43 protein-coding genes are annotated in these 43,271 nt (G+C 34.7%); 17 read left to right on the forward strand and 26 right to left on the reverse strand.

Annotated elements, in window-relative coordinates:
• Window positions 1-180: 180 nt before the first annotated feature.
• The 3 genes from QZU83_RS06205 to QZU83_RS06215 all read right to left on the reverse strand — a co-directional run bounded on the left by QZU83_RS06205 (window position 181) and on the right by QZU83_RS06215 (window position 2,463).
• A complete protein-coding gene (locus QZU83_RS06205; RefSeq protein ID WP_295610541.1) occupies window positions 181-468 on the reverse strand; it encodes a hypothetical protein in 288 nt (95 codons plus the stop codon).
• A gap of 114 nt (window positions 469-582) precedes the next feature.
• The gene (locus QZU83_RS06210; RefSeq protein ID WP_295610543.1) at window positions 583-867 is read right to left on the reverse strand and encodes a hypothetical protein; all 285 of its coding nucleotides are present in this window, start codon (window positions 865-867) and stop codon (window positions 583-585) included.
• 141 nt (window positions 868-1,008) lie between these two features.
• Entirely contained in the window at window positions 1,009-2,463 is a 1,455-nt protein-coding gene (locus QZU83_RS06215; protein WP_295610545.1) for an ATP-binding protein, read from the reverse strand.
• Window positions 2,464-3,164: 701 nt separating this feature from the next.
• Here QZU83_RS06215 and QZU83_RS06220 point away from each other — a divergent pair.
• From QZU83_RS06220 to QZU83_RS06240, 5 genes are all read left to right on the forward strand, one after another.
• The gene (locus QZU83_RS06220) at window positions 3,165-4,580 is read left to right on the forward strand and encodes a sodium-dependent transporter (protein WP_295610547.1); all 1,416 of its coding nucleotides are present in this window, start codon (window positions 3,165-3,167) and stop codon (window positions 4,578-4,580) included.
• 322 nt (window positions 4,581-4,902) lie between these two features.
• Complete coding sequence (locus QZU83_RS06225) at window positions 4,903-6,021, forward strand: chitobiase/beta-hexosaminidase C-terminal domain-containing protein (protein ID WP_295610549.1); 1,119 nt, start codon at window positions 4,903-4,905, stop codon at window positions 6,019-6,021.
• A gap of 224 nt (window positions 6,022-6,245) precedes the next feature.
• Window positions 6,246-7,415, forward strand: a complete 1,170-nt coding sequence (locus QZU83_RS06230) for a cytosine permease (RefSeq protein ID WP_295610551.1) — start codon at window positions 6,246-6,248, stop codon at window positions 7,413-7,415.
• Window positions 7,416-7,577: 162 nt separating this feature from the next.
• A complete protein-coding gene (locus QZU83_RS06235; protein ID WP_295610553.1) occupies window positions 7,578-7,787 on the forward strand; it encodes a DUF6677 family protein in 210 nt (69 codons plus the stop codon).
• Between the two features lie 272 nt (window positions 7,788-8,059).
• On the forward strand, window positions 8,060-9,427 hold the full coding sequence (locus QZU83_RS06240; protein WP_295610555.1) for an MATE family efflux transporter: 1,368 nt from the start codon (window positions 8,060-8,062) through the stop codon (window positions 9,425-9,427).
• 82 nt (window positions 9,428-9,509) lie between these two features.
• Here QZU83_RS06240 and QZU83_RS06245 read toward each other — a convergent pair whose 3' ends face one another.
• On the reverse strand, window positions 9,510-10,223 hold the full coding sequence (locus QZU83_RS06245; protein WP_295610556.1) for a DUF4013 domain-containing protein: 714 nt from the start codon (window positions 10,221-10,223) through the stop codon (window positions 9,510-9,512).
• A 292-nt stretch (window positions 10,224-10,515) separates the two neighbouring features.
• Entirely contained in the window at window positions 10,516-10,986 is a 471-nt protein-coding gene (locus QZU83_RS06250) for a hypothetical protein (RefSeq protein WP_295610558.1), read from the reverse strand.
• Window positions 10,987-11,414: 428 nt separating this feature from the next.
• Here QZU83_RS06250 and QZU83_RS06255 point away from each other — a divergent pair, with 428 nt between their 5' ends.
• Window positions 11,415-11,897, forward strand: a complete 483-nt coding sequence (locus tag QZU83_RS06255) for an LURP-one-related/scramblase family protein (protein WP_295610560.1) — start codon at window positions 11,415-11,417, stop codon at window positions 11,895-11,897.
• A 128-nt stretch (window positions 11,898-12,025) separates the two neighbouring features.
• Here the strand turns inward: QZU83_RS06255 and nudC are convergent, their stop codons facing one another.
• Both nudC and QZU83_RS06265 read right to left on the reverse strand, forming a co-directional pair.
• Window positions 12,026-13,108, reverse strand: a complete 1,083-nt coding sequence (gene nudC / locus QZU83_RS06260) for an NAD(+) diphosphatase (RefSeq protein ID WP_295610562.1) — start codon at window positions 13,106-13,108, stop codon at window positions 12,026-12,028.
• Between the two features lie 109 nt (window positions 13,109-13,217).
• Entirely contained in the window at window positions 13,218-14,261 is a 1,044-nt protein-coding gene (locus QZU83_RS06265; protein WP_295610564.1) for an NAD(P)-dependent alcohol dehydrogenase, read from the reverse strand.
• Window positions 14,262-14,599: 338 nt separating this feature from the next.
• Here QZU83_RS06265 and QZU83_RS06270 point away from each other — a divergent pair, with 338 nt between their 5' ends.
• Entirely contained in the window at window positions 14,600-15,322 is a 723-nt protein-coding gene (locus QZU83_RS06270; protein ID WP_295610565.1) for a hypothetical protein, read from the forward strand.
• 43 nt (window positions 15,323-15,365) lie between these two features.
• Here QZU83_RS06270 and QZU83_RS06275 read toward each other — a convergent pair whose 3' ends face one another.
• Window positions 15,366-16,478, reverse strand: a complete 1,113-nt coding sequence (locus QZU83_RS06275) for an aldo/keto reductase (protein WP_295610567.1) — start codon at window positions 16,476-16,478, stop codon at window positions 15,366-15,368.
• A 109-nt stretch (window positions 16,479-16,587) separates the two neighbouring features.
• Between QZU83_RS06275 and QZU83_RS06280 the strand changes: the two genes are divergently transcribed.
• Complete coding sequence (locus tag QZU83_RS06280) at window positions 16,588-17,121, forward strand: flavodoxin family protein (RefSeq protein ID WP_295610569.1); 534 nt, start codon at window positions 16,588-16,590, stop codon at window positions 17,119-17,121.
• 442 nt (window positions 17,122-17,563) lie between these two features.
• On the opposite strand, the gene QZU83_RS06285 is transcribed toward QZU83_RS06280, so the two are convergent.
• From QZU83_RS06285 to QZU83_RS06295, 3 genes are all read right to left on the reverse strand, one after another.
• Entirely contained in the window at window positions 17,564-18,424 is an 861-nt protein-coding gene (locus tag QZU83_RS06285) for a radical SAM protein (RefSeq protein ID WP_295610570.1), read from the reverse strand.
• 263 nt (window positions 18,425-18,687) lie between these two features.
• Window positions 18,688-19,623, reverse strand: a complete 936-nt coding sequence (locus QZU83_RS06290; RefSeq protein WP_295610572.1) for a 3-hydroxyacyl-CoA dehydrogenase — start codon at window positions 19,621-19,623, stop codon at window positions 18,688-18,690.
• A 152-nt stretch (window positions 19,624-19,775) separates the two neighbouring features.
• Window positions 19,776-20,486 carry a tRNA threonylcarbamoyladenosine dehydratase gene (locus QZU83_RS06295; RefSeq protein ID WP_295610574.1) on the reverse strand — a complete coding sequence of 237 codons (711 nt, stop codon included), beginning with the start codon at window positions 20,484-20,486 and terminating at the stop codon, window positions 19,776-19,778.
• 95 nt (window positions 20,487-20,581) lie between these two features.
• Between QZU83_RS06295 and QZU83_RS06300 the strand changes: the two genes are divergently transcribed.
• Complete coding sequence (locus QZU83_RS06300) at window positions 20,582-21,337, forward strand: TatD family hydrolase (protein ID WP_295610576.1); 756 nt, start codon at window positions 20,582-20,584, stop codon at window positions 21,335-21,337.
• Here QZU83_RS06300 and QZU83_RS06305 read toward each other — a convergent pair.
• The 4 genes from QZU83_RS06305 to QZU83_RS06320 are packed head-to-tail and all read right to left on the reverse strand — an operon-like array spanning window position 21,334 to window position 25,076.
• Window positions 21,334-21,882: a hypothetical protein gene (locus QZU83_RS06305; RefSeq protein WP_295610578.1), complete on the reverse strand. Its 549-nt coding sequence runs from the start codon at window positions 21,880-21,882 to the stop codon at window positions 21,334-21,336. The genes QZU83_RS06300 and QZU83_RS06305 overlap by 4 nt on opposite strands.
• A 42-nt stretch (window positions 21,883-21,924) precedes the next feature.
• The gene (gene surE, locus QZU83_RS06310; RefSeq protein WP_295610579.1) at window positions 21,925-22,740 is read right to left on the reverse strand and encodes a 5'/3'-nucleotidase SurE; all 816 of its coding nucleotides are present in this window, start codon (window positions 22,738-22,740) and stop codon (window positions 21,925-21,927) included.
• Window positions 22,741-22,751: 11 nt separating this feature from the next.
• Window positions 22,752-23,735 carry an SAP domain-containing protein gene (locus QZU83_RS06315; RefSeq protein WP_295610581.1) on the reverse strand — a complete coding sequence of 328 codons (984 nt, stop codon included), beginning with the start codon at window positions 23,733-23,735 and terminating at the stop codon, window positions 22,752-22,754.
• Window positions 23,736-23,777: 42 nt separating this feature from the next.
• Window positions 23,778-25,076 carry a nucleotide sugar dehydrogenase gene (locus QZU83_RS06320; RefSeq protein ID WP_295610582.1) on the reverse strand — a complete coding sequence of 433 codons (1,299 nt, stop codon included), beginning with the start codon at window positions 25,074-25,076 and terminating at the stop codon, window positions 23,778-23,780.
• A gap of 204 nt (window positions 25,077-25,280) precedes the next feature.
• Here QZU83_RS06320 and QZU83_RS06325 point away from each other — a divergent pair, with 204 nt between their 5' ends.
• On the forward strand, window positions 25,281-26,768 hold the full coding sequence (locus QZU83_RS06325; RefSeq protein WP_295610584.1) for a glycosyltransferase family A protein: 1,488 nt from the start codon (window positions 25,281-25,283) through the stop codon (window positions 26,766-26,768).
• A gap of 170 nt (window positions 26,769-26,938) precedes the next feature.
• Complete coding sequence (locus tag QZU83_RS06330) at window positions 26,939-28,327, forward strand: MFS transporter (RefSeq protein ID WP_295610585.1); 1,389 nt, start codon at window positions 26,939-26,941, stop codon at window positions 28,325-28,327.
• A 224-nt stretch (window positions 28,328-28,551) separates the two neighbouring features.
• Here QZU83_RS06330 and QZU83_RS06335 read toward each other — a convergent pair whose 3' ends face one another.
• From QZU83_RS06335 to QZU83_RS06345, 3 genes are all read right to left on the reverse strand, one after another.
• Complete coding sequence (locus QZU83_RS06335; RefSeq protein ID WP_295610587.1) at window positions 28,552-29,397, reverse strand: pyridoxamine kinase; 846 nt, start codon at window positions 29,395-29,397, stop codon at window positions 28,552-28,554.
• A 197-nt stretch (window positions 29,398-29,594) separates the two neighbouring features.
• Window positions 29,595-30,692, reverse strand: coding sequence for a radical SAM protein (locus QZU83_RS06340; RefSeq protein WP_295610588.1), 1,098 nt, complete (start codon window positions 30,690-30,692; stop codon window positions 29,595-29,597).
• Window positions 30,693-31,319 carry a TetR/AcrR family transcriptional regulator gene (locus QZU83_RS06345; RefSeq protein ID WP_295610590.1) on the reverse strand — a complete coding sequence of 209 codons (627 nt, stop codon included), beginning with the start codon at window positions 31,317-31,319 and terminating at the stop codon, window positions 30,693-30,695.
• Between the two features lie 174 nt (window positions 31,320-31,493).
• Between QZU83_RS06345 and QZU83_RS06350 the strand changes: the two genes are divergently transcribed.
• Window positions 31,494-31,715, forward strand: coding sequence for a hypothetical protein (locus QZU83_RS06350; protein ID WP_295610591.1), 222 nt, complete (start codon window positions 31,494-31,496; stop codon window positions 31,713-31,715).
• A 12-nt stretch (window positions 31,716-31,727) separates the two neighbouring features.
• On the opposite strand, the gene QZU83_RS06355 is transcribed toward QZU83_RS06350, so the two are convergent.
• A complete protein-coding gene (locus tag QZU83_RS06355) occupies window positions 31,728-32,396 on the reverse strand; it encodes a class I SAM-dependent methyltransferase (protein WP_295610593.1) in 669 nt (222 codons plus the stop codon).
• A gap of 131 nt (window positions 32,397-32,527) precedes the next feature.
• On the opposite strand from QZU83_RS06355, the gene QZU83_RS06360 reads away from it, so the two are divergent.
• Both QZU83_RS06360 and QZU83_RS06365 read left to right on the forward strand, forming a co-directional pair.
• Window positions 32,528-33,016, forward strand: coding sequence for a hypothetical protein (locus QZU83_RS06360; RefSeq protein WP_295610594.1), 489 nt, complete (start codon window positions 32,528-32,530; stop codon window positions 33,014-33,016).
• Between the two features lie 103 nt (window positions 33,017-33,119).
• Window positions 33,120-34,079, forward strand: a complete 960-nt coding sequence (locus QZU83_RS06365) for a PLP-dependent cysteine synthase family protein (protein ID WP_295610596.1) — start codon at window positions 33,120-33,122, stop codon at window positions 34,077-34,079.
• A 16-nt stretch (window positions 34,080-34,095) separates the two neighbouring features.
• On the opposite strand, the gene QZU83_RS06370 is transcribed toward QZU83_RS06365, so the two are convergent.
• The 7 genes from QZU83_RS06370 to QZU83_RS06400 form a co-directional block, all read right to left on the reverse strand.
• Window positions 34,096-34,959, reverse strand: coding sequence for an ARMT1-like domain-containing protein (locus QZU83_RS06370; protein ID WP_366925381.1), 864 nt, complete (start codon window positions 34,957-34,959; stop codon window positions 34,096-34,098).
• Between the two features lie 8 nt (window positions 34,960-34,967).
• Window positions 34,968-35,690: a hypothetical protein gene (locus QZU83_RS06375; RefSeq protein WP_295610597.1), complete on the reverse strand. Its 723-nt coding sequence runs from the start codon at window positions 35,688-35,690 to the stop codon at window positions 34,968-34,970.
• 94 nt (window positions 35,691-35,784) lie between these two features.
• Window positions 35,785-36,219: a hypothetical protein gene (locus tag QZU83_RS06380; protein ID WP_295610599.1), complete on the reverse strand. Its 435-nt coding sequence runs from the start codon at window positions 36,217-36,219 to the stop codon at window positions 35,785-35,787.
• 169 nt (window positions 36,220-36,388) lie between these two features.
• Window positions 36,389-37,837, reverse strand: coding sequence for an NAD(P)/FAD-dependent oxidoreductase (locus QZU83_RS06385; RefSeq protein WP_295610600.1), 1,449 nt, complete (start codon window positions 37,835-37,837; stop codon window positions 36,389-36,391).
• Window positions 37,838-37,952: 115 nt separating this feature from the next.
• The gene (locus QZU83_RS06390) at window positions 37,953-38,135 is read right to left on the reverse strand and encodes a MarR family transcriptional regulator (protein ID WP_295610602.1); all 183 of its coding nucleotides are present in this window, start codon (window positions 38,133-38,135) and stop codon (window positions 37,953-37,955) included.
• An 8-nt stretch (window positions 38,136-38,143) separates the two neighbouring features.
• Complete coding sequence (locus QZU83_RS06395) at window positions 38,144-38,782, reverse strand: DUF447 domain-containing protein (protein ID WP_295610603.1); 639 nt, start codon at window positions 38,780-38,782, stop codon at window positions 38,144-38,146.
• Between the two features lie 456 nt (window positions 38,783-39,238).
• The gene (locus QZU83_RS06400; RefSeq protein ID WP_295610605.1) at window positions 39,239-39,547 is read right to left on the reverse strand and encodes a hypothetical protein; all 309 of its coding nucleotides are present in this window, start codon (window positions 39,545-39,547) and stop codon (window positions 39,239-39,241) included.
• A gap of 296 nt (window positions 39,548-39,843) precedes the next feature.
• Here QZU83_RS06400 and QZU83_RS06405 point away from each other — a divergent pair, with 296 nt between their 5' ends.
• The 3 genes from QZU83_RS06405 to QZU83_RS06415 are packed head-to-tail and all read left to right on the forward strand — an operon-like array spanning window position 39,844 to window position 43,103.
• Window positions 39,844-40,296, forward strand: a complete 453-nt coding sequence (locus QZU83_RS06405) for a MarR family winged helix-turn-helix transcriptional regulator (RefSeq protein WP_295610607.1) — start codon at window positions 39,844-39,846, stop codon at window positions 40,294-40,296.
• 11 nt (window positions 40,297-40,307) lie between these two features.
• Window positions 40,308-41,699 carry an MFS transporter gene (locus tag QZU83_RS06410; protein WP_295610608.1) on the forward strand — a complete coding sequence of 464 codons (1,392 nt, stop codon included), beginning with the start codon at window positions 40,308-40,310 and terminating at the stop codon, window positions 41,697-41,699.
• A 12-nt stretch (window positions 41,700-41,711) separates the two neighbouring features.
• The gene (locus tag QZU83_RS06415) at window positions 41,712-43,103 is read left to right on the forward strand and encodes an MFS transporter (protein ID WP_295610610.1); all 1,392 of its coding nucleotides are present in this window, start codon (window positions 41,712-41,714) and stop codon (window positions 43,101-43,103) included.
• Window positions 43,104-43,271: the final 168 nt, after the last annotated feature.

Genomic DNA, 43,271 nt, shown 5'->3' on the forward strand with positions numbered 1-43,271 from the left:
AAAATAATTAAACACTTTTTTTTCTAATCCCCATACTTTCAAATAAATTTCGTTTATATTTTTCCCAAGCTTTATCTTTATCTTCTTGAGAAACATTAGGATCATCAAGAACCTTGCATGTTTTAACCCATTCCGGGCTATCAAATCCCATCTCATTAACTTTCTTTTGATTATACCAAGTCATAATTTCACGACCATATCTACCGAAACATATTTCTTAGTAATTGGATTACTATTAAATTTATTCCAACAACTATCTGGACTAGAACTTGCTCGAATATTATTATATTCATCAAGGAATTGATTAAGTTCCTCCTCATTAGACGGAACTCCAATAAATTTAGTTATAAATATATAATTATCTGTATGTACTACAATATATTTAATATTGTTGTTATTAAAGAATGCAGAAGTAAAATCACTTGGGCTTAAAAAAGTACCATCCTGATGATTATGCACCATTGCCATTTCATCAGTTCCATAATCTTTTCTCCTAAATGGAGCAACATTTTCGTTTAAAGTGAATGTTTTCTAAGCAAATATTCAAAACTACAATATGAAAAAATAATACAAAAAAAGATTTTATAATTTAGATTCATCAATAGGAATAGGATTATCATCAGTACCAAAGAAATCAGGTAATTGATCTAACTCAATACACCATTGTTTCCATTGAGAATATACCTTAGGGTTTTCCACCCATAATTTTTTAACATATGCTTTTTGACTATTATTATCTAATTTTCGCATATGTTTGACATGAAGAATATTTTCTAAACTCCCATATCCTTCTTCGCCATCCAAATCACTATTTCTCATAATATCTAATTTGAAATTTTTACTAAATAAATATTGCTGTAAATCCATTGTCTCTTAAAACGTTTAAAGTGAATGTTTTCTAAGCAAATATTCAAAACGAAAAACAATAATACATTTATAAATTTTAATGATTAGATTATATAGTATTGCCTTTCTTCAAATCCATCCATATGCCAAATTATTCAAAATCTACATGAAAGCAAATATTTCCGGGGGAATAGAAATAATATTGTCCTCTTTAACAATATTTGGATGAGTATTTGAAATAATGATTCCATGGGTGGAATGATATTTACGGATAGCGCGTTTAATTTGACTTTTATCTTTATCGCCACAGCTTACTTCAATTGGAATAGGTTTTTCCAATCCTCTTTGAACAATGAAATCAACATTTTTATCGCTGCTTTTCTTCTTACTGTCATCATAATATGTTTTATAGGATATGGTGCTTTTATTATCTAAATCATGAAAACTGGAAGCGACATAACTTTCAAGAAGTTTTCCAAAATATGCTGTTTCATCTTCAAGTATTGCATTACCTACATCTAAAGCGAGATTATGCTTTAAACTTGGTGTTGCAAAAAAATATTCATGAGGTTTTGTTGTTCTTTTAACTGAAGAAGTAAAAGCTTCAATATGAAATATCAATTGTGTTTTTTCAAGAATATCTAATACTTTAGTGACTAATGGTTTTTTGGCATCAAACTGATTTGAAAGAGAACCAATAGACACTTCACCTGGATTTTGAAAAGCAAAATAATTCAAAATTTGGAAAGCTAAATCTTGTGTGCCATTAGCAATGCCTTCAATATTGTTCATATCTGTTGTTACAACCTTTTCAACCATATCTACAATTTTTTTAGTTATTTCATTGGTATTTTGATAAAATGATGAAGGAAAACCTCCAAATAGTAAGTAATTCTTCCATTCAGATACATTAAAGTTTTGGAAATTCGAATAAATATTAATCATTCTTCTTTCTATTTCTGCACTGTCTTGTGTTTCACCATTGAAAATCATTTGAATTATTGAAAGTGAAATATCATTTTTAAAATTTTCATATTTTAACTTTAAATGTTCGGAATAGCTTAACGGATAAATTGGAATATTCAATAACCTTCTTGCAGCATCAGGATTACTGGAAAGTTTTAATGCAGATGACCCGCTAAGAATCATGAAAATATTTTTAGTGCCATCAAATATTAATTTTCCATTCAATGCCCATTCTTTATCGTATTGCGCTTCATCAATCAATATAAACACTGGTGAAGATAATGTTTCAATGAGTGAATTATGAAATGATTCGCAGTAATAATTAACTACATCAAAAATATCCGCATTTCCAGTTCTTTTTAACCGATCACATGAAAAATACAAAATATTCTGAGGGTTTATTTTTTTTTCTACCAAAAGATATTCATATACTTGATATAAGATGGTTGTTTTTCCAACATCCCTCAATCCCGGTAAAACAAGAAATCTATTTAAATTTTCTCCTGCAATGAAATTATCAACATATTTAATAATGTTATCATAGTCTGAACGTTTATTAAATTTTCTGTTTTTGTATGTTAACTCTTGATTTACTTTCATTGGCATTGTTAAGATTTGATTTCTAATGTATATCTTTTGTAAATCTTTCATTGTTTACCCTCCATAACTATTAGTATATATATTATTAGTTATTTATAAAGACTACTATTTTTAATCATACTAGTTATATATAAATACTATTACTTTTAATAGTAATAGTTAACTATTCATACTTTCTATATGGTTTCCATATGTGCAATTGTTGTAAATTTTGCAACAACTGAATTTTTAAGAATGCAATAGGATAAATGCCCATCATATTATTGTCTCCAATTCCTTTTGATTAATTTAAAATTAATTCATTTTTAACTATTATACTTCTGATATTTAAACTTAATCGAATTGTAATCACTCTGTTAAATTGTTTCAACTCTGTAAAATGGATTTCACTGAAACATAGTATTTATTGTTAACTGTCAAATAAATGAAACAATTTTAACATTGTAAAATATAAGTTAACTCATGTACATGACAGTGAGTCTTAACTGGATGTTCCAGACAAACAGGAAAAATATTAAAAATGTCCTTCAGCATTATACGCATCGAAAGATTCAAGGCCATTATATTTGTAGGATTTGAAAAGAAAATATCAATGAAACATTCTGGAAAAAAATAAATTCACATGGGCAAATTCTTACATTCAAAAATATTTATATATATTCAAAATTTTAAATTATATTTGTGATGAATTAATTTTTAATGAAATTTTTAATTTTTTGTAAAAAAAGATAATTTACAGGGGCTAAAGAAATATGGAAAATCAAAGTCAATGGAATTCGAGAACTGCCTTTCTTCTATCCATGATAGGCGCTGCTGTTGGACTGGGCAACATTTGGCGTTACAGCTATGTAGTTTACACCAACGGTGGAGGAACATTTCTTATCCCCTATTTGATTGCAATTTTAATAATGGGTATTCCGTTTCTCATAATGGAGTATGGCGTTGGTTTCAGACACAAAGACTCATATTCCAATATATTAAAGGGAATTCATCCAAAATTAGAGTATCTTTCCTGGATAACAGTCTTTATAGTTTATTCTGTTGTAATATATTACCTGGTAATCGTGGCATGGGATTTGGTTTATATCGGATCCAGTTTTAACTTTAACTGGGGAAGCGATACCGCACTTTATTTTATAAAAAACGTTGGCGGAAGTTCAAACCTATCAAATATGACTCAAATTTTAATCCCAACAGCAATATCCATGGTTATAATATGGTTTTTAGTATGGTTCATTACACACAAGGAGCTGAATGAAGGAATAGGTAAAGCCTCAAAGATTTTAATACCATTACTTTTTGTTTTAATGGCATTTATCATCATCTATGCACTGACACTTCCTGGAGCATATATTGGAATAAATGCCCTGCTGACTCCTGAATGGAGCCTGCTTTTTAATGCAAACATTTGGCTTGCAGCATTTTCACAGATTGTTTTCTCCCTAAGCATGGGAGAGTCAATTTCACTAACATATGCCAGTTACCTGCCTGAAGGATCCAAATTGGCCGATAACGTTCTGGTTGTTGTTTTCGCAAATTGTGCATTTGAACTGTTTACTGCATTTGGAATATTTTCCATTCTAGGATACATGACCTATACCTCAGGAACACCATTGACTCAACTCGTCAGCGAAGGGACAGGGCTGGTATTTGTAGTGCTTCCAAGGATTTTCGATGTCATGGGACCAATAGGACATATACTTGCGCCAATGCTCTTTATATCAATACTATTTGCAGGAATAACTTCTTCAATGGCTGAACTTGAACCTTTGATTAATTCACTATGCCACAAAATAGGCTGGTCACGTAAAAAAACAGTAACCCTGCTATCTATATTCGGATGCATGTTGTCATTATTGTTCACAACAGCCATCAGCAGTTATTTAATCAATGTTGTAGATGGATTTCTAACCGAATTCTGGATTATCCTATTAATCATACTTCAGTGCATAATATTTACATGGTTCTATGATATTGAAAATGTAATTCCTATATTGAATGAGAACAACAGGTTGAAAGTTGGAAAAACATGGGTATTTATACTCAAATACATATTACCTTTAGCAGTTAATTCCAATAATTTCGAAATAACAATTTACATCTTAATCACAGGTCTTATCTTGATTGTCAGCTACATATTTACGAATATTAATAAAATTCGCGATTAACCACTCAAGATTATTTTAGGCATTGTTATAGTCTTTTAGGAATTTTTTTGCTGTTTGAAGTGTATGTTTGATTATGAAATATTCAAAACACAGATTTGTACAGTAGTTAACGTTAACTTTTATATAGTATATATGAATATTCTAAAAAATATTATTCTGCTAATTTACTAATTATGATTTCAAAAATATTATCTGTTGACTGTTTTCACTATTCAATTACTGATTCAATGTCAGTTTTAACAGTAACTCTAAAATAATCTAATAACTATTTATACAAACTTAAATAAAATAATTATTATAATAATTGGAGGGAGGTTAAATCATGTTTAACAAAAAATATTTCATATTACTTTTAATATTCCTGGCTTTATTGTGTTCGATTGCATCAGTCAGTGCTGAAAATAGTGTTTTAACTGACGATTCGAATGACACCATTACAAATGACACCAGTCTACAGCCTTCTATTTCTTTTGAGGAGGATGCCAATCAAAATGTCAATGACTCTTCTGATATGAATGATAACGCTTCAGCAGCTAATCAAAATACTGCTGAGAAATCCAAAGATTCAAGTGCAGTCATTAAAAAAGCCCCTAAGGTATGGATCAATAAGATGATTGTTAAATCTGACAAGAAATTAGTTATAAAACTTAAATCAGATAAGAAAGGAACAATCTATTATTCCACAGACGGTAAAAAACCAACCGTTCACAGCAAAAAATATACAAGCCCTATACATTTAGCATCAAATAAAGTTTTAAAGTTTTTTGCTGTTTCAAAAGATGGAATCAAATCAAAAGTTCATATATATAAAAGAATTTTAGGTAGAACTTCAAAAGGATATGTAGAAAAGCTCTACTTCGGCAATATGTCTTCTACAAAAACCATTGCCCTGATTGTTGGAGTTCATGTACAGGAATGCGAAATGCACAAGCAGATATATAAAAGCCTGATTAAGAAAAGCAAACAATTAAAAAGAAAGTATGTGTTATATTACATTCATGTGACCAAAGACCAGAACAGCTATTCACAAAGCAGAATGAACGGCCAGATATTAGGAAACAAATACATAATTAAGGACATAGCTAATGAAAAACCTAAAATAACAACAGATATCCATGAAACAAGCTATATAGCTAGCGGATACAAATATCCTCGATTCATCCATATGATTTCTAATAAAAACATCAAAACAGTCAAAATAAGTAAAAAGATTCATAAGAAATCTTCCCTTTATTTAAAAAGGCTGCTGAAATTGACACCACACATTAAAAGATATGATCCGCAGTTAGGTTCAAGTCCTGCCTATATTACTGTACCTATTGCAAATATGGGTTTGGTTTCTTATATCTATGAAACAGAGAGTAATTACTCAATAACCGCTAAACAGACTTATGCAGACAAATATATTAAAGCTTTGGATAAAGTCAATTTATCCTTTTAGCTTTAATTCAAAATAGGTTCCATTGCAGTTATAGCGATTGCTGCAATGGGAACTGTTCTGATTTGATTTAGGGTTTTTATTTTTAAAACTATTTTTTTAAATTATATTCTAAAAAATTTCAATTAGATTAATTCAATGTACATTTTTGTACTGAAAATTTTTATATGTCATATAAACCTATTTATATATAGCTTATTTAAAAAAATCAATTTTTGAGGACAAACATGGAGAATCGTACGGGACTTTTTACCAACATGATAATATGGTTCGGCGTTGCAATTTCAGTTTCTGAAATTCAGGCAGGCATACAAATCGGATCTGCAGCACCCCTTAATTCAATTTGGGTCCCGTTGATACTAGGACATGTAATTGGAGGAGTATTGCTTTATTTCGTTGGTCTTATAGGTGCCCGGCTTAGAGTAAATGCAATGGAATCAATCAAATCAACTTTCGGTAATTTCGGTTCAAAGTTTTTTGCCACACTTAATGTGCTTCAGCTCATTGCATGGGTGGCGGTATTGAATGCACAGGGCGCATTGGCACTGATGGGCTTGAACATACCGATATCCTTTGCTCTTACATGCATAATTCTGGCCATTCTTATAGCAATATGGGTTTATGTAGGCCTCAGGCGCACTTCAAGAATAACAAGCGTAATCATGATAATCCTCACAGTGCTGCTTGTCATACTATCCGTTAAGCTATTCGGAATAAATGGAAATCATTTAATTCCTGTTGCAAATTCAGCTGCACTGACATTCTGGAACATCTTTGAAATCTCAATTGCAATGCCTATTTCATGGCTGCCAGTGATTTCCGATTATACAAAAGACGTTGAAAATCCTAAAAAAGCGACAGCATTATCAGCACTCGCGTATACTGTTGCAAGCCTCTGGATGTATTTCATTGGTATTGAAATCGTGTGCATTGGAACTGTCGACATTTCACAGGCGATTCTGATTTCAGGCCTTGGCGTACAGGGAGTATTCATTCTGGTGCTGTCTACAGTCACAACCAATTTCCTTGCAACAAATTCTGCCGGAGAATCCTCAAAAGCAATATTCAACAGACTGGATCCTAAAATTGCAGGTGTCATAGTCAGTTTTTTAAGTGCGATTTTAGCAATTTCAGGGATTATGGACCATTACATTTCTTTTCTTTATCTCATCAGTTCTGTTTTTGCTCCAATGGCTTCAGTACTTGTGGTTTCATTCTACTTCGGAAATGGAAATAATGAAGCAAAGGACTGGTATTGGAACATATTCGCATGGTTTGTCGGTTTTGCAGTTTATCAGATAACAGCAGGCTTTGATTCAATATTTTTAGGCCCTACTCTCATTGCAGTCATCGTATCTGCTGCATTTACATATACATGGATTGTATTTAAAAAATGAAAATAACCTAGAATAAATTTTATTCAATCATTTTTTGAAATTATATGTTTATTTGTTTAACTAAATGAATAACTTTTCCTAATTTAACATTATAACAATAATTAACTTTATAACATAGAAAAAACAAAATTTTAAATAATTAATCTAAGGGAGGAAAATCAAATGGCAAATGCTATTCTTGCAGCAATTTTATCTTTTTTAATTCCTGGATTAGGTCAAGCTTATGCTGGAGACATTAAAAAAGGTGTAATTTTCTTTGTAATTGCAATTGTTATAGCTATAATATCATTCTTTACAGGATTCTTACTATCCATTTTATCATTGATCTTTGCAATTTACGCTGCTTATGATGCTTATAAGATGGTAGAGTAACCCAAGTAGAGAATATCAAATTTTTTAACTAGAATTTTTTAATTCTAGTAATTTTCTATTTTTTTTAAACAATTCAAATTCTATTTTTAAATCATTGCAAAACTTCTATTTTTAAAAACTATTTAGTGCAGTGAAAATACAGTTGCCATTTAAATTCAATGATTTCTACAATTTTTTCACTTAAATATCTTAAAAAACTTTTTTTATATATTTTATACATGAAATTCCAATAAGTTATTTAACATGTGAATACATAATTTAATTTAGAGATTATGAGCGAACATGTAAAAGAAATCCAATTGAATCCCGTGAAATCAACAATAATGCTAGGCATACCAATCATAATACTCTATTTTTTGAATTCACTATACTCCATTATCGACATTTACTGGATTGACGGCCTGGGCACATCCGCCATCATCTGTATGGGTTATATTTCAAATTTTATATACGTTTTTGATAATATGGGAGATGGAATTGGCAGGTCAACCACTATCCTGATTTCAAATGCCTTTGGAGCTAATGAAATAGAAAAAACAGAACAATATGCCGAACACAGCCTGCTTTTGATTTTGGTCCTATCGGTCATTATTCCGATTATAGGCATACCACTTATCAAACCGATCTGCCTAATGGCAGGTATTCCTGAATACACCAACATGATATTTGCTTATATCGCTCCCTGTTTGGGTTTTATCATGATAATTATGATAAATAACTTCTTTTCTGCCATTTTAGGAAGTGAAGGGGATACGACAAGAGCAACACTTATTGTTGTGGCAGGAAATATATTAAATATTGTCTTAGATCCCATATTGATTTTTAATTTTAAGATGGGGATGATGGGAGCAGCCATTGCAACAATAATGGGAAGTATCTTTTCAGTCATTTTATTCATCTATCTGTATTCAATAAAAAAAGATACCTTAGTGAAAATTCACCTAAAAGGATTTAAATTAGATATTAAAGTCTTAAAGGAAATTATTGTACTGGCCATACCAATTATTTTAACCGGCTTTATTTTAACCATTATCGGAACCATAATTACATATTCACTTCACATTTATGCCTCACCTATTGCCGCTTTTACATACATAATAATACTTAATATTGAAACAACAGTATTTACTCCAATTCAGGGAATATTAAAGAGTTTAAGTATTGTAACTGGACATTTGGCAGGGGCAAAAAGATTCAGAGAAATTAAAAGGACAGTACGAAAAATATTATCACTGGGACTTGCCATGGCCATACTAATTGCCCTAACACTTGCCCTATTCCACAATCCAATCATAAGCATCTTTTCTACTGAATATGTTGTCATGAACGAAGTGAGAAACATGCTAATTTTCATTATAATATACATAATAACATTCCCAATAATTATGGGCTGCAGTTATGTATTTTTCGGTCTTGAAAAGAGTTCTTATACATTTATGTTTCTTATATTCAATTTGATACTCCTAATAGTTTCTATGACAGTGTTCACCCATATTTTAGGCCTAAGCAGCCTTGGAATATATTTATCCATCATATTAAGCAATGTCACTGAAGCTATTGCAATGATTTTTGTACTTAAAAGATTCCTAAATTCCAAAATCGACACTTATGAAATTAAAAAAGAAGCTAACACCATCTGATGATTCGGCAAATGACTGAAATCTAAAAATAATTAAGCCAAAATTAATTTAAAAAATAAAAAAAGAAGAATAGAAATGTTATCTATTCTGCATATAATAAACCTATACCATAATTGACGAATAAGAAAATAAATCCACCAAGAAGGATATCAATTATCGCTGCACCAATGACTGGAATAACTGTCATTACTGATAAGATTAAAGTCAGAACAAATATAAGGATGAATGCGATTATTAAGAATAAGATAATTTTCAATATTCCAATTCTTTTTACGTCTTCAAATACTTCGCCAATGCTTAATGCATCACTGATGCTGTGAGATATGGCAAATCTTGCCTGAGCAACTATTGCAAATATTCCAAATATTATAAATACAATTACTGCAAGCAGTCCCCAAATTCCTAAAGATCCCGCAACCTGATTAATTCCTGATCCAATTGCTCCAAATACGAATAAGAGAACAAGAGTTATAATTAGTGGAATGATGAAGTAAACAATTCCTATAATAATTAGTTTGATACCATCCACAAAATTATTTGCAAAATCAAAACTCGGAATTTCATTTAAATTGTCAATCCCTTTTTTAATTACACTAATTGAATAACCGCTCATAACTATTGAGAATAAAAAAGCTATTAGTAATCCAATGATAACCATGAATGACTCTGTTCCAAATATATCGCCGAAAATTGTATCGAAATCCACAATAAGTACGCCAATACCTACCATCAAAAATTTTGTTAAATCTGAGAACGGATAGGATATTGACTTTGATAAAATATCTCCTAAACCCATTTTTTCACCTTAAAATATTTTATTTTAAAAAAACACCACAGTTAAGTGCTAATAATATTTTTATTTTAGTGATATTTAAATATAATGCAACAATCTTTAAAAAAAATAATGAAAAAAATGAATAAACTCAATTCAACAACAGCCAATAATTTTTAAATTAGTCTGCATTAACAAAACCTTATTTGGTTTGAAATGAATATTTTCAAAATCAAGGTGCATTTATAATTAAGCATTTGCAGTATCAATCACAGAAATAATTTGTTTAAAAAAAAATAAAATAATAGCTTAATGGTTAAGCTATTACAGGACCGATAAGGGATACATCGTCTGATTGTATTGAAATCACTTTACTGCCTTTACCATAGGAGTAAGTATAACCAATGCCATCATTATACAGGAAACCTTTTACTCCAGAAATGTTTTTAGCTGTCCCGTTATTATAGTTAATTAAATCATTATCCGGTAGGGTGCCATTGTAATCTGTGATTAAAATGTTAATGTAATTGGTGTCATTCCTGTATCCTTTTGCATATTCGGTTGTTTTGAAAATATAATAATCTCTTTCAGTTGAATTTTTACTAACATTTAGATTTTCTTTGAATGTTCCAGGAATGTGGAAAGTTTCTCCATCAAGAGTTACATTCTGATCCGGTGGGGTTCCAAATATTGACCCTAAATCTGAAAAATCAAATGCAGATGCAGTTCCGATAGCAAAGATGGCTACAACAGTAACAGTTAGTGCAAAAAATATCTTTTTATTCATATTTAACCTCCAAATATAAGTTTAATAGGTAAGAATTAGAATCCTATGAATCCTAACACTATGAAAATAACTAATATAATTACTGCTATTTTTAATAATGTTTTTAAGCCTTTAAATACAGCATAGATTATTAAAAGAATTATTAATATCCTTATAATATTCATAAACATATTCATAAACATATTTTTACCCCCTCCAGTGATTGTTTTAGTTTACTCTTAGAAAATCTCCTCCTTTTCAACAAAAATTGAAAAGTTTTGATTAAACTTTGTCATTACCATTAATTATTTATGTATTTTTCATATTTAAATCTCATCTAAGAGTCTATGAAAAAAACTAAAGAATGAACTATAAATAACTTAAGGAATACATATACTTTTTAAACTAAAGATAACATATCTACTATCAATTGAACAGGAGAGTTAATTATGAAACTTTTATTAAAACAAAAAATGTTCTCATGGTTTGATTCCTACAATATTTATGGCGAAGACGGGAATATTGAATACAAAGTACATGGGGAATTATCATTAGGGCATAAACTAAAGATAGTTTCTCCACAGGGTGAAGAACTCGGAGAGGTCAAAGAAAAAATCATATCTCTAAGACCTACATTTGATTTGTATGAAAAAGGCAAAAAAATAGGCAGCATTAAAAAGAAACGATTTAACTTATTCGGTTCAGCATACAACATAGAATCATTAGGTTGGATTGCACAAGGAAATTTCACAGATTGGAGCTACAGCATTCATGATTCAAATAGAAATCTGGTTGCCACAATCGATAAACAGCTATTGAACCTGACAGATACATACGTTATGGATATTGTCAGTCCTCAGCATGCATTACATGTTTTAATGTTCGTTATTGCAATAGATGCTGAAAAATGCTCAAAAAGCAAAAATGATTAATATCAAACTAAATCTCGATGTTAGAATGTCCTTTGGGGCATTCTTCCGTATTCCTGGGGTCGATTAATCCAATCTGATCATTCAAAAAAAATCACTAATTTCCATTTTAAAAATGGATCTATGACTTTTCAATAGTTCTCCTTAAAATCTTCAACCAGTTTTGAGAATATGGAGATATCTAACGGAGGATTATCTATTTCTTCTTTACTGAACCATTTTGCATCAACAATTTCACTTCCATCCACCTTTATCTCACCGGATTTGTATTTGCATGTACACCCAATCATCAAGGAATTTGGAAATGGCCAGGATTGGCTTGCAAAGTATTTGATGTCTTCGACTTCAATGCCAACCTCTTCCCGAACTTCCCTTTTAACGGCATCCTCTATTGTTTCTCCTGCTTCCAAAAATCCTGCAACCAATGTATATCCCATTCCTTTGTGATATGAATGGTTTGCCATCAGAAGCTTATTTATAACCTCCCCATTCTCATTTTCTTCCTCTTTAGTAATTGTAGTAATGATGGAAGGTGATATTCTTGTAAAGCTTTTGAATCCGCATTCCGGACAAATTTTCACTCTCCTTCCAGGGATGGTAGCTGTTTTAGCTCCGCATCTTCCGCAGAATTGATGGTTGTTTTCCCAATCAATAATCTGTATGGCTCTGCCGCTGATTAGATAGATTTCCTCATTAATTTCAAAAACAATGAACAGGTTGTGAAAAATGATTTCATTTTCATTTGACTTTGGCTTCAAATCCTTAATTCTGATATATTCCTCTCCGCTCTGATTCATTTCATCAATCTTAAGATTTTTAATCTTTCCTGATTCGATATTTTTAATGGTTAAGTTATGTTCCGCCTCATCATAAAAGTCTTCAATCTTGATGTTTCTAATCTGATTTAAATCAGCATTTTCAAAAATATCATTGCTTTTATTCTTTAAAATAAAATCTTCTTCATTGAAGTTTTCATTTAATTCAACTGCAAAACAGTCATTATCATAAAATAATCCGATAAATAATTTATTTTTAATGTCATCATCTTTAATATGGATTTCTTCAAGATTTGAGATTAGCGGTACCTGATTGTTTACTAGCAGCAGTTTTCTTTGATGGAATATGAAATAATACTTATTTTGAGTGTTTTGAATTTCACCATCAATCTTATAGTTATCATGAATTTCGACTTTTGGAGAGTTTTCACTGTTCATGATTAATAATATGTCTCTTAAAAAATATATTTTATGCATTCTTTGAAATGCAGATATCAAAAATATGAAAAAAAGTAAAGGAAAGGACATGTAAAGTCCTTTTAAAAATCTATTCGTCAAACTCTTCGAAGGTGATGACTGCTCTACCTTCAACTCTTCCGTTTCTTAAGTCATCAAGAGCTTCCAGAACTTTACTGAATGGATATTTTTGAGCCTGAACTGTGATTTTTCCAGCTTTTGCAAGATCCATAATTTCGTAAAGGTCTGTAATTGTTCCACCTTGGGTTAACCTTACCATTACACCAGGTTTAACTGTAGTCCAGCTTACAGGGAGTGTTCCTCCACCAAGACCTAAAATGGATATAAGTCCTAATCCTTTGGTTATTTGTGCAGCAAGTTGTAAACTGTTGTCTCTTCCTACAAAGTCAAATACTGCATCTACACCTTTGCCGTCAGTCAGTTCCATGATTTTGTCATATGCATTATCATCCAATACAACCAATTCGTCAGCACCAAAATCAGTCATTTTAGCCATTTTATCAGCGGATCTGTTTACAACAATAATGCGGGCGGAGGTTGTTAAAGCCAAGTATTGGCAACAGTAGAATCCAAGTCCTCCTACACCGATAACAACTGCAGTACCGTTGTTTGGAATGAACGGTTTTGCGGTTTGTACAGCACCGTATGGGGATAGACCTGCATCAGCCAATGCCACATATTCTGTAGGATCAAGGTCACCTAATGGTGCAACTTCCCTTGCATCGGCAATCATATATTCTGCCATTCCTCCATCTTCCTTAAGACCACGTGCACTTGCGACTTCACAGAAGTTGTCACGGCCTGAAAGACAGTATTGACATTTTCCGCATGCATGCAATGTGTCTACAATAACATTCTGTCCGACTTCGACAGTGTCTACTCCAGGACCAAGTTTTGCAACGGTTCCTGCGTTTTCGTGACCAAATGTGAATGGTCCTTCAAACGGAACTGTAATGAAACCTTCATCAATGACTTCAAGGTCTGTTCTGCACATTCCTGCACCGACCATTTTAATTAAGATTTCGCCAAATCCAGGTTCTGGTATTGGTACATCCTCTAATACAGGAGGTTTTCCCAATTCATTAATTCTCCAAGCTTTCATTGTTTCTGCCATATTTTTTCCTCATTTCAATTTTATTCATTAATAATAAATGAAATTAATTAAGAAAACAATTCAAATGAATTTTTGAATTATTAAACTTGTTGAATATTAATCAGAAAAAATTCATTTTATTAACCCAAAAAATCCCATTTTTATATATAATATATATGTATTAGTTTCATTATATAATTTTTTTGAATTTTTTTAAATTTAATCAGATAGATTGTTCAGATAATATCAGTAAATTTCTAACTTATATATAAGAAACAAACATCATTAAATCTTTCAGAGAGCTGAAATGAGTTCTATTTTAAAGTTTTATATACTCTCGAGGATAAATATATATTACAATGAAAAGAATAGTCAAGATTTTATTTGCTATACTGATTTTACTTATTGTTTTTGCAGGAGTTGCTACTTTTACATATCACGGCGAGCAGCAAAGCGTTGAAAATCTGGATAAGCATGCAACAATGATTGGAAATAACTCAAACGGTACAGTTTATAGAGTAACATGCGGCAATGAATTTTCCGGCAACACTGCAATACTTATTTTGGGAGTACACAGCCTTGAAGGCGGAATTCATAATGCAACATATGAGACAATAATGAATTTCACCAAAGAAAACGGCCTCAACAACAAGTATATAGTATACTTCATCAAGCTTAACTATAAGGACAGCGGAATGAATATAAGCGATTATAATACAAATCGACATATGGGTGAACTGCTTGCAAATGAATTTGTTGTTCCAGATATTGAAAACTATAATCCTTACGTTATTGTTGATGTTCATGAAATGGAAGACTATTGGGACCTGCAAAGATATGTCGGCGTTGTCGACAACAAATCAACTACAACAATGGATTACGCCAACAGGATAGGCAAAGACTTAAGCTATCCTGCATATACAATCAAGACAGGAACTTCACCTGAATGGGTATCAATACCTCTCGCTCAAAAAAATCATAACGTAATCGTATTTGAAACAGCCCAAAATGACACATATTACAATAAAACAGTGACCGCAGGGAATTTGCTTAGGTCTATTGATGCCCTGCCTATTTACTAATTTTTTAATCGAATCAATAATCAGAAACATGAATCCTTTCAGACTACTTTCCGAATAGATCTGCAACATCCTTCAACAATGCCGGAATGTCCAGCTGCTGTGTGCATATATCAACACAGGTTCCGCATTCGCTGCAGGCAGATGCCGGAGCATAGACCTTTGCCGTGGTATTGTACAAATCTACATTTGATTCCAAATGATATAGTTTTTCACTGTTATAAAGGTTAAAGAAATCCGGAATTGGAATATTCATCTCACAGTCCTTCAAACAGTAATTGCAGAAGCTGCAGTCAATGGCTAAGGACTTTTTGATTTCATGGGCCATTTTCATTAAAAACTTATGGTCTTGCTGCGTGATACTTTCAAGATTCTTGAAGGTCTCGCAGTTTTCCTTCATCTGTTCGAGGTTGCTCATTCCGCTTAAAACTACTGTAACATTTTCCTGAGATGCTGCAAATCTCAATGCCCAATCGACAATAGACTTATCCGAATAATCCGCGAATTTCCCTTTAACATCATCAGAGACATTTAATAGTGTTCCTCCTTTGACAGGCTCCATTACCTGAACTTCAATCCCATACTTAACGCATAGGCCGTGAATCTTTTTGGATTGAATCCTCTGGTCTGTCCAGTCCATGAAGTTAAGCTGAATCAGCGCAACATCAATGACATCACCATATTTTTCCAAAACATCTTCAAAAAGTTCTTCCTTTTCATGGAAACTTATTCCGACCTTCAATGCCTTTCCATTTTCCTTTGCTCTTTTGATGTATTCAAAGCTGTTGGCATGTTCAGCCTTGCTTATCAGTGCCTTGTTGATGTTGTGTATTAAAAGCACGTCAAAGTATTCTATTCCAAGTCTTTCAAGCATTATGTCAACAAGCATGTCATTGTCTTTCTCTTCCCTAAGAAGCCATGTTGGAATCTTATTTGCAATCTGATAGGCTTCCCCTGGGTATCTTTCAACCAGTGCCTTTTTTAGAGCCCCTTCAGAGGCCTCGTCATGATATGCATAGGAGGTATCAAAGTAATTGAATCCCTGTTCCATAAAATAGTCAACCATTCGTGTAAATTCTTCCATATCGATTGATGTGGGGTCATTATCATCTGTCTGTGGAAGTCTCATTGCCCCAAAACCTAATGTAGCTTGTGTCATTTAATCCCTCTAGTAATATCTTTAATCCAGTTATTATAAAAAATGTTGCATATGTAATCAATTCTTTCCATGATTAAACATATATCCAATGTTTTAGAGATAATGTAATATGAACATTGTAGCTATAATGGGCTCTCCAAGAAAACATGCCAACACTGACATGCTGCTTGATGAAATGATCAAGGGGGCTGAGGAAAACGGTCACAACGTAGTTAAACATTATATCAGCAATCTGGAAGTTCATCCGTGCCGTGGATGTGGTGTGTGCATGCAGGGAAAGGATTGCGTATTCAAGGATGACGGATTTAAGGTTACCCACGAGATTGCCGAAGCCGAAGGGCTGATTGTTTCAACACCCATATACTTCGGACAGATGACCGGGGCCCTTAAAGTATTGCTTGACAGGATGTATGGAATCACACATAACCCCCTAATTCCTCTATCGGGCAAAGTTGCATTAATTTTCACACACCTTGGTCCGGAAGGATATTATGATTCATATATCGAGCTTACAAAGATTCAGCCATTTCAAATGAACATGCACTATCAGATTCTGGATGTTCTGGATGTTGGAAATTTGGGCGATGTCAGAAATCAGCCAAACAAGCTTATTGAAGCATATGAAATAGGCAAAAAATTCTAAGCGAAAAATGATATGCAATTCGGACAAAAGTTTTTTTTAAAAAGAAACTAATGTCTATTGCATACTTCAAAATAACTATTTTTACCTTTAATTTCATATTTAAAGATGCATGTAAGTACTTACATTCGAAAAACTATTTATATAATTTTTTTTTAAAATAATAAGTAAGTTTAAAGTGAACTGAAACATTTGAAGAGGTGAAAATATGAGCTGGAGAGGATTTGTAAGAATGTATAATGAATCTATAGAAATGTGGAACGAATTATACAAAAACGGTAATGTCAACCCTCAATTGACTAGTCACTATTACGGTTAAAAGATTTAAATGAATTATTTTGATTTCATATCCTAAATTATATGAAAAGTTAAATTAACAGTTATAAATAATTTCAGGCAATTCATAGAATATGATATTGTCGTTTGCATGAAAAAAGAGTTTAAGCTAGATTAGTTTGGATTGGACAGAATTTGATGGAAATTCATGCACATAATCAATTATTTCCTCCTGTTTATAAAGCATTCCATGCTTCCGGCATCTATCATTTATGAGTCCTTTTAATTTTCTATTATTTTTGCTGTAAATGAAATTTTTCTCCCCAAATTCATCAATATATCTTTCTTTTAAACCTGGGAAATTTTCATCCAACTTTTTGTAGAAATAATCACGATTGCCTGGCCTTAACGAAAAACCCATATCCAGGTTCAATACCGCTTTTACGTTTGTATCAACACAATAATCCAAAATAGAATTAATATTATCCTCACTGTCATTGATATGGGGCAATATTGGAGATAACCAAACGACAGCAGGAATATTGTTTTCATCTAATTTTTTTAGCACTTCAACCCGCTTTGATGTTGGGCAGACATTCGGTTCAATTACCCTGCATAAATCATCATCGGCAGTTGTTAATGTTATCTGAACAACGACTTTCGTTTTTTCATTGATCTTTTTAAGCAAATCCAAATCGCGAAGAATCAAATCGGATTTTGTAAGGCATGAAAAACCATATCCATACCTGTAAATCAATTCCAGACATTTGCGGACATGCTTCAATCTCATTTCAATTGGAACGTAAGGGTCAGTCATTGCACCGGTTACAACCATGAATGGCTTTCTTTTAATCAATTCCTTTTTAAGCAATTCAACCGCATTTTCCTTCACTTCAATATCTTCAAACTTATGGTTTAAATGATAGACTTCGCTTCTTGAGTCACAATAGATACAACCGTGAGTGCATCCCCTATACAAGTTTATGCCGTAGTCTGAAGTGAATATGCCCTTAGCTTTAACGAAATGCATGATGTTAGCTTTATGGTTAATATTATAATAATATTGCTATATGGAACGATTTGAAAAAATAGTAAATATGCCCATCACCAACTGTATGCATAGAATCTAAAATAGCTATCAACAACATCAAAACATCAGTCAAACAGGCAGGAACAGGACAAAATATTATTTTAATCCACGGAATTTTCACAAGCAAGGAAATAATAAACCGCATATTCAACCATTTCAAGGACACCCTTTAAAAAAAGAAAAAAATTAAATGATAAAAATCATTAATATTCGTAGAATCCTTTGCCCGCATTGATACCTGTTTCACCAGCATCAATTTTTTCCTTAAGCTTTTTAGCTATTTTACCTTGAGTTGTTTCAGGGTCTTGAGATCTAGGATCCATAATGACAATATTATATGCAGTTACAAGTCCTACAATATCTAAAATTTGGAACGGTCCGTTTGGTGAACCTGTAGCGAGTCTCCAAGTCAAGTCGATTGTTTCAGGGTCTGCAACTTCTTCAGCCCATAATGCCTGTCCAGCGGATAGGAACGGTACAAGCAATGAATTGAGCACATATCCAGGTTGTTCCTTCAATACTTTAATAGGTACCATGTTGATGTCTTCTGCAAATTGGACAATTGCGTCAAAGTATTGTTGTTCAGTTCCAGGGTGTGGCATTACTTCAGCGGTGTTTTGAGCCCAAATGTTGTTTGCGAAGTGGAATGCAAGGTATTTTTCAGGTCTTCCTGTATATTCCGCAAATTGGCTTGGAAGCAATGTTGATGAGTTTGTAACGACAATTGTTTTTTCCGGAAGGAAATTAGCCAATTCTTTATAGAATTGAATTTTTTGTTCTGGGTCTTCTGCAATTGCTTCAATTACAAGGTCTGCATCTTCTGCTGCTTCTTCATAACTTGTGGTTAATGTCAAGCTGTCAAATGCTTTTTGAGCTTGTTCTTTTAAGGCATCAATCTCTTCATCGGTCAAGTCAGGGGTTTTGCTGAATCCTCTGCAATAAGCTGACTTATCAGTTTTCATTTGTTCAAGTGTTGCTTGATAGATGTTTAAAAGTCTTTCGAATTTAGGTTTTGCCCTTTCGATTGAACCTTCGCTTCTTAACCAGACTGTCACATCAAATCCGCAGTATGCAGATTGGTAAGCAATTTGACTACCTAAAACTCCTCCACCGGCTACTACAACTTTCTTGATATCCATTTAAATCACCAATATTTTGATATAAACTATATTTTACATGAATGTTAAAAAAAGTAAAATATAATCCATTGATTGTACTATATTTTTTAAAATATTTAAAATTTTATAAATATTTCTTAAAATTTCTTAAATAAAACTTTAAATAAAAAAAGTTAAACTCCTGCAATGTCCTTTATCACTTCGCCTGCAAGTATAAGCCCCGCAACGGACGGCACAAATGAAACACTGCCCTTTACCTTAAATTTCCTGTCCTTATTAATTTCACAGTCATTGGTGTTTATAGCATGTTCCTTTGAATAGACCACCTTCAGTTTTTCTATATTTCTTTTTCTGAGGTCCTTTTTCATTATTCTTGCAAGAGGACATACGGAGGTTTCGTAAATATCTGCCACCTCAAACATTGTAGGGTCGAGCTTGTTTCCGGTTCCCATTGAAGAGATGACAGGAACATTTATGGCATCACATTTGCATATTATTGCAATCTTTGCCATTATTGTGTCAACGCAGTCAACGGCATAGGACAAATCCTCTGTAATGATATCATTTTCTGAATCGGCCATGTAGAATTCCTTATATATTTCAACATTTGCATCCGGATTGATTTCAAGGATTCTTTCCTTCATCAAATCGACCTTGTATCTGCCGACTGTTTTTTCCGTTGCAATCAGCTGTCTGTTGATGTTGCTTTCATCTATCTTGTCGAAGTCAACCAGAACGAAATTTCCCACACCGCATCTGGCAAGCCCTTCGCAGACATATGAACCGACACCGCCAAGGCCAAAAACGGCGACTTTTGCTGCTTTCAATTTTTCCATTCCTTCATTTCCAATCAACATTTCTGTTCTTGAAAACTTATCTTCCATTCGCCTCACCAAAAAGTATAATTTAATTTAAGCTATTATATAATAATTGATGCCTAAGCAATAAAAACTTAATGCAAAACCGGGTGGGGATTTTGATGATTATAGATACACATTGTCATGTTTACAAAAGTGAAATGGAAGATGCGGAGGAAATAATAATGCAAGCCGCAGACAATGACATTCACCTGATATTGAACGGCACAGATTTGCAAAGCAATAGGGAAGTCTTAAATCTTGCAGACAAATATGATAATGTCCATGCCGCTTTGGGATATTATTATACCCTAGCAGACAAAATAACCGATGAAGACATTTCCCTGCTGGACGAACAGCTGTACAATGATAATGTGGTTGCAGTAGGCGAGATTGGCCTTGACTATTATCACGGAAATGACAACAAAGAAAGACAGATTGAACTGTTTGAGAAAATGCTCGATTTGGCCGAAAATCATGACCTGCCGGTGATTGTGCATTCAAGAAAGGCAATGCAGGACACATTTGATGTGCTGAAAAACCATGACGTTGTCGGATCTCTTCACTGCTATCAGGGTTCAGCCGAAATGGCCCTTCAATTCACCAAATTGGGATTCCATATTGGTGTAGGAGGACCCGTTACAAACACACACAACAAGAAAACTAAAAAAACCGTAAAAAGCATTGATATAAGACATATCCTTGTAGAAACCGATTCACCATATTTGCCTCCTCAGGAAAAGAGGGGAGAGACCAATACACCGCTTAACATCATTTATGTCATCAGTAAAATAGCTGAAGAATTGGACTTGAAAGAAGAAGAAGTAATTAAGACAACTGCAGAAAATGCAAAAAAACTGTTCAGATTGAATATTTAGATTTCCGGATAGAAATCTATATCATACCCCAATTTAACCATTATCCGCAATTCATCCCTTGCATCGACAATTGCATTGTGTGTTTCGCAGTAGTCCTCGACACCCAACATCTGAAGCATCGGCTCAACGCCGTATCCTCTTTTTAACCTGCCTGTTTTGCAGCATGGCAAATGGTCAGGAATGGATGGATTGTGCTGCTTATATGCAGCCACCTTCATGATGTCATGCCAACAGAAATCTGAAAGTTCAGGCAAATGATTCTTGTCAAAGGAAGCATTGTAAGCAAACAGATCATCAACACCATTGGAATTGAGAAGGATTTTTACATCATCAATCACTTCTGTTCTGCGTCCTGTGATAATCTCATGAGTGGTTTGCCTCATGCTTCTGGAATACATTCCTCCTACCTTTTCTTCCTGCGGCAGAATGTAATAGCGGGAATCAGTCTTTTCGAAATTTCTGCATTTTGCAATCAGAACTCCAATTGACATTACCTCATTGTTCCAATTCGTTTCCGTATCGATTACTGCAAATCTTCTTGACATTGAAAATACCTATATGTTTTTAATTTAAACCTCTGATGAGTTTTACCAGTCCTTCAATTCAGGGTAGGTCATATTGACATTCAATGGTGTCAGACTCGGACATTTATCAACAAGCAATGCATATCCGTCAGTGCCTTCTCCATATTCCTTTACAAGGTCTGATGTTATCATAATCAGGTCATCACTGCTTTGATTTTCATCCAGAGGATAGAAAAATATCTCTTTTTTCTCCTCATTAGCATTATCAATGACACGTTTTGAAAGCATCTTATCTGCCAAACGGGTGATTTTGACCTCCGGTGATTTATAGTTGGTGGGAACGTTCAGGTTAAACAGGTCGACATCCTTCGGAAATCCCTGATTTTTAATTTTAAAAACAAGGTCATGCAAAACCTGCTTTGCCAATGTGAAATCATAATCAATGTACCATTCGCCGTTTTCATCCTGTTTATATGCAGTTTTGGGATCAATGAAAAGAGAGGCTGCAATTGCAGGGATGCCAAGGCTAACGGCTTCAAAAGCGGCACAGACAGTTCCTGATGATGTAATGTCACAGCTAATGTTGACGCCCTGGTTTATTCCTGTTATTACCAAGTCGGGTTTTTCGTCCATTACATAGTTTGCACCTACAATAACTGCATCCGCAGGACTTCCTGAAACACTATAGGCCTGACTTCCGTCTTCAAGTTTGCATGATTCCAGCTTCAAATGTTTGAACAATGATATTCTGCGCCCCACGCTGCTGTTATTTTCATCAGGCGCCACAACAGTAACATTGGCCAAGTCTTCAACCGCCTGTTTTGCGGCAAGTATTCCAGGTGCAAACACACCGTCATCATTGGATATTAAAATATTCATAATATCAACCCTTAAAAGTCAAATAATGTTTTTTGTGTAATTTTCTTAATCTTCAAATCGTCATTTTCATAAAAGCGGTTTTCCAAATCCGCTACAATCCTTTCGTAATCCTTCAAATTCAGCATGTCCTTCAAACACCTGTAGCCGTCATATTTTGACACAATAATATTTTCAAAGACAAATGAATCCCAAATCACGTAATATGTGGAGATGACTCTGTTTTTGCCTAATTTCTTTTGCAGGAATAGCATCTGGTCATATGTTTCACGTGAGAGTCCGCTGTGATTCTTCAGCTCATCAATCTTCCATATCGGATTAAGGTTCATGCAATAGCTCCTTAAGGCATATCTCAGCATTTCCTTGTAATTTTCCTTTTTATAGAAATGCTCTGCCATTATCTGTGTGTTGAAGATATAGTTTCTATGGCTTTTGTCTTCAATAGCCTTATTTATATGACTGTTGATGAATTCAATTGGTATATTGACCTCTTTTTTTCTATAGTTGTCCATATAAAACTCATTGAATTCCCTGAAATAATAATTGGTTAAATAAGCATTGAAAATAGTGATTCTTCTCTTTTTGTTTTTATAGAAAACCTTGGATTTTGAAGACAAATGATAGCTCTCACCAATAAGGCCGTTTTCAAATATTCTCTTTTCTATATGCTCCCTTTTTCCAGAGGTTTTCAAGCCGTTTTTCTTAAGAATCTTTTTCAGGCTTTTTGTATTGTACTTTTTAAGCAGTTTTGAAAAGTCATCGGCATTTGCGTTACCTAGAATATACTTGTTTTCAATAAGGTAATTGCGAAAATCAGTTTCGGACAAATCGTATTTTCCACAAACCTCCCTGACGGCATCTTCGATGGTTGAGTCTTCCTTCAAAACAAGAGAAATAAAATCAAATGTATACTGGATTTCAGAGACGTCATAATCCTTCGGTACAACGTCTGTATATTCAAGGGAAAACTTTTCTTGAGATAGTTCATCGGAAAACATAATCACTATTAACTTTTATCTATTATAACTTTTATAATTTCACTACAAAGACCAGTATGAAATTTCATCGGGACTTTCATTTTTGAATCTGAAGATGGATTTAAGGTCTATGATTATAGGCTTGTTTTTGGATAATTTCCTCATTTCATCCAGTGACATGCCTTTAAATTCGTCATGTGCCACTGCAAACAGCATTGCATCATATTTGCCGTCATAATTTTCTGCTAAAGATATGTCATATTCCATTTTTACTTCATTTTCATCGGCATGAGGATCATAAACTGTCAATTCAACCCCCAGTTTTTTAAGCTCATCGAGAATGTCAACCACTTTGCTGTTTCTTATGTCGTTGCAGTTTTCCTTAAAGGTGATTCCCATCACCAGAACGTTTGACCCCTTGATTTGAACATCATTTTCAACCAGCAGATAGATGATGTTTTTAACTATGAACTCCTTGAGATTTTCATTAATCTCACGGCTGATTTCTATAAGTTTGGGATTGAACTGGAGCTTTTTGCTTTTAAAAATCAGGTAATACGGATCTATTCCAATGCAGTGTCCGCCCACAAGGCCAGGATAATATTTTTGGAAGTTCCATTTTGTGCCTGCAGCCTCAATGACGTCAAGGGTATTGATGCCCATGTTATTGAAAATCATGGCAAGCTCATTGACAAGGGCTATGTTTACATCCCTTGTAACGTTTTCAACAATCTTTGCGGCTTCGGCCACCTTAATTGAAGGGGCTTCATGAACACCATTATTTAAAACAGTATCATATACTTTGGAAATGGTTTCAAGTGACTCCTCATCCATACCTGACACAATCTTGGTGATATTTTCAATAGGATTGTTTTTATCGCCGGGATTGATGCGTTCGGGAGAGTATCCGACCTTAAAATCAGCGCCGCATTTAAGGCCTGAAATATCTTCAAGAATCGGAATGCACAGCTCTTCAGTAACGCCCGGATAAACTGTGGACTCATAAACGATTATTGATCCTTTTCTAAGGTTGCGGGCAATGATTTCTGAAGCTGAAACAACGAATTTGAAATCGGGATTTTTCTCCTCATTGATTGGTGTGGGAACAGCAACTACAAAGAAAGATGCGTTTTTAAGTTCATTTTCATCTGAAGTGAAATGTATGCTGGAATCGGTAAGTTCGTTTTCATCCAATTCACATGTTACGTCAATTCCCTGCCTGTATAATTCAATCTTTTCGGCATTGACGTCAAAGCCTATGACGTCATATTTTTTTGAAAACAGGTTGGCTAACGGCAAGCCTACATAGCCCAATCCCACAACGGCTATCTTTTCACTCTTATCTAATAACTTATTGAACATGAATAAAAACTCCAATCTTTCCAAATCTATATATTCATAAATATGAATTCCGTACTTAATTAAATTTATGGACTATCAATAATGACAAAATAACAACTTGAATATATGAAATTAAACTCCTAAAATGCATTAATTTCTATAACAAAAGATAAATATAAATTTTAATAAATAATAATACGATATAATTTTTTTGGTGTTAAACAGATGGCAGACTTTAAATATTCTATCATAACTGCAATTTTCAACAATGAAAAATATCTTGAAGAATCTATTGAATCTGTAATCAATCAGGACATTGGATTTAAGGATAATGTTCAGCTGATTCTTGTAGATGATGGAAGCACAGACAAATCCCCGGATATCGCCAGGAGTTATGAAGAAAAGTATCCTGACAACATACTGGCCCTAACCAAAGAAAACGGAGGAGTTGCAAGCGCACGTAATCTGGGTCTGAAGCATGTTCGTGGAAAATATGTAAACTTTTTTGACAGCGATGACAAGCTCTCCCCAAATACATTAAGCGTCATTGACGGTTTTTTAACACAGCACCCCGATGTTAATGTTGTTTCAATGCCATTGAAATTCTTCGACAAGCGTGAAGGAGACCATTACCTCAACTACAAGTTTGAAGAAGAAGGAATCATTGACTTGGATGAAAAATTTGACTATCCCCAAATGAGTATGGCCTCATCATTTGTAGACATCGATGCGATTAAGGATTATAAATTCAACACCCATCTAGTCAACGGATCAGATTCCCAGCTATTGAATAGGGTTCTGATAGATGAAAACAGATATGGCGTTGTCAATAAAACCCATTACAATTACAGAAAACGCCAGGAAGAATCATCCATTATGGATACTGCCAAATTTTCCAAGAGATTCTTCACACAGAAAATGCAGCTGTACTATAAACTTCTCATTGACGAGTGCATTGAAAAGAAAGGCGAAGTAACCCCCTACATTCAATATCTGGTTCTTTTGGACATGGGCGGAATCATCAAAACTCCTGAACTTGATAATGTTTTCGATACTGCAGAAGAGGTTGATGAGTTCTGGCAATGCCTGGATGACATATTAGTCCATATTGATGAAAACATCATCCTAAACCACAGATACTACAATCATGACGAGAAAATGTTTATCATTTACTTGAAAAACAGGGATTTCCACTCAGAGACAAATCCCAAAAAGAACAAGGCATGGCTTAAATCCAATGACAGGGCAATAAACAGACTGCACAAGCACAACATTCATATTGACTACATTAAAACAGAAAGGAATAATCTGGTGGTTGACGGATTTTTCTCAAGCAATTCCAGATACGAATCCATCAGCATAAAAGCCGTTACAGATTCCAAAAAGACCTTTGTCGGACAACGTGTTGAAAGCAAATATGAGGACAGAGGCATTAAAAGCTATCTGGGCATAGACTGGAAATTCAAGTATAATTTCACTATTAAAATTCCATTAAGCAGTGATGATTTTAGTTTCAGGCTGTCTGTTGAATTTAGTGAAGACGACAAGTTCATCGAGATGTTTTCGGATGTTGACTTTAAAAGCCACTCAAACATTACCCTGGAAAATCCAAGCATCATGTATAAATCACACCATATCTCCTTTAAGGGCAATGAATTCCATGTAGTGAAATGTTCCCTTAAAGACAGACTGAAATCAAGGTTTTCAGGTTAATTCTTTCCCGTTTTCATATGAGCGGTTCGCCAATATTATCACATTACCTGAATATAATACAATCTATTTCTACAAAAGTATTATATAATACACAAATTATATTTAAACATGATAATTGTAAAGATATTCTAATTTTGAATTGAATATTTTCAAGAATATATGGTAATAGCATGCAGGAAAGAACTTTAGATACGAAAACCAGAAATTTGATACTTGTGCTTTTTTTAATAGGAGTGTTCATGGGCTCCCTGGATACAGGAATAATAGGCCCCGTGCTGCCGTCAATCGAACAGACATTTAATCTGACAAGCAGGGAATCAAGCTGGATATTTACCCTATTTGTAATTGCGTTCATGATCGGATCACCTGTAATGGCCAAATTTTCAGACTTTTACGGCAGAAAAAAGATTTTTATTATGGATGTGGTTTTATTCGGAATAGGATCATGCCTTATTGCATTTTCAGCAAATATCTCCCTGATATTTCTTGGAAGGATTGTTCAGGGCTTCGGCTGTGGAGGAATATTTCCGGTAGGAGGAGCATTCATTGGAGATGCATTTCCTATTGAAGAGCGTGGAAAGGCACTGGGTATTCTTGGAAGCGTATTTGGAATTTCAGCTATTGGCGGGCCATTGGTTGGTGCGGCATTAATTCCATATGGCTGGAACTGGTGTTTTACAATCAATATACCTATAAGCATTTTCATAATCCTGTTTGCATTCTACATTCTTCCTGATTTTGAAAACAAAAGAAAGATGAAAATTGATTATCCTGGAATCATAATATTGAGTCTGCTTGCAATATTGCTGGCATACGGTCTCAATCAGATTGATTCAAGCAATTTCATTAAAAGCCTCATGTCCGTCAATGTAGCTCCCTTCCTGATAATGTTCATCATTTTAATTCCTATATTTTATAAAATAGAAAAAAGGGCAGAAGAGTCCATCGTACCCATACATATGCTTAAAAACACAGAAATCAGCATTGCATGTGTTGAAACATTATGCTACGGAATAATCTATTCATCAGCAATATTCATTCCATCTTTAGTAATCCTTTCAATGGGTTTGAATGACAAGTATGCAAGCCTGATGCTTATTCCAATTTTGGGAGCCAATGCAGTTGCAGCACCAGTACTTGGTAAAATTCTCGATTCCGTCGGTTCACGTAAGATTATGGCTGCAGGAACATTGATACTGACAGTCGGCCTGATTGCCATTGCAATATTTCCGAACAATTTCATATTGTTCATTATTGCCGGATGTATGGTCGGTGTAGGTCTTGTAACAATCATAGGTGCTCCTTTAAGATATATTGTATTATGTGAAGCAAAACCTAATGAAAGGGGAGCCGGGCAGGCCATTGTAAATATGCTGTCAAGTGCAGGTCAGCTTATTGGCGGAGCTCTCATCGGAGGAATTATTGCATCATTTATCGGAATTATGGGTTATAAGGTCAGCCTGTTTTTAGCTGCGCTTGTTGCATTTGTAGCTTTCTTGTTTACCCTCAAACTGAAAAGCCGTGACGAACAGATCGAAACCATGAAATCAAATCTATAATATTATTGACATTGCCGGCATAATCAGTGAAAAAAAGTTAAAGTGAACTGTCTGATATACATTACCAAATCAAATAGAAATTGAAAAAGGGCATCGTTAATGTTAATGTAAAAGTCGATTAAAATAATGCATTGCAATGCGAAGACATTGATTTAAATTGACCCTAAAATTAATTAAATTAAATAAAAAAAGAGTGGTATTTGTACCACATTAAGAGGTACAAACTAGATTGAGTCAAGCAGGTCGTATAACTCGGGAATTGCCTGTTCGAATTTGACTCCATACCAGTGATTTTCATCACCGATTGTCTTTTCAATTGCCTTTTTGGTAAATTCACCGGCAACCTTTGCAGCTGCTGTAGGTGTTTTGCCAACCATAATTGATCCGACAAAAGCTGAAGCGAATACATCTCCGGTTCCGTGAGATACATAATTTATTCTTTCGTTATATACGATTTCACAGATATTTTCCTGTTTGTCCAAAACAATCATTCCAAGCTTGTTTTCCTTGTGTGTATCGCCTTTCAGGATTACATATCTTTTGGTAAAATCGGAAAGTTCCCTTGCCATTTCGAGCATTTCCTCTTTTGTGAATTCCTCTTTCCAAGGTTTGTGTAATATATAGCAGGCTTCTGTTGTGTTTGGAAGTATATAATCGCCCAATTTGCAAAGTTCTCCCATTTTATCTGCAAATTCCTGGTCAAATCCATTGTAGAATTCACCATGATCTGCCATAGCAGGGTCGACAAACACAAGCCCTTCAGGTTTTAATCTTGAATCTATAATATCCTTAATATAATCCAATTGCTCTATTGAAGCTATAAATCCAGTATATATTGCATCAAAATCTATTCCTTCTCTTTCCCAGTGTTTTCTGATTTCAGGAAGGTCCTCTGTTAAGTCCCTAACAGTAAAATCAGTGAACCCGGAAGTATGAGTTGAGAGAACTGCTGAAGGAAGAATTGCAGTTTCTATTCCAAATGCTGAAACCACAGGCAGTGCAACTGTTATGGAACACTGACCGAAGCATGATATATCCTGAATTGTTAATATTTTTGTTGCATCATTCATTTTTTTCTACCTAAACTTATTTATTTTATCAGATAAAGAACCGCATTAATAGTCTATCAAATGTATTATATAAAACTTTGTAGAACAAAAATGTATATTATTATCAAATATGTTACATTTTCATCCAATTATTCATTATTTAATATGAAATTTTTAACTTGAACCCATCCAATAGAAACACCATCAGCCAATGGCCTTTAGTCAACTCTATTGAGTATTCTTGCCACATCCTCCTCATGTTCAAACAAAACGCATCCTCCTTCATGGTCATCCATCAGGATTCCTTCATCCCTCAGTGATTTGAAGAGGTTTGAATCCAACGCTTCAAGAAGGGAAGTGTCCTTTACATTGACATCAGAGAAAGGTGAAGCCGGGCACGGTTCGGCACCGCCATGTGAGTTGATATGGAAAAATCCTCTTCCCGCTGCCAGACATCCTCCAGAGGTCTTTTCATCACCCGGAAATGACATGAACAGCATGTCATCATATTCACTGCGCAGACGGTCGATTTCACTGAATAACATATCCCTTTCCCTGTCAGTTGGCGCCATGTCGGCTGTCTGTTTGTTGAGAGGAACATATTCAATGAAAAACACCACCTTACAGCCTAAATCATGCAGTTTGTTTATGTATTCATCTGAAACCAGTAGAGACATATTTCCTTTTGTGAAGGTTAGTGAAGCTCCAAAGATAATATTCTTTTTCTTCATTATCTCCATTGAATTTACCAACTGCCGGTAAACTCCCTTGCCACGTCTTGAATCCGTAATTTCCTCATCACCTTCAATGGAAAAGATCGGTACCAGATTTCTGTTTTCATCAAATAATTTCACATATTCATCATTCAGCATAGTTCCATTTGTAAATAGGGGGAATAAAATTTCGCTGAATTCACTTGCCTTGGCTATGACATCATCCCTAATCATCGGCTCTCCTCCTGCAAGAACAATGAAACTTATTCCAATGTCCTTTGCCTGTGTGAAAATGTTTTCCCATTCATCTGCCGAAAGCTGGTTTGAGGGGATTTCATCACTGCATGAGTTATTTGCCCGTGAATAGCAGCCTGTGCAATGCAGATTACAGCTGCTTGTAATGCTTGCTATTAAAAATACAGGAATGTTTTGGCCGTTTTTTTCATATCTTTTCCTGATTTCGGTTGCTTTTTTGGCATTTTTTGAGAATTTAAGGAGAAATAAACTTTCCTTTGGATTTTTAAATGTGGCTTTCAGCGCATCCTTTATGATCAATTCCACACCATTTGCAAGATATTCCTGAATATTGAATGTGTCATCCATTTATCTCACCTTTACGCAATCGAGCAGAAATTTTGCATGCTCTTCGGCTTCATTAAAGAAATTGTCCAGATAGCTTTTTGGAATATCGTCATATTTTGCACACATTTCCAAAAGCAGGTATATCGGAAAGCTGTAATATTCCTTGGCCAGCAGTTTTGGATTGCAGTCAGGACGTATTATTCCATTTTCCTTTAAAATAGTGAAAAAGCCATTCCAGAAAAGCAATGGTTTAACAAGTATTTCATTTTGGAAAAACGCCCTAATGTATTCGTTATAATTCATTTGAATAAATATCAGTTTCCAGATTTTCAGGTTTCTCTCTTCTGAAAACATGCCCTTTATGGCTTCAGAACCCATGTGATAGAACATCTCAGGATTTTCAAGCAATATATTATTGTCTGATTCCAATAGCAGCTCTTCACTATTCAATAATTCGTCATATTCAAAAAGGTCTTGAAAATACTCAAATATGTCCATCAGTATCGCTTCTTTTGATGGATAATGGCTATATATTGAACTTTTTTTAATTCCAACCTCTTCTGCAATTTCTCTTAGTGAAACTGAATCATATCCTTTCCTTGAAAACAAATCCAGAGATACATCAAAAATTTTTTCTTTGGTGCTCATAATCCAACCTACCGTTCGTTAGGTATATTATTCAATTCATGATATATAAACGTGCCTATTCAGACAGGTTAGAAATCTCTAGTTTGTCAATTAGAAAATATGAACAAGGAATATATAAATAGTAATCTAAACAAAAATATAATCAATATAAAGTTATCTTAATGGAGGACTAATATGGATTCAGACAATTTAATTAAAGCAGCATGTTCATTTCTTGTACCCGGCCTTGGACAGATGATTAAAGGAGATTTTGGAAGAGGTTTGAAATTTTTAATAGGTTTTATTGTCATATGGTTTGCACTCCTGTTTACACAAATACCATTTTTACAAACCGTAGTCGGAATTATATTAAGAATTTTTTCAGCATATGATGCATATAACCTTAATGAGAATTAATATGAAAAATTTCTATTTTTGAGCTATAACACACAGCCAAGTGATAATCTTTCCGGTAACACTGTCAGGACCCTCTTTTAAGATGCACAAAACATCACTAAAACCTGCTTGGCGCAAATATTCCTCCAATTCATCGCCAGAATATATATTCATATCCAACAATTCAATGAGTTCCCTTTGACGTTCATCATCCTTTTTCGGAACTGCCTCATTGCATATAAAGAAAATGCCGTCATCATCCAAAACCCTACTGACCTCTTTTAAGTCGTCTGCAATATCGGGCCAGAAATAGATGGTTTCAAAAGCAGTGACAATATCAAAACTATTATCTTCATATGGCAAGTCACTTACTGACCCCTGGAGGATTTCACATCTCCCTTCATCAATAGCTTTTTGATTCAGCTGAACAGATCTTTTGACTGCAAGGGCAGAATAATCAAGGCCGCAAACTTTAGCGCAGCTCATTTTGAGAAATCTTTCAACATTGACACCGCCGCCGCAACCAATATCAAGAATGAAATCATCTTCAGTGACATTCAGGTGGCTCACACCCCATTTTGCAAGGTTTTCATGGTTTTTCGCCATCCAATCCAGAAGTTCATCACCCAGTTCACCCTGAGGATTTCTTGCATTTTTAAACAATTCCGGCTCTTCAATCAATTCAAACTGTTTATCCTCCATTTTTTCACCATTGCCCATTAAACAAGTCTTTTTCCTTTTAAATCATATTTACAATAGATATTTCTGTTAAAGCAAATATTTAATAATATAGCTAAAAAAATATAACTGTAAATATCTCCGGAGAATACATAATGCATGTAAGAAAAGCAAAGCCAAAAGATTTGGATGACATCATGAAAATATATTCAATGGCTCAGGATTTCATGATAGAGTCCGGAAATCCCAATCAGTGGGGCCGTTCCTATCCATCAAAAGAACTAATCATAGATGATATTGAAAATGAAATTTGTCATGTAATATGTAAAGACAATAAACCCCATGGAGTTTTTGCACTGTTCAGCGGTGATGAACCAACATACCAGTACATAGAAGACGGCAAATGGCTTAACGAATGTCCTTATGTTACCGTGCATAGGATTGCAAGTGACGGGAAGTGTCATGGAATATTCAAATGCGCAATAGCATACTGCAAAAGTATTTCAGACAACATCAGGATAGACACACACAAAAGCAACACGGTTATGCAAAGGCAGATTGAAAAGAACGGCTTTGAAAAATGCGGAACAGTATATGTCAGAGACGGTTCGCCAAGAATAGCTTACCAATGGTCGAAACAATGAACTGAATTTAGAAAAAATTTCTATTTGCAATCTTGGAATATAAAAAAATATTTTATAAAAGACGAACATAAATAACAATGTTAGATTTTTTGGATTGAATGTTATGAATGTGGAAAATTTAGTTGGGAATACCCCAATGATTAAAATCGATTATGAGTATGAAGGAAAGCAAGGCAGCATATATACCAAACTTGAATATTACAATTATTCAGGAAGTATTAAAGATAGGATAGCCCTATATATTCTCCTAAAGGAAAAAGAAAACGGCAATTTGGCTGACGGCCAGTCCATTGTGGAAGTTACAAGCGGAAACACAGGCATTGCCTTCAGCGCTTTTGGAGCTCTTTTAGGCCATGAGGTCCATATATTCATGCCGGACTGGGTATCCCTTGAGAGAAGAAAAATCCTTCAGATGTACGGAGCGCACGTTCATCTCGTATCCAAGGAAGAAGGAGGATTCAAAGGTGCTTTAAAACTTGCAGAAGAATTTGCACTCAAAACCAATGCATTCAGACCACTCCAATTTGACAATCCATTAAACGTTGAAGCACAATATAAAACAACCGGCCAGGAAATCATAGATGCAGTTCCTGACGTAAACGCATTTGTATCCGGAATCGGTACCGGAGGAACATTGATGGGAATCGGAAAAAGATTAAAAGACAACAATCCTGATTCCAAAATATTTGCACTTGAACCATCAACATTATCAATCCTTAAAATGGGCATGGAAGAGGGAAGCCATATGATTGAAGGTATCGGAGATGACTTTATTCCGGGAATCGTTGATAAGGATCTGATTGATGACATTGTCTTGATTCATGACTGTGATGCAATAAACATGTCAAAAAGAATAGCTAAGGAATTCGGTTTGGGAATTGGCATTTCCAGTGGAGCAAACTTCCTTGCGGCTGTTTTAATGGACAATGACGATTTGACTATAGCTACTGTATTTGCAGATGACAACAAAAAATACATTACAACAAAACTGTCCGAAGAAATAGATGATGACCCTAAACTGATTTCAAACAAAATAAATCTACTTGGATTTGAAGTAATTTAATTATTTGAATCCATACTTATATTTTTTTTAAAATTAATGAATTTATATCCACCGACAGATTTTTGGAAATCAGATTGCATTTGGTGCAGAGAAGCGCAAATACATCCTTTCCAGCCAAATCCATTTCAGTCAGCCCCTCATAATTTGCCAATCCTTTAGAAACTATTAAACTGCTTTCATCAAATACTTTTCTAAACTCAGGGGAAAACATTTCTTCTACAATTCCTCCTGAATCGCTTCCGACGGTAATGATTTCGCCAAATTCATGCAAACCTGCCTCAACAGCTTCTTTTGTACATGCATCATTAACAATTGGAGAGCTTTTAACTGCCACAGTGACATTAACGTCATAGTCAAGAATCTTTTCTATCAGTAATCTGTCGAATACTATTTCACCGGAATTGTCTGCCAGATACAGGACATCATCATGAAAATCCAAAGCCCTTTCAAACTCATCAGTGTCGTTGATGCTCAATTCTCTATTCAGGTTATCTTTTATCAGGGTTTTGAAATCTGTGCTGATGCTATATGGTCCAAAATCAAGAATATTACCTACAATTGCAACTTTAACATAAGTTTCCAGGCTATCGTTGGTTTTTAAAATCTCCTGTACATTATCTATCATGGAGAGTGCAATTTCATTGCTCATTTCTTTCTGTTTTGAATATGGATTCACACATTGTGTTTTTTGTTTGATGTATTGGTTGACCTCGGTTGCAATCTTATTCGGCTGTGAGTTTTTGTTGAAGTTTTCAGCCATGTGAATCATGCAGTTCTGCATCAGTTCAAATTTCAAATTCTCGTCGTTTGTCGACAAATCAATGACTTCCTTTACCTGCCTTAAGATGCAGGGTCCACATTCATAATACGATTTGATAATATCACTCCTTAAAAGTCCAAGTTGTCCACTGCATTTATCAGTTCCATCATGTGCATGTCCTTTTCGCTTTGAGATGCGAAGCTGTATTCCTCAAAGTAGAATGCAGGCACGCCATTTTTATTCAACGGTATTGTAAGGTAAGGTCCGCTTGTTGTGGAATCCGGCACATAATATGAAATGTTTTCACATTCACCGGCTATATCCCTTGCATACTCACTGCCCGTTGATTCCTTAACTGGGCTGAAGACGAATGTCTTATATGGATATGCGCCGACATTTGAATGAACGTCAATTGCCATTTCATAGTCTCCGTCAGCTATTTCAGGATATACATATTTCAATGCCAGATTCTGCCCGTTTTGCCTTCCGGGACTGTTGTCAGATGATCCATCACCATAATGACCTATATCCTCAGTCACATTGATGATGTATATGTCATAGCAGTGGTTGAGGTCAGTTAATGACGGAAGTAACTTGAGCAGTGTTTTGTGGGTTTCGTTTTCTAGCGGATGAACTCCGACCACATAAGCTATTTTCTGGGAATCGGGATTTCCAATATTTCTAATCACCCTGACGCTGCCCTTATCATTAACTGTATCATTGGCCAGTACCTCATATGAGATACCTTCTGCGTTGTTGCCATTTATTGAAGTTGAATTAAAAATGGCTATGCAGCATGCAAGAATAACAATCAGTAGAATTAGAATTATCAGATAGTCTCGTTTAATCATTGTTTGAACTATTGAATTTAATAAGATATAAATTTTGATAAATAATTTAAAAAAAGATAAAAAAAAATAAAAAAGTAAGGCTAAAAATCAAAGCCTATTCTCTTTTATAGAAATATGTTCCAGCACCTACTATAATTACAAATGCTAATACTAAGATTGGGTTACCGGTTACAAAATTTTGAATCGCTTTTGGAAGTGAAGTTGAATTGGTTGCATTTCCAGTAGCGTTATTTGTTGTATTTCCGGTTGCATTTCCAGTAGTATTGGTATCAGTTTCATTGGAAGTGGCAATTGTAGCATTTGCTGTTTCATTTGAAGTTGCATCCTGAACTGGAGCATCTGTAGTGCCAGCATTGCCTGCATCATTACCTGTGTCGGCGGTGTCTGCGCCAGTATCGCCGTTTACAGTGGTTTCAGCACCGGCATCGCCATTATCACTAGGCGCAGCATCTTCAGCACATACGAGACCTGCTGAAATAACAACACAAAATATTGCTAATAATGCAATTAACTTTTTGTTAAATTTCATTTTTTCACCTCTGAATAATTTATAAACATGAATTAAATGAAATACTGAAAATATTTCAAATTAACAATCAATGTTACATGTATTATTAGACATTTTAATATATAAAGTTTTTCTAATCAGCAACTCTCCAATTGTTTATGCAATAGTGAGAAATGTTTAAGATTTTTGATTAGAATTTATAATGGATATTGTGCAATTTGTACAGACAGACTGAGCTGCTTGACGGGAATGCGTATATCATTTCATCCAATTCTTCAAGGGTTATTTTCTTGTTGATGATGAATGCGAACATATTTGCAACGTTTTCGGCATCTGCAGCATATATCTCAGCGCCTACAATCTGGAGATCCTTATCCACAATCACTTTTGCCTCAGCTGTCCTGTCGTTTTTAAGCTCAAGTGAATATGCCTGACCGTATCTTATGGTGTGAACATCATATTCATCGCTTTCATCACCTATATATGCAGGCACTCCCACTGTCGCAATTCTTGGAATGGTATATGCAACTGCAGGAACCACAGGATAGGTTATCTCGTCGGCTTCTCCCAAAAGCTCTTTTGCAAGATATTTTGAGTGGTGTATTGCTACGGTTACAAGCTTTGCAATGCCTGTGTCTGCTACATCGCCTGAAGCATATATGTTAGGCACTTCGGTTTGCAGGTGTCCGTTGACCTTGATTCCCTTGTTTGTGTATGTCAGACCGACATTTTCAAGGCCTATGTCCTCCACATTGGCGGTTCTTCCCATTGCAGCTATTACATAATCCCCTGTAATGCTTTGTCCATCATCAAGGTTGACTGTAAATCCGTTTTCATATGCTCTGTTATCTATTTTCGCTTCAGGATCTCTTAAAAATTCATCTGAATTTTGGGCTGATGTGACATTTGAAACCCTGTCTTCAGGATTATCTATTTCTACGTTGCTTATGACTTCTTTTACTGTTCGGTTAAAATGGAAACGTATCCCTTTCTCTTTTAGAATTTCAATGACATTCTGTACATATGGTTGGTGGAAGTATTTCAAGGCCATGTTTCCACGGATAATGACATCGGCTTCGTGACCTGCCTCTGCAAGTATTGATGCGAATTCCATTCCCACAAATCCTGCACCTATGATGACTGCATGTTTCGGAAGCTCTTCAATGTCCAAAAAGTCTGTGCTGTCATGAAGATATTCCTTTCCCTTGATGTCTGGGATGACCGGCTTGAGACCTGTGCATATTACGATTTTATCTGTAGTGAATTTCCTGTCAGCCACCTGGACTGTGTGCTCATCAAGGATAACACCCTTTCCATGTGCCACATCAAGGTCGTATTCATCGAATTTGCCGTCCAGAAATATTGACATTCCTGCGATTCTTTTTCTTTTGTATTTCATCAAATCAGACCAGTTGACGTCAAAGTCGCCTGATTTACCGACGCCTTCAAAATTATCCGCCAATGCCTTGATTTCATATGGAGCGTCCAGGAGCGCCTTGGAATTGCATCCTCTATTTGCACATGCTCCTCCGTATAGGCTTTCCTCAATAATGAGTACTTTAAGGCCTGCTTTTCTTAAAAATCGTCCGCCTTGCCAGGCGGCATTTCCACTTCCAATATAAATAACATCATAATCCATATTTTAACCTCTATTAGTATATAATTAGATTTCAAAATATAAAATTATAATGGATAGCTGAAAATTTAAAAAAATATAAAAAATGAGTATAATCAAAAAAAAGAAAATAAAGATATTATTTGTCTGCTAGAGTCCAATAACATCTTTTTGGAGAAACAATTGTTTCATCCTTTTTCAATTCATTCATGATTTTGTCCACTTCCTTTTTCTCAACGCCAGATAGTTCACTGACTTTTTTGGCGTTTAAAGGTTCTTCTGAATTTTTAAATGCTTCGATTACTTTTTCCTTATCACTCATGATATCACCTATATATCCAATCCCTTTTCAGTCATCTTTTGCCTTAGAATAGCCATGGACTGCTTGACGTCCTTTTCGGCTACTCTTTGGACAACCCGTTCATTTTCCAAAAAGCGATTTTTGTATTCTTCCCTTTTTGCATCATCAACAATATCCAAACGGTTGTAGTCAATCAATGATTCCAAAAATGAGCATAATCCTCTGTTAAGTGCCCGTGCACCCTTTTTGTTTATTGTGATTTTGATGTTTTCAGCCACTACCATATAGCTTTTTGCACCATCATTGACATGATCCTTTTCGGCTGGAAGATCTTCAATTGACTTTACCAGACAAATGAAGTATGCATCCGCATTCTTTAGATATGTAATGTCATCATCAATTACAAAATCAAGATTATCCATATTTCCATACAATGCATCGGCATATATTTGGGGACTGAGAGTGATGTTTACAACAAACATCTTTGTTTGCCTGATGTTTTCAAGGGTTTTGCTTCCTTCAAAAATTCGTGCGGCAATGTCATAATCATTTATGCATTTTACTCCCATTGGAGCTGCATTTACCTCACCTGCACTATCCATGGTAGTGAAAATAGCTTCATACCTAGCTCCTTGTTCCATTCCGATGCTTTCCAAACTAAAAGACATATGTTCACCAACCATATATCTATGCTTGAAATCTATTAAGTTTTTTGCAAATCTTTCTCAACCCTTTATGCTTTCAGAAAAAATTAAAAGATCATATTTTTTAAAGACAATGTCCTTTTATTCCATTTATACAAACCATTTTACCGACAGGAATTTCACTGCAGGGCAATTGATTGTGTTTGTGATATATAAAAGTCTGTATGAGTTTGATTTTTCTTTAGAGTTCATTAAATGGATTTCATCACCATCTCAATTTTGCCGAAAAAAATCTACAATAGATTTTTTTGTGAAATATTTTCAGTTAAACAGATAGATGAACGCATTACAAATTTAATTTTAAAAACAAAGCATTCATTATATTAATGTTAGCTCTAATAATTTAATAGAATTTTCATTTAAATATTAAAATGCTCGTCGGTATTTTCAATTAATACATGAAAAAAGAAAGAAGAGAAATTAGAATTTGAAGACATCTTTAGCCCAGCTTAGGCGTGGTTTATATTCCAGAACTTCCTGGTCAAAAGTCTTTTCTGCTTCCCCATAATTTTCTTCCAGATTTTCTGCTTTTGAATCAATATCCAAAGTAGAGTCCTTAACTTTCCCAAGCATAGTCATTTCTTTATCGATGGATTCCAATTCAGAAAAGGTTTTTTCTTTAGCTTCAAAAAGCATGTCAATGGCTTCGCCGACACTAACGTTATGTGATTCTAAGTGCTTTACCTTTTCAAACTGTTCATCAGTAAATTCGATTTCCATTTTAACCATATATATTCCTCAATTATTTCATTGATATACTATATATATCCTGTACTTTAAATTATTTTCCCAGCACCATTAAGTAAATGATATTTAACAAAAAGCTCAGAAGGTTTTGGTGCATTATCTGACAGAACAAGATTATTCCGAACTGCTCATGATGATGCCTGAGAGATGGAAAGAGGATGAAAAAAAAGATTTAGATAAACTGTTTAAACTTATATTATTTTGAAATTTTATAATTGTTTACTTTTTAACTGTTTCAAAAGAAACATTTATATATTCTTTTAAACTTATTTTTAATCATGAATAGTAAAGACAATTTTCAGGGAATATGGGACAACTCCCCCTTTGTTGCCTGGATTAACAATATCTCAAAAAATCAGATGAAATATTTGAATTCACACATCAAGGACATGAATCTTGGCCATGAGATGAGATATATAATGGCAATCTTTGACAATCCTGGCATCTCCCAGGACGATTTGGTCAACATGTTCGGCCAGAGCAAGGCAACAGTTGCAAAATCACTTAAAAAACTGGAAGATGACGGGTACATAAAAAGGGAAGTGAATCCCGAAAACCGAAGAAAATACATGCTGAATACCACATCCAAGGCTGATGAACTCGTTCCTAAAATCAGAAAAATATCAAAGGATTGGGAGAAGGAAGTCGGCATTACAGATGAAGATTACGAACTCAAAAAAAGAATAAAGGAAATAGCAATCAACGGAATGAAGCTGACCGAAGGCTTATAAGAGGTAAAACAATGAAGATAGAATTCGAAACATATGTAATATTTGTAGCATTCATAACCTCATTTTTTGCAGTGTTCCTCTCAGCAGGCATAGTTTTAGGAGTTCCCGCCATCGCAGCTGAATTTGGTATGAACAATGTCTTTCAAAACTGGATCATTACCCTGAATGCACTTGTCATTGCAATATTCACACTCCCTGCAGGTCAGATTTCAGGAAAATATGGCGTTAAAAAATCACTGATTGCAGGAGTTTCAATATATCTGCTTGCATCAATCGGTGCCTGCCTTTCCTTTTCAACTGAATCATTCTTAATATTCAGAGTATTTCAGGGCATCGGAATAGCATTTTCAAATGTCTCTGCAATGGCAATGGTCGTACAGGCAGTCAAACCTCAAAACAGAGGAAAAGCACTTGGATTTACAGTGACCGGTGTGTATCTGGCAGGATCACTGTCACCGGTATTATGCGGATTTCTGGTGCACAACTTCGGCTGGAGGACAATGTTTTACTTTGTCATACCATTCCTGATGCTCTGCATTGTGCTTATGATATTGAAAATACCGCAGGAATGGAAAACCTACGAGGACAGCAAGATAGATTCTTTAGGTTATGTCATTTATGGAATAGGTATTACATTATTCATTTACGGATTTACCAATCTGATGAATGAATTCGGAGCAATATCCATTATCGTCGGAACTGTTCTGTTAATTGTTTTTGGATACTACGAACTTAAAGTCGATAGCCCTGCATTTAATATGAACCTGTTTAAAAACATGAAGTTCACATCATCCAACGTTGCGGCCTTGTGCAGCTACCTTGCGATAGCTTCAATTACAACCATCCTGAACTATCACTTCCAGTACGTTAGGGGCTGGAATGCACAGATGTCCGGAATGATACTAATCATCACACCAATAATAATGGCAATAATAGCGCCAAATGCCGGCAAGCTGTCCGATAGGATTCATCCGCAAAAACTGGCAGCAATCGGAATGGGAATTGCCACAATAACATTGACAATATTGATATTTTTAGATGCAAACACCCCATTATACCTTATAGTCATAGCTATGATTCTGCAGGGTATCGGAATGGGATTGTTTACAACACCTAATACCAATGCAATCATGAGTTCAGTCCCTCCTAATGAAACCCCAAACGCATCTGCAGCACAATCCGCCATGAGAACAATGGGGCAAACCATCAGCATGGGTCTTTTGACACTCGTTTTTGCATGGATAATGGGTGATTTGGTTCTGTCTTCACAATATGCCAATCTGATAGTTCAATGTTCACAACTGATCTGTTTTATTTGTACAATTTTATGCATAATAGCAATTTTCGCTTCTTTAGTGGGTGTTCACTCTAAAGATGCTTTCAATATAGATAATAAAGTTTAAAGAGGGATAACAATGAAAATAGAATTCGAAACATATGTAGTATTCGTATCATTTATAACATCATTTTTTGCGGTGTTTTTATCAAATGGTATAATAATCGGCGTTCCGGCTATTGCACAGGACTTTGCAATGAATAATGTTATTCAAAACTGGGTGCCGACAATATTTTTCCTGGTGGTGGCAGTATTTACAGTTCCCGCAGGACAAATTTCAGGAAAATTCGGAGTTAAAAAATCACTGATGGCAGGGATTGTCGTCTTTTTATTAGGATCAATCGGTGCATGCCTTGCATTTTCAACAGAATCATTTTTAGTATTCAGGATTATACAGGGTGCAGGAGTTGCATTTCTGAACGTTTCCGCAATGGCAATGGTGGTTCAGGCAGTCAAACCTCAAAACAGAGGAAAAGCACTTGGATTTACAGTGACCGGAGTGTATCTTGCAACATCACTTTCACCGGTAATCTGCGGATTTCTGGTACATAATCTCGGATGGAGAGCAATGTTTTACTTCGTAATCCCATTTTTGGTATTGTGTATCATCTTAATGATTTTGAAAATACCTCAAGAGTGGAAAACCTATGAAAAAGATAAGATTGATAAGGTGGGGTCTGTCCTATATGCCATAGGAATTCTTGCATTCATCTACGGATTTACAACACTGATTACAACAAACGGAAAAATACTGACCGTTGTGGGTGTAATTTTACTCATAATATTCGGATGGTATGAATTAAGACAGACTTCTCCGGTATTCAACATGAATCTGTTTAAAAACAAGAAGTTCACATCATCCAATATTGCAGCATTATGCAGTTACCTTGCAATAATGGTGGTTACAACAATCCTGAACTATCATTTCCAATATGTAAGGGGCTGGAATGCTCAGATGTCCGGAATGATACTTATCATCACACCGATCATCATGGCAATAATGGCGCCTAATGCAGGAAAACTTTCAGACAGAATACATCCTCAAAAGCTTGCAGCCATTGGTATCGGAATTGCTGCAGTTGCACTGGCAATTCTAACATTCCTGACCGGTGACACACCGCTTTATGTTGTTGTATTGGCAATGATTCTACAGGGTATTGGAATGGGACTGTTCTCAAGTCCAAACATGAATGCAATCATGAGTTCAGTTCCTCCGAAAGATGCTCCAACCGCATCAGCTTCACAAGCAACAATGAGGACAATAGGCCAGACCATGAGCTTAGGACTTCTAACACTTGTCTTTGCCTGGGTAATGGGCAGCCTGGAACTGGCTCCGCAATATGCAGGCATGATTGTACAGGCATCTCAAATAATCTGTCTGATATGTACAATAGCATGCATTCTTTCAGTATTCGCATCACTTGTTGGAATTAAATCAAGCGACAAGTTCAATACTGACAGACCTAATTGATAGTATCTTTACTATCAATTTTTCTTTTTTTTAATGTTTTAAAAACACCATTGAAATGTTTTGCTTTACTTGAACCTCTCCGGCTTGTAGAAGCCGGAGATTCTTAGGCCATGCCTATTTTTTCGTCAAAGCATTTCCATTCATAATAATATGTGGATTTTCCTTGAC

It is taken from the genome of uncultured Methanobrevibacter sp. (assembly GCF_902771435.1).
Classification (GTDB): Archaea; Methanobacteriota; Methanobacteria; order Methanobacteriales; family Methanobacteriaceae; genus Methanocatella.

Bases quoted from the DNA above. Each gene is read 5' to 3' on its own strand.
- QZU83_RS06335 (WP_295610587.1), bottom strand. From the start codon at position 29,397: ATGAATGATGCAACAAAAATATTAACAATTCAGGATATATCATGCTTC.
- QZU83_RS06215 (WP_295610545.1), bottom strand. From the start codon at position 2,463: ATGAAAGATTTACAAAAGATATACATTAGAAATCAAATCTTAACAATG.
- QZU83_RS06390 (WP_295610602.1), bottom strand. From the start codon at position 38,135: ATGAGTGATAAGGAAAAAGTAATCGAAGCATTTAAAAATTCAGAAGAA.
- QZU83_RS06380 (WP_295610599.1), bottom strand. From the start codon at position 36,219: ATGAAATTTAACAAAAAGTTAATTGCATTATTAGCAATATTTTGTGTT.
- QZU83_RS06365 (WP_295610596.1), top strand. From the start codon at position 33,120: ATGAATGTGGAAAATTTAGTTGGGAATACCCCAATGATTAAAATCGAT.
- QZU83_RS06405 (WP_295610607.1), top strand. From the start codon at position 39,844: ATGAATAGTAAAGACAATTTTCAGGGAATATGGGACAACTCCCCCTTT.
- QZU83_RS06205 (WP_295610541.1), bottom strand. From the start codon at position 468: ATGGCAATGGTGCATAATCATCAGGATGGTACTTTTTTAAGCCCAAGT.
- QZU83_RS06225 (WP_295610549.1), top strand. From the start codon at position 4,903: ATGTTTAACAAAAAATATTTCATATTACTTTTAATATTCCTGGCTTTA.
- QZU83_RS06235 (WP_295610553.1), top strand. From the start codon at position 7,578: ATGGCAAATGCTATTCTTGCAGCAATTTTATCTTTTTTAATTCCTGGA.
- QZU83_RS06320 (WP_295610582.1), bottom strand. From the start codon at position 25,076: ATGTTCAATAAGTTATTAGATAAGAGTGAAAAGATAGCCGTTGTGGGA.
- QZU83_RS06290 (WP_295610572.1), bottom strand. From the start codon at position 19,623: ATGGATATCAAGAAAGTTGTAGTAGCCGGTGGAGGAGTTTTAGGTAGT.
- QZU83_RS06400 (WP_295610605.1), bottom strand. From the start codon at position 39,547: ATGGTTAAAATGGAAATCGAATTTACTGATGAACAGTTTGAAAAGGTA.
- QZU83_RS06280 (WP_295610569.1), top strand. From the start codon at position 16,588: ATGAACATTGTAGCTATAATGGGCTCTCCAAGAAAACATGCCAACACT.
- QZU83_RS06340 (WP_295610588.1), bottom strand. From the start codon at position 30,692: ATGGATGACACATTCAATATTCAGGAATATCTTGCAAATGGTGTGGAA.
- QZU83_RS06295 (WP_295610574.1), bottom strand. From the start codon at position 20,486: ATGGAAGATAAGTTTTCAAGAACAGAAATGTTGATTGGAAATGAAGGA.
- QZU83_RS06245 (WP_295610556.1), bottom strand. From the start codon at position 10,223: ATGGGTTTAGGAGATATTTTATCAAAGTCAATATCCTATCCGTTCTCA.
- QZU83_RS06350 (WP_295610591.1), top strand. From the start codon at position 31,494: ATGGATTCAGACAATTTAATTAAAGCAGCATGTTCATTTCTTGTACCC.
- nudC (WP_295610562.1), bottom strand. From the start codon at position 13,108: ATGAACAGTGAAAACTCTCCAAAAGTCGAAATTCATGATAACTATAAG.
- QZU83_RS06315 (WP_295610581.1), bottom strand. From the start codon at position 23,735: ATGTTTTCCGATGAACTATCTCAAGAAAAGTTTTCCCTTGAATATACA.
- QZU83_RS06265 (WP_295610564.1), bottom strand. From the start codon at position 14,261: ATGGCAGAAACAATGAAAGCTTGGAGAATTAATGAATTGGGAAAACCT.
- QZU83_RS06305 (WP_295610578.1), bottom strand. From the start codon at position 21,882: ATGTCAAGAAGATTTGCAGTAATCGATACGGAAACGAATTGGAACAAT.
- QZU83_RS06375 (WP_295610597.1), bottom strand. From the start codon at position 35,690: ATGATTAAACGAGACTATCTGATAATTCTAATTCTACTGATTGTTATT.
- QZU83_RS06325 (WP_295610584.1), top strand. From the start codon at position 25,281: ATGGCAGACTTTAAATATTCTATCATAACTGCAATTTTCAACAATGAA.
- QZU83_RS06230 (WP_295610551.1), top strand. From the start codon at position 6,246: ATGGAGAATCGTACGGGACTTTTTACCAACATGATAATATGGTTCGGC.
- QZU83_RS06345 (WP_295610590.1), bottom strand. From the start codon at position 31,319: ATGAGCACCAAAGAAAAAATTTTTGATGTATCTCTGGATTTGTTTTCA.
- QZU83_RS06250 (WP_295610558.1), bottom strand. From the start codon at position 10,986: ATGAATAAAAAGATATTTTTTGCACTAACTGTTACTGTTGTAGCCATC.
- QZU83_RS06355 (WP_295610593.1), bottom strand. From the start codon at position 32,396: ATGGAGGATAAACAGTTTGAATTGATTGAAGAGCCGGAATTGTTTAAA.
- QZU83_RS06395 (WP_295610603.1), bottom strand. From the start codon at position 38,782: ATGTCTTTTAGTTTGGAAAGCATCGGAATGGAACAAGGAGCTAGGTAT.
- QZU83_RS06220 (WP_295610547.1), top strand. From the start codon at position 3,165: ATGGAAAATCAAAGTCAATGGAATTCGAGAACTGCCTTTCTTCTATCC.
- QZU83_RS06330 (WP_295610585.1), top strand. From the start codon at position 26,939: ATGCAGGAAAGAACTTTAGATACGAAAACCAGAAATTTGATACTTGTG.
- QZU83_RS06415 (WP_295610610.1), top strand. From the start codon at position 41,712: ATGAAAATAGAATTCGAAACATATGTAGTATTCGTATCATTTATAACA.
- surE (WP_295610579.1), bottom strand. From the start codon at position 22,740: ATGAATATTTTAATATCCAATGATGACGGTGTGTTTGCACCTGGAATA.
- QZU83_RS06240 (WP_295610555.1), top strand. From the start codon at position 8,060: ATGAGCGAACATGTAAAAGAAATCCAATTGAATCCCGTGAAATCAACA.
- QZU83_RS06275 (WP_295610567.1), bottom strand. From the start codon at position 16,478: ATGACACAAGCTACATTAGGTTTTGGGGCAATGAGACTTCCACAGACA.
- QZU83_RS06255 (WP_295610560.1), top strand. From the start codon at position 11,415: ATGAAACTTTTATTAAAACAAAAAATGTTCTCATGGTTTGATTCCTAC.
- QZU83_RS06410 (WP_295610608.1), top strand. From the start codon at position 40,308: ATGAAGATAGAATTCGAAACATATGTAATATTTGTAGCATTCATAACC.
- QZU83_RS06300 (WP_295610576.1), top strand. From the start codon at position 20,582: ATGATTATAGATACACATTGTCATGTTTACAAAAGTGAAATGGAAGAT.
- QZU83_RS06210 (WP_295610543.1), bottom strand. From the start codon at position 867: ATGGATTTACAGCAATATTTATTTAGTAAAAATTTCAAATTAGATATT.
- QZU83_RS06360 (WP_295610594.1), top strand. From the start codon at position 32,528: ATGCATGTAAGAAAAGCAAAGCCAAAAGATTTGGATGACATCATGAAA.
- QZU83_RS06385 (WP_295610600.1), bottom strand. From the start codon at position 37,837: ATGGATTATGATGTTATTTATATTGGAAGTGGAAATGCCGCCTGGCAA.
- QZU83_RS06270 (WP_295610565.1), top strand. From the start codon at position 14,600: ATGAAAAGAATAGTCAAGATTTTATTTGCTATACTGATTTTACTTATT.
- QZU83_RS06285 (WP_295610570.1), bottom strand. From the start codon at position 18,424: ATGCATTTCGTTAAAGCTAAGGGCATATTCACTTCAGACTACGGCATA.